The organism is Spirillospora sp. NPDC049024, from assembly GCF_040649235.1.
Lineage (GTDB): Bacteria > Actinomycetota > Actinomycetes > Streptosporangiales > Streptosporangiaceae > Spirillospora.
This window is the reverse complement of record NZ_JBEZFD010000023.1, coordinates 57,672-111,858: the sequence shown is the minus strand read 5'-3', so window position 1 is coordinate 111,858 and position 54,187 is coordinate 57,672. Positions and strand designations below refer to the sequence as shown.

Below are 54,187 nucleotides of genomic sequence, written 5' to 3'. Positions count from 1 at the left end.
GCCGGAGCTGGCGCCGGCGCTGAAGAACCAGGCGCAGGCCTACCCGGCGCTCGGCGTCTGCGTCCGCCGCCTCGACCACGTCAACTTCCTGGCCGCCGAGGTGGAGCCGAGCACCGGGTTCGTCCGCGACGTGCTCGGCGGGCACCCCACCGAGCAGATCCGGCTGGACGACGGCACCATCGGCGCGCGGTGGCTGACCTTCACCAACAAGTCCTACGACCTGGTCTACACGCGCGACTGGACGGGCACCCGCGGCCGCCTGCACCACATCGCGTTCGCCACCGACACCCGCGAGGACATCCTGCGGGCCGCCGACATCTTCCTCGACAACGGCGTCTTCATCGAGACCGGGCCGCACAAGCACGCCATCCAGCAGACGTTCTTCCTCTACGTCTACGAGCCGGGCGGCAACCGGATCGAGCTGTGCAACCCGTGCGCCCGCCTCATCCTGGCCCCGGACTGGAAGACCGTCACCTGGACCGAGGCCGAACGCGCCAAGGGCCAGGCGTGGGGACTGAAGACCATCGAGTCCTTCCACACCCACGGCACACCGCCCGTGGACGTCGCCTGACGCTCACTCCTCGCTCGCCGTCCTGTCTCCGGCGGTGCCGCTCGCGCCCGTCCCGAGGTGCCGGACCCGCCGCTCGACGTCCCTGCGCGCACCGCCGGTGTCGGGCGCCGGGTCCGTCCCGAGCGTTCCGGCGGCCTCGCTCGCGCCCGTGCCCACGCCCTGGACGCGCCGCCGCACGTCCGCCCGGGCCTCGGCGCCCTCGGACTCCGGCGCCCGGTCTCCGAGGTCGCCGTGCCCGCCCGTCCCGAGGTGGTGGACGCGCTCGCGGACGTCGGTCTCGGCCTCGCCGGCGCCCGGGCCGGCCTCCGTCTCCAGCGTCCCGGGCCTGTCGCTCGCGCCGGTGCCGACGCGCGTGACGCGCCGCTCGACGTCCCTTTCGGCGTCCATGCCGCTGCTCTCCTCGCGCAAAGCTCCCCCCGAGTCCGTCTCGGCCCCACGTCCGGAATCCTGCTGATACCCGCTCTGACCAGGGAACATGCCCTCGTGCCCGCGGGGCGCGCTGCTCTGAGCGGATCCGCCGAGGGCAGATCAGGCTGTGACCGGTCCGCGGGCGGGCGCAGAGTGAGGGGCATGAGCGAGGAACAGTCAATCCCGTTGTTCAACGAACGCGTGCGGAGCGAGCTCTACCAGCAGCGCGTCCTCGTGCTCGACGGCCCGCTGGACGACGACAACGGCACGCTGCTGGCGACGCAGCTGATGACCCTGGCGAGGGAGGACTCCTCGACCGACATCGCGCTGTGGATCCATTCGCCCGGCGGGTCGGTGCCGTCGATGCTGGCGATCCGCGACGTCATGCGGCTCATCCCGTGCGACGTGTCCACGCTGGTGCTCGGCATCGCCTACAGCGCCGGCCAGTTCCTGCTGTCGTCCGGCACGCCCGGAAAGCGCCGCGCGATGCCGCACGCCCGCGTGCTGATGCACCAGGGCTCCGCCGGGATCGCGGGCGCCGCCGTCGACATCGAACTGCAGGCCAACGACCTGCGCCACACCCGGGACACGGTGCTCGGCCTCATCGCCGAGGACACCGGCCAGCCCATCGAGCGCGTCTTCGAGGACTCGCTGCACGACCGCTGGTACACCGCGCAGGAGGCGCTCGACTACGGGTTCATCGACGCGATCGTCAGCACGTTCGACGAGGTCATGCCCACCCGCCGCCGACCCGTCGGGCTCGGCGCACCGTCCGGAGGAGACGCGCGATGAGCACCTACACGATCCCGAACGTCATCGCGCAGCACCCCCGCGGTGAACGGATCATGGACGTCTACTCGCACCTGCTGACCGAACGGATCATCTACCTCGGCACCGCCATCGACGCGGGCGTGGCGAACGCCCTCGTCGCGCAGCTGCTGTACCTGGAGTCCGACAACCCCGAGCGCGACATCCAGCTGTACATCAACTGCGAGGGCGGAGACCCGAGCGCGATGCTCGCCGTGTACGACACGCTGCGCTACATCCGCGCGCCCGTGGCGACGACGTGCGTGGGCCAGGCGGTCGCCGTCGGCGCCGTGCTCCTGGCCGCCGGCGACCCCGGCAAGCGCGCGGCCCTGCCCCACACCAGGGTCGTCCTGCACCAGCCGATCGGGCAGGGCCGCGGGGCGATCCCGGACCTCATCCTCCAGGCCGACGAGGTCGTCCGCGTCCGCGCGGACATCGAGGGCATCCTCGCCCGGCACACCGGGCAGGACGTCGCGACCCTGCGCGCCGACACCGACCGGGACCGCGTCTTCACCGCGAACGCGGCGCTGGAGTACGGCCTCATCGACCACGTCCTGGAGGAGCGGCAGCCGATGCCCGCGTAGCGGGACCGGCTACGCGGCGAGGGCGTACGCCGCCTGGCAGGTCGGGCCGGCCGGAGCCGCTCCGGCCGGCACGGCCAGCAGGCCCGTCGCGATCGCCAGCGTCAGATCGCCGAGCGTCATGTCGAGGGCGCCGGCGACGGCGGCGATCATCTCGCTCGACGGCTCCTTCACGCCGCGCTCGATCTCGGAGAGGTACTGGGGTGAGACCCCCGCCCGGCGGGCGGTCTCCACGAGGATCTCGCCGCGTTCGAGCCGTGCGCGCCGCAGGCACTGGCCGAGCGCGTCGCGCCACAGCGGCTCGGCCGGCGGGCGCGCCGCGGCGGGCCGGTGCGGCGCATGCCCGTGCGGCGCATGCTCGTGCGGCTTCTCGATGTCGTCGGCGGGCGTGAGCGGTCGCGCGGTCTCGGCCATGCGCACATCGTAGATCGGCCTCCCCGCGGGGCCCCAGCGATTCCGCCGACCGCAGAACGGGGCCGGGGACGAAGGGCCCTCGCCACCTCGGGGAGCGGATGTCATTCTGAGGGCATGCGCGTACTGGTCGTGGGTGCAGGGATCGTCGGGGCCGCCCTGGCGGACCGGCTCACCCGTCCGGCGGCCGGAGGCCCCGCGCTCCGGCGGCACGAGGTCACGGTGGTCGAGGGGGAGGAGCCCGGCGCCGGGACGTCCGGCACGAGCTACGCCTGGATCAACGCCAACGACCCCTCCGACCCGTCCTACCACCGGTTCCGGACCGCGGCGATGTCCGCGTGGCGCGACCTGGCGGCGGAGTTCGGCGACCCGGCCTGGTACCGGCCGTCGGGCAACATCACGTGGGCGACCACCGACGACGCCAAGGAGCGGCTGGCCGACCGGGTCGCCCGCCTCACCGCCCTCGGCTACGCCGCCGACCTGATCGGCCCCGGCCAGGTGCGCGAACTGGAACCGCACATCCGCGTGCCAGGGGACGCGCTCGTCGTGCACTACCCCGACGAGGGCCACGTGCACGGAGGCCCCGCCGCGCGGGCGCTGGCCGGCCGCGCCCGGGAATCGGGCGCCGCCCTCGTGACGGGCCACCGTGCGATGCGCCTCACCACCGACGGCGACCGCGTGACCGGCGTGCGGCTGGACGACGGCCGCGCCCTGGACGCCGACCTCACGATCTGCGCCGCGGGCTGGCGCAGCCCCAAACTCCTGGCCACGGCCGGGGTCACCCTTCCGCTGGTGGATCCGTCCGAGCCGGGCTCGGCGGCCCCGTGCCTCGTCGCCATCACGTCCGCGTCGCAGACCGTCGTCAACGGCCTCGTCCACGCCCCCGGCCTGTCCGTCAGGCAGTCCGAGGCCGGGGGACTGAACCTGGAGGCCGACGACCTGGACGCCGGCGTGGACGAGTCCGCCTCCCCGGAACTGATCCGGGCGGTGGGCGGCGAACTGCACGCCCGCGCCCGCGCGCTCATCCCGCACCTGAACGCGGAGGTCGCCGAAGTGCGAAGGTGCGTCCGCCCCCTGCCGGTGGACGGCTACCCCCTCGTCGGTCTCCAGGCCCCCGGCCTGTACACGGTCGTCACCCACAGCGGCATCACCCTCGCCCCCCACCTGGCCGCCCTGGTCACCCAGGAGATCAACGGCACCCCGCCCCCGCCACTCGCCCCGTACCGCCCGGATCGCGCGAACCCCCTCCCGCGCCCTTAGGCGAACCGGGCGATCAGGCTTTCCTCGCCCAGCGCGGGAAGGTCTCCGGGAGACTTACCGTGTACGGGTAGAGTGCGTCGGGAGGAAGATCGATGACTCCACGGACCGACGCCGACGAGGTGGCCGAGCGGCCGCGCATCCCGCTGAGCCGCAGGCGGGTGCTGCGCGCGGCCGCCGGCCTCGCCGACCGCGACGGGCTCGACTCGCTCACGATGCGCCGGCTCGCGCAGGAGGTCGGGGTCGAGGCGATGTCGCTGTACCACCACGTCGCCAACAAGGAGGCCGTCTTCGACGGTCTCGTCGAGGTGGTCCTGGACGAGATCACGGCGGCGGTGGAGGAGGCCGACGCCCCGCCCCCCGAGCGGGACTGGCGGGCGGCCCTGCGCGCGCGGATCCTCGCCGCCCGGGAGGTTCTCCTCCGTCACCGTTGGGCACCGCAACTGCTCGCCACCCGCCCCACCATGAGCCCCGCCGTCATCGCCTACTACGACCGCGTCGTGGGCCTTCTCCGGGCGGGCGGCTTCTCCTTCGACCTGGCGCACCGCGCGCTGCACGTCCTGGGCAGCCGGGCCCTCGGGTTCGCCCAGGAGCTGTTCCAGCCCGGCGACGCACCGGCCGACGACGCCGCGGCGATGGAGCAGATGGCCGACCGGTTCCCGAACCTCGCGGGGATGCTCGCGGACGCCGTCCACGACGACCCGGACGGCACCCTGGGCTTCTGCGACGACCAGTTCGAGTTCGAGTTCGCCCTCGACCTGATCCTCGAAGGGCTGGAGCGGCGCCGCGCCGCCGCGTCGTGACCCTCTCCGGCCGCACCTGAGCGCGCCGTCCGTCGTCTCCGAGCGATATCCGCTTCCTCCCTCTTGACCGCCTTACGGCGTACGATTACCTTACGACGTATGACAACCTTACGGCGTATGCCAACGGATCGGTCCCACGCCCATCCCGGTGAGCACGCCCAGCGGAAGGAAGCCGCCATGAAGGCCTGGACCTGGGACCGCTACGGCCCGCCGGACGCGCTGGCCCTCAAGGACGTCGGGGAACCCGACATCGGCCCGGACGAGGTGCTCGTCAGGATGCGGGCGGCGTCCGTCAACCCCTACGACTGGCGCCACCTGCGGGCCGACCCGAAGCTGGTGCGGCTCACCTACGGCCTGCGGAGGCCGAGGCCCGGCCTGGTACTCGGCGCCGACCTCGCCGGCGTCGTGGAACGGACGGGCGGCGCCGTGACCGGGCTGCGTCCCGGCGACGAGGTCTTCGGGGAGGTCCGCCTGGGCTCGTTCGCCGAGGCCGTCGCCGTCCCGCAGGACCGGCTGGCCGTCAAGCCCGCCCGCCTCACCTTCGAGCAGGCGGCGTCGGTGTCGATGGCCGGGCACACCGCGCTGCAAGGGCTGCGGGACACGGGCCGGATCTCCGCCGGGCAGCGGGTCCTCGTCCACGGGGCCTCGGGCGGCGTCGGCACGTTCGCCGTCCAGCTCGCCAAGGCGTTCGGGGCCGAGGTCACCGGTGTGTGCAGCACCCGCAATCTCGAACTGGTCCGCTCCCTGGGCGCGGACCATGTCGTTGACTACACCCGGGAGGACTTCACCGAACAGAAGGGGCGCTACGACCTGCTCCTGGACATCGTCGGCGACCGGTCGCTGGCCCGGCTGCGGCGCTGCCTGACCCCCCGCGGGACCCTCGTGATCGTCGGCGGGATCGCCTCGCCCCGCGGCGGGCTGCTCGGACCCGCGGGGCAGATCGTCCGCGGCGCCCTGGCCTCCCCTTTCGTCAGCCAGCGCATCGCCAACGTCGGGTGGAAGCCCAACTCCACGGACCTGCGGTTCCTGGCGGAGCTGATGGAGAAGGAACGGGTCACCCCCGTCATCGACCGGACCTACCCGTTCACCGAACTCCCCGAGGCCCTCCGCCACGTCGAGCGCGGCCACACCCGGGGCAAGGTCGCCGTCACCTTCTAGACGGCGGTCGAGCCCCGGCGGAGTCAGGCCATCGCGATGGCGGCGATCCCGGCCAGCACCACGACCGAACCCGCCAGCCGCCGGACGGCGTGCGCCTCGCCCAGGACCCGCCACGCGGCCAGCCCGCCGAGCACGATGCTCAGCTCGCGGGCCGGGGCGACCAGGCTGACCGGCGCCATCCGGAGCGCGAAGAGCACGAGCAGGTACGCCACCGGCGACAGCAGGCCGATGGTCAGCGCCTCGCGGCGGTGGTCGCGCCACAGCCGGGCGACCCGCGTCCGGTTCCGCAGGGCGTGCGGCGCGAGGAGCAGGCTCTGGACGAGGGTGCCGGCGCCGAAGTAGACCAGCGGCGGGACGCCGAGCCCGGTGACCGAGTGGGCGTCCCACAGCGTGTAGCCCGCGATCACGACCCCCGTCAGCACGCCGTAGAAGACGCCCGCGCGGCGCCGCGCGGGCGAGGCGCCGTCCGCCGCCGGTCCGCCGCTGCTGACGACCAGGACACCGGCGATCACCAGGAGCGCGCCGGCCAGCCCCGCCGCGCCGGGGTCCTCGCCGAGGAAGAGGACCGCCGCCAGCACCGACAGCAGCGGCCCCGTCCCCCTGGCCAGGGGGTAGACCACCGACAGGTCGCCGACCGCGTACCCGCGCTGGAGCACGATTCCGTACGCCACGTGCAGGAGCGCGGTCCCCAGCGCCGCGAGGAGCCACGTCCATTCAGGACGCTGGGGGGAGAGGACCAGGAAGACCGCCGCAGCCGGGGCGAAAACGACGGCCCCAACGGTGTAGTAGAGGAAGACGAACGGCGCTCCGCCGTCCCCGACCCGCTTGGCGGAGAAGTTCCAGAACGCGTGCACGACGGCGGCGGCGAGGACGAGCGAGAGGGCCAAGCCGTTCACGAGGAGGCCTTTCTCCGAGCCACGCGATCGCGGCCCATTCCCGCGGATCACCTCTTCCGGGACGAATGCGCTCCCCGCACGGCATTCCCCGTCGCACCGGCCCGGTCGAGCCGGGGGAGCGGCGTGGCCGGTTGTGGACGTGTGACGGGATCTTTCAGTGTGTCCGAAGTTACATTGAACGTGAAACTCACTCAAATTCTTTGATCTGCGGGCCGCGGTCCCGGCAGTGCCGGACAGGGGCCTCGGAGACGAGGGCGACTTATGGGCAGACGGTTCCTCGGCAGGCTCTGGCTGATCGTTGCCACCGCGTTCGGGCTGGTCCTCGGGCTGACGGCGAGCGCGGGCGCGCACATCGAGCGCCCCTCGTACTGGCCGCTGCCCGGCCCGGACTGCTCGGTCAGCCCGTGCGCGGGCGGCGCGGTCCCCAAGGCCAGGACCCTGGCGTCGTCGATCGAGACGACCAAGGGCAGCACGACCCGCGTGGTGTGCCGGCCCGACTCGCTCAAGCGCCTGGACGCCTCGATCAAGCGGGCGCGGAAGTCGGGCTACGACATCCGGCCGAACGACCACCGGAGCTTCAGCGCCGCGGAGGCGCGGGAGCTCACGCGCGTCAACAAGGCCCTGGCCTCGCGGTGCCGGTACAACGAGATCCAGCCCGCGGTGAACGACTCGAGGAACAACGACCGGGTCGTGGTCCTGCCGGGCGTCTACACCGAGCCCACCGCGCGCCAGAAGCCCACCCACGACAAGGCGTGCGACCCGTACAAGCTGAGCACGGGGGCGTACTCCTACCTCGGCGAGTACATGTGCCCGAACGACGCCAACCTGATCGCCGTGCTGGGCCGTTCGCCCGGCTCCGGCAAGGACCCGGACCCGCCGCTGGTCGACCGGCACGGCGTCCCCAACCTCGGCGAGTGCGTGCGCTGCAACCTCCAGCTGGAGGGGTCGGGCGTGAGCGCGGACGACGTGGTCGTCGAGGCCGGCGACCCCGCGTCCGGCAACGGCGGTCCGCGCCGCTCGGCGAAGGACGTGGGCATCCGCGCCGACCGCGCCGACGGCTTCGTCCTGCGGAACGTCACGGTCCGGCACGCCGAGGAGCACGCCATCTACGTGCTGGAGACCAACGGCTACATGCTCGACCGCTTCAAGACCTTCTACGCGGGCGAGTACGGCGTCCTCACCTTCGTCGAGGACCACGGCCTGATACAGAACTGCGAGGCGGCGGGCAGCGGCGACTCCGGGCTCTATCCGGGGTCGGGCGCGAAGACCTCGGCGGGCCGCGACCCGAAGGTCTATCCGAAGGCGCGCTACAGCCAGGAGATCCGCTACTGCGACTCCCACCACAACACCAGCGGCTACTCCGGAACCGACGGCAGCGCCACCTGGCTGCACCACAACAACTTCTACGGCAACGCCCTCGGCTTCACGACCGACGTGTTCACCGCGGCGGGCCACCCCGGCTTCCCGCAGCAGGGCGACCTGATCGAGAACAACGTCTTCTCCTCCAACAACTTCAACCCGTACCTGCCCGGCAGCGACGTGGTGCCGTCGGTGCCGGTCCCCGTCGGCACCGGCATGTGGATCGCCGGCGGCGACGACAACGTCGTCCGCAACAACCGCTTCCACGACAACCGCAGGCGCGGGGCGATGCTGTTCGCCGTCCCCGACGCGTTCGTCTGCGGTCCGGGGAACTCGCCCATCACCGGCTGCGATCCGCTGAAGCTGTCCACCTCGCACCGCAACTCGTTCCACGGCAACACGATGACCGGCAACGGCGTGGACTTCTGGTGGGACGCCTTCCCCGGCAACGTGGGCAACTGCTGGTACTCCAACGGCAACGCGACCAGCGCTCCGAAGAACCTGCCCGACTGCCTGAACGGCAAGGTCCCCTGGCTGAGCATCGGCCTCGGCAACCTGGAGAACGAGGCCGAGCTGTTCGTCTGCATGACCGACCTGAAGCCGGGCGGCCCGTGCCCCTGGTTCAAGTCCCCGGCCGCCGCGAAGGCGGCGCCCGCCGACGACCACGACCACGGCGCGTCGGGAGAGCTCAACGACGCGCTGCTCGCGGCCGTGACGTGCCATTCCTGGCAGGGGATGAACACCGGCCAGCGCGAGCACATGCTCGACAGGATGGGAGTGTTCATGGGCGGCCAGATCGACCACCCGGGAGCGCGCGGCACCACGCTCAGCAACAAGAAGGCGACCAGCGTCCTCGACAACGCCTGCGGGCTGTCCTTCGCCGGCCAGTTCAAGCTGTACAAGCTCTACGCCCGCGCGGCGGCGTTCACCCCGCAGCTCCAACGCTGACCCGTGCCGCCCGCTACCGGTCTTCCGGTGACCGGTAGCGGGCGGGCCGGCGGGGCAGCGCGACGATCCGCGCGGTTCCGAGGGCGAGCCCGAGCACCCCGGCGGAGACCAGCCAGGTCTCGACGGCGGGCATGGACAGGAACAGCTGCGTGTAGGAGAAGGCGCGCCCGGTCAGGAGCAGCATGAGCCGGGGGAGCGCGAGCACGAGGACGGCGGGCGCCACCGGCCAGGCGATCTGCGGCACCGTCAGGACGAGCGTCCGCCACCGGTCCCGGCCACGGGCCCGGTCAGTCCAGCGGCGGAGGCGCAGCAGGGCCCTGGTCCGCAGGACGACGGAGCCGAGGGTGAGGATGCCGAGCAGCACCGCCGTGACCCGGCCGTCCGGGATCCGGGCCGCGGCGGGACGGCGGCCGGTCATGAGCGCGATCACGCCCTCCTTGATCCCGCTGGTATCGGCGAGGGCGTCGTTCACGGGATACAGCAGAGCGATGCCGACGCGGCTCCCGGGCAGGACGACCTGGTCGGCGTAGAACGTCGACAGGACGCCGTTGTGCTCCAGCCGCGGCGGGGCGCCCTCCGGGCTGAACCAGCCCATCGCGTAGCCGCCGTCCACCCCGGGCGGCGGCGTGTGCAGCGTCCGCATCCCGGCCGCGCTGAGCAGGCCCGAGGGCTCACCCGCGTGCAGCCTCAGCCACCGGGTCATGTCCCGGGCACTGGTGATCACCCCGCCGGAGCCGCCCACCAGCCCGTGCAGTTCCACCCGCCCGACGGGCAGGCCGTAAACCACGATCCCGCCCCGCGCAAGACGCGGTACGACACGTAGTCCCTCCTGCGCGGTGGGTACGGAAACGGTGTCGCGCATACCGAGCGGCTCGAAGACCGACCGGCGCAATTCATCGGACAGCGGCCGACCGGAGACGACCTCCAAGACCCTCCCGAGGACCTGGTAGTTCAGATCGCAGTAGTGGAATGCGCGCCCAGGCGCGTCGACCAGATGCGCCTGCCGCAGGTCGGCGACCCGCCCCGCGAGACTCGTCTGCTGATCACGGGCGATCCTGAGGAACCCGCCGTCCCCGAGCCCACTGGTCTGGTTGAGCAGCTCCCGGACGGTGATCCGCGCTCCGGCCGGGTCGGCGAGCCGGAAGCCGGGCAGGTAGCGGCGGACGGGCTGGTCGAGCCCGATCTGCCCGGCCTCGACCCGCCGCATGACGGCGAACGCGGTGAAGGACTTGCTCAGCGACGCGACACGGAACCGGGTCTCCGGGGTGATCGGCGCGCCCCCCGCGTCCTTTCCGTACCCCCGCACGAGAACGGTCTCGCTCCCGCGCGTGATCGCCAACCCCATCCCCGGCAGCCGAGCGGCCGCGAGCCGCCCGCGCACGAACCGGTCGAGGTCCGCGACGTCAGAGCCACCGGCCGCCCGCCCGCGCCCGAGCGGCGCGGCGATCAACCCGAGAAGCACGACCAGGACCGCGGCCCGCAGAACGGCCCGATGAGACGATCCAGCCACGGTCGGCCCTCCAGCGCGCCGTCGACAAGTGGGGATGCCCATGATGCGCCGGTGACGGTGGAGTTTCCAACGGAGGCCCCGAGCGTAAATGCGTCGACCGCGAACAAGATCTTTGACAGCCTCGTGGAGGCCCGCACCCCAAGCCCGGAGGAACGTCCATGCCCCGTGCCGTCACGCTGATCCGTTCCGCGTCCCTGTCCACCGTGGCCGAGTACGCCTACGCGGCGACGGCCCCCGCGGAGGCCCGGCTCATCTTCCTGGCCGGGGCGTGCCCGCTGAACGAGGACGGCACCACCGCCGCGATCGGGGACTACGCCGGCCAGGCGGCCAAAGCGCTGGAGAACCTGCGAACCGCCTTGGCGGACGCCGGCGCGTCGCTGCAAGACGTCATCAACACCCGAGTACTGGTCGCCTCGAACCGCCGGGAAGACCTGGTGACGGCATGGCAGGTGGTCCGCGACGCCTTCGGCGCCCACGACGTCCCCAGCACCCTCCTGGGCGTCACCGTCCTCGGCTACACCGACCAACTAGTAGAACTGGAAGCCACCGCCGCCGTCCTCGACCACTGAAGCGCGTCCCGGCAGCGCCCCCTAGCGCCTCAACCGCGACCCGCCGCCGGTTCGGCAGCCAGGAGGAGACCGCCATCGCGAACGCGGCCGCGGCCCAAGTGATGTGATAGCGCTGATTGCACATGCGGGGCGTCGGTGCGGCAGATCGCGCATTAAGGCGGTCGCTCACCTGGCCGCTCGCAGAAATGTGGACAGCCAATGGCGCTCTCGGCGCAACACGGCCGGGAAAGGCCTGAACGCCCGCCACATGAGACCTGATGGTGTCCTCGAACCCCAGCCCCGCACGCAGGGGGCGTGGGGGACGGAGTCCCCCACATCGGGGGTCCGGGGGTCGCCCCCCGGGAAGACACTGCGGGTCTGGCGAAAGTGAGCGAAGCTCACTGAGCATGCCGACCCACTCGTGGGCGATACTGGGATTGAACCAGTGGCCTCTACCGTGTCAAGGTAGCGCTCTCCCACTGAGCTAATCGCCCTTGTGCGTGCTGCGAGGTGGAGACGGGATTTGAACCCGTGTACACGGCTTTGCAGGCCGTTGCCTCGCCTCTCGGCCACTCCACCAGAGCGAGGCCTGACGGGGGCCTCTCAGAGCGGACGACGGGATTCGAACCCGCGACCCTCACCTTGGCAAGGTGATGCTCTACCAACTGAGCCACGTCCGCGTGCCGGTCCGGGGGTCGCCCCCCGGGCTCGCATGGACAACTCTAGCGGAATCCTGGAGTGGTTGCGTACCGGTCGGACGCCGAGTCGGTGAGCTCGGAGTGCAGGGTGTTCCAGAAGTCGAGCTCCTTGTCCTCTTCGAGGTGGGCGATGCGGCCCCAGAACTCGCGGTCCTCGGCCTCGTGGGCGGCGGCGAGGGAGAGGGCGGGCATCACGGTGGTGCCGGCGTCCGCGGCGTCGAGGTCGGCGGGGGTGACGTCGGCGGGGAGGGCGACGGGGGTGGACGGGCGGTGGTGCTTGCCGCGCTTGCGGACGCGGATGGGCGGCGAGGTGGGGGCCTTGGCGGCGGCGGCGCGGCCGGCGGCGAGGGCCACGGTGCCGCAAAGGACGAAGGCGAGGATGCCGCCGAGGACGACCTCCTGGGCGGGGACCTGCTCGGGGGAGTGGGAGGGGGAGTGCTCCAGCTCGTGGGTGCGCGTCGTCGTGGCGGGGTCGCCGACCTTGTCGACGGTGGGGGCGGGCGCGGCGTGCCTGGGGGTGTACTTGGCCTCGACCTTGACCTTGGACGGGTAGCCGAAGCCGACGACGGAGTCCATGTCGCGGGTCTTGCGCATGAGCTTGTAGCCGTCGGCGTTGCCCTCGATGGTGTGGAGGGTGCGGCCGTCGACCTTCTCGACGATGCCGACGTGGTCGATCTGGTCGATGTCGCCTGAGCCGTTCCAGTCGTAGAAGACGATGGCGCCCGGCTCGGGGTCGTGGCCCCAGGCGTCGTTCTTCTTGAACCACTTGGCGTGGTCGACGGTGGAGGCGAACTGCCCGGCCTGGCCGGTGACGTCGGCCTTGTCGGCGGCCCAGGCGAGGAACATGTCGCACCAGGGCGCCGTCGAGAAGTACTCGTCGTGGTCGCCGTCGAGGTTCTTGCGGTACCACTCGCCGAACTTGGTGTAGCCGTCGCCCTTCTCGGTGTAGCCGAGCTCCTTCGTGGCGATGTCGAGCAGCTTCTTGCCGATCGGGTCCATCTCGCTCCCTGCCGCCGCACTCGTTCGGGCAGGGGTGCGCCCGACCGGGGACGGAACATGCCCCCGTTCCAAGGTCACGTTCCGATCTCGACGGAATTTAGCCGAGGTAAACAGCAGGCGGCAAGCGGTTCGATGGAAACGGTCATAACGGACTACTCAGTAGTAGCCACGCGGGAGGACGGTGACCGGACAGGGTGCGGCGCGCAGGACCTTGAGGGCGACCTCGCCGAGGAAGACGCGGTGGGCGGCGGCGTCCTCGCTGGACGCGGCGACGAGGAGCTCGTCCTCGGGCCAGTCGACGTCGTCCAAGGCGTCCGCGACGTCGTCGCCCTCGGCGACCTCGGCGGTGACGTCCTCGGGGAGCAGGTCCGCGGAGTCCACCGCGAGCCGGATGGCGAGGGCCAGGTCGTCGCGGAGCGGTTCGGGGTTGACGTCGCCGATGGCCAGGGTGACGAGCCGGAGCGGGACCTCCAGGCGTTCGGCGGCCTGGGCGGCGCGGATGACCGCCTCGTCGCACTGGGGCCGCCGGACGTACATGACCGTGATGCGGCCCAGCTCGTCCGGCGGCCGGTAGCCGGACGGGGCGAGCATCACGGCCTCGGTCGCGGAGTGGAGCAGGTGGTCGGCGGTGGCGCCGACGCCGATGCGGCCGTGGGCGCCGCCCTCGGGGGAGCCCACGACGATCAGGTCGGCGCCGATCCGGCTGGCGAGCACGGTCAGGCCGCGGCCGACGCTGCGGCCCTCATGGACGAGCAGGTCCGCCGGCTCTCCGGCCAGGACGTCCGCCAGCTGGTCCAGCGTGGTGCGCGCCTCCCCGGCCGCGGCGGGGAGGTCGGGCGGATGGACGGTCGCCACGCTCAGCCGGCCGCCGGTCAGCGCGACGATGGCGCGTGCGAGGTCGAGTGCCTCCCGGCCGCCCGCGTCGGGGACGTATCCGGCCAGCACGTGTTCACCGATCATGCCGAAAGCATTCCCCCTGAGGGTCCGGACAGACCAGAGTGATGTTTGGTGTACTTTGGCCGGATTGTCGAGTTATTGGGGGGATTGATGGGTGGCGAGGTGCCCGACCTCGAAACCGGCCGCTGGACCATCGACCCAGTCCACTCCGAGATCACCTTCTCGGTCCGGCACCTGATGACGACGGTGCGCGGCTCGTTCCCCGACTTCGAGGGCGAGGTCGTGATCGGGGAGGATCCGTTCGACTCCGCCGCCCGCGCGGAGATCCGGATGGGCTCGATCGACACCCGCAGCGCCGAGCGCGACGAGCACGTCCGCTCCGCCGACTTCCTCGACGTGCGCCGCCACCCGGTGATGAGCTTCGCCGGCTCGGGCGTGGAACGCGCCAAGATCGGTCGCCGCGCCCGCACGCCCCGCTACCACCTGGACGGCGAGCTGACGATCAAGAACGTGACCCGGCCGGTCCGGCTCCTGACGGAGTTCCACGGCGTGAGCCCCGACCCGTGGGGCGGCGTCCGCGCGGGCTTCACCGCGACCGCGTCCATCAGCCGCCGCGACTTCGGCATCGAGTTCAACATCCCGCTGCAGGGCGACCGGGTCATGCTCGGCGACGAGATCGCGATCGCCCTGGAGATCCAGGCCGTCTTCGCCCCCGCGAAGGCCGCGCCTGACCCCCCGAGCCCCGAGCCCGACCCCATGGGCTGCTAGTCGGCTGAGCGGTAGGTGCGGGTCAGGGCGAGCAGGTCGCGTGCGGGGCCGGCGGGGCGCCGGCCGGCCGGCCAGACCGCGCGCAGCGGCCGCGAGAGGTCCAGTTCGGGGACGGGGACGCGGACAAGCCGCCCGGAGGCGATCTCGTCGGCGACGGCCAGGTCGCTCACCACGACCGGGCCGGCGCCGGAGACGGCCGCCGCCTTGAGCGCGGTGGTGGACGCGAGCTGGAGCAGCGGCGGCGCCGTCCCGCCGTGCGCGGCCAGGGCCCGGTCCAGGACCTCGCGCGTCCCCGACCCCTCCTCGCGCAGGACGAGCGGCGTGGCGGCCAGCTCGGCCGCCGCGATGCCCGAGCGCCGCCGCGCCCAGGCGTGCCGCGTGCCGACCACGACGACGAGCCGGTCGGTGGCGACGACGGTGCCGTTCAGGCCGGCGGGCGTGCGGGCCCCCTCCACGAACCCGAGGTCGGCGGCGCCGCCGCGGACCTGCTCGGCGACCACGGTCGAGTTGGCGGTGCGCAGCGTCACCGCCACGCCGGGATGGACGGTCTTGAGCGTCACCAGCCAGCCGGGCATCAGGTACTCGGCGACCGTGAGGCTCGCCACGACGCGCAGCCGCCCGTCCCGCCGCTCGCGGAGCGCGCCGATCCCGGCGTCGAGCGCCTCCGCCGCCGCGACCACCTGCCGGGCCCACTCGGCGACCAGCGCGCCCTCCTCCGTGGGGCGGGAGCCGCGCGGCGACCGTTCGAGCAGCGCCACGCCGATCTGCCGCTCCATCGAGCGGATCCGGGCGCTGGCGGCGGGCTGGGTGACGCCGAGCTCGGCCGCGGCGCGCCCGACGCTGCCCAGCCGGACGACGGCGAGCAGCAGTTCGAGGGCGCCGAGATCGGGGACGCGGTGCGAGACGGCCATGACCGCGATTCTACGAACCCATAAGGGTGCCTTATGAGGCCATAGGGCCATGACCTCTACTGATGCGGCCGCGGGGGGGCGCAACCTGGACGGCATGACCCTCCCCGCCCCGAACGGCGTCCTGCTGGGCGCGCTGGACCGCCCCGCCGAGGTGTTCCGCCATCTCGGCCCCAACTGGTACGCCGCCGTCATGGGCACGGCCATCGTCGCGAACGGGGCGAACGCGCTGCCGGTGGACGTCCCGGGCCTGCACGCCTTCGCGGTGGCCGTGTGGGCGGTCTCGTTGGTGCTGCTCGTGGCGCTCATGGCGGCCCGCGCCGTCCACTTCACCCGGCACACCGACGTGGCGCGGTTCCAGCTCCTGGACAACCCCGCCACGGCCGTCTTCTACGGCTGCCCGCCGATGGCCCTGCTCGCCGTCGGCTACGGGACGCTCGTGCTCGGCCCCGGCGTGATCGGCACGCGGGCGGCGGTCGCCCTGGACGCCGCCCTCTGGACGGCCGGGACGCTCTACGCCCTGCTGGCCGCCGCCGGCGTCCCCTACCTCATGATCACCAGGCACCGGCTCGAGCCGGGGGCGGCGACCCCGACCTGGCTGCTGCCCGTGGTCGCCCCGATGGTCGCCGCGGCGCTCGGGCCCGCGCTCGTCCCGCACCTGCCGGAGGGGCAGGCCCGCGCCACGCTGCTGTTCGGCTGCTACGGCATGTTCGGCGCGAGCCTGCTGGCCACGCTCGTCCTGCTGCCCGGCATCTGGACGCGGCTCGCCGGCGGCCCGCCGTCGCCGGTCGCCCTGACCCCGACGCTGTTCCTGGTGCTCGGGCCGCTCGGGCAGTCCGCCACGGCCGTCGTGCAGATCGCGGACGCGGCGGGGCGGGCCGCGCCCGGGTACGCGGCGGCGGCGCGCGCCTTCGCCGTCCTCTACGGCGCGCCGGTCATGGGCTTCGCGCTGCTCTGGCTGGCCCTGGCCGGTACCGCGAACCTGCGGGCGCTGCGCGGCGGCATGCCGTTCGCGATGACGTGGTGGGCGTTCACCTTCCCGGTCGGGACGTGCGTGACCGGCGCGTCCGGCCTGTCCCGGCTCACCGGCCTGGACGCGCTGGCCGGCGTGGCCGTGCTCCTCTACCTCCTCCTCGTCACTGCCTGGGCGGTCGCCGGCGTCCGGACGGTCCGGGGCGCGCTCAGCGGGCGCCTCTTCCTGCCCGCCGCGCCAGGCGCCCCTGCGCCCGGTCCCCGTCGCCTAGGCGCGGGGGCGCGGCCGGGCAGGAATACGGGCACGTGGGCCGGGGTTCGGTAGGATAATTGAAAGTTCTACTAACCTGGAGGCCGGCATGCAGTTCGGGATATTCACGGTCGGCGACGTCACCCCGGACCCGACCGACGGACGCGTCCCGACCGAGGCCGAGCGGATCAAGGCCATGGTCGCGATCGCGCTCAAGGCCGAGGAGGCCGGCCTCGACGTCTTCGCGACCGGCGAGCACCACAACCCCCCGTTCGTGCCGTCGTCCCCGACGACGATGCTCGGCTACATCGCCGCGCGCACCGAGCGGCTGATCCTGTCCACCGCGACCACGCTGATCACCACCAACGACCCGGTGAAGATCGCCGAGGACTTCGCGATGCTCCAGCACCTCGCCGACGGCCGGGTGGACCTGATGATGGGGCGCGGCAACACCGGCCCCGTCTACCCGTGGTTCGGCAAGGACATCCGCGACGGGATCCCGCTCGCGATCGAGAACTACCACCTGCTGCACCGACTGTGGCGCGAGGACGTCGTCGACTGGGAGGGCAAGTACCGCACGCCGCTCCAGTCGTTCACCTCGACGCCGCGGCCGCTGGACGGCGTCCCGCCGTTCGTCTGGCACGGCTCGATCCGCAGCCCGGAGATCGCCGAGCAGGCCGCCTTCTACGGCGACGGCTTCTTCGCCAACCACATCTTCTGGCCGACGGACCACTTCCAGCGCCTGATCGGCCTGTACCGGCGGCGCTACGAGCACTACGGGCACGGCTCCGCCGACCAGGCGATCGTCGGCCTCGGCGGGCAGGTGTTCATGCGCAGGAACTCCCAGGACGCCGTCCGCGAGTTCCGCCCCTACTTCGACAACGCGCCCGTCTACGGGCACGGGCCGTCGCTGGAGGAGTTCACCGCCGAGACGCCCCTCACCGTCGGCAGCCCGCAGCAGGTCATCGACAAGACGCTGACCTTCCGCGACCACTTCGGCGACTACCAGCGCCAGCTGTTCCTGATGGACCACGCCGGGCTGCCGCTGAAGACCGTCCTGGAGCAGATCGACATGCTGGGGGAGGAGGTCGTCCCCGTGCTGCGCAAGGAGTTCGAGTCCCTGCGTCCGGCGCACGTCCCGGCGACCGCCCCGACCCACGCGTCCCGACTCACCGAGGGGGTGCGATGACCGCCATCGCCGTCGTCTCCGCCGGGCTCGGGCAGCCGTCGTCCAGCCGGCTCCTGGCCGACCGGCTCGCCGCCGCGGCGGTCGAGGCCCTGCGCGGGGACGCCGCCGTCGAGACGATCGGGCTGCGCGACCACGCGCACGCCATGGTCGACGCGACCCTCACCGGCTTCCCGTCCGGGGCGTTCCGCACCGCCGTCGAGACGGTGGTGAACGCCGACGGCCTCATCGCCGTGACGCCGATCTTCAACGCCTCCTACAGCGGCCTGTTCAAGACGTTCTTCGACGTCCTGGAGAACGGTTCCCTGGACGGCAAGCCGGTGCTGCTCGGCGCGACCGGCGGCACCGCCCGGCACTCCCTCGCCATCGACCACGCGATGCGGCCCCTGTTCGCGTACCTGCGCGCGAGCGTCGTCCCGACCGGCGTCTTCGCGGCGTCCGAGGACTGGGGGAGCGCCGACACCGCCCTGCCGGACCGCGTCGCCCGCGCGGGCGCCGAGCTGGCCGCGCTGGTGGAGGCCCGTCCGGCCCCGGCGAAGGACGACCCGTACGACGCGCCCGTGCCCTTCGAGCGGCTTCTCGCCGGACAGTAAGTTTAAGGCTCGACTTATATAAGCAGAGCATGTAACTTGGTCGCCGTGCACGCATTCGATGTGCTGGGCGACCCCGTACGACGCCGGATCCTGGAGCTGCTCGCCGACGGCGAGCGCTCGTCCGGCGAGGTCACGGCGGTCATCCGGGAGGAGTTCGGGATCTCGCAGCCCGCGGTCTCGCAGCATCTGAAGGTGCTGCGCGACGGCGGGTTCGCGGTCGTGCGGGCGGAGGGGACGCGCCGGCTCTACGCCGTCGACTCCGCGCCGCTGCGGGAGATCGACGCATGGCTCGACCGCTTCCGCCGGTACTGGACGCCGCATCTGGACGCCCTGGCGACCGAGGTCGCCCGCGGCAGGCGCGCACGCCGCACTGAACGCGACGACCCAGGGAGCGATACATGATCGACGTCACGGGGCACATCAACGCGGTCGCCCGCACGGTGGGCGAGCGGGTGCTGGAGGCCGGCACCGCGAAGACCGCCGTGGTCAGCCGGGTCTACGACACCGATGCCGAGGACCTCTGGAACGCCGTCACCGACCCCGAGCGGATCACCCGCTGGTTCCTGCCGGTCTCCGGCGACCTGCGGCCGGGCGGCCGCTACCACCTCGAGGGCAACGCCTCCGGGACGGTCGAGCGCTGCGACCCGCCGAAGGGCTTCTCGGCCACGTGGGAGTTCGCCGGCCAGACCAGCTGGATCGAGGTCCGGCTGACGCCCGAGCCGGACGGCCGGACCCGGTTCGAGCTGGAGCACATCGCCCACGTCAGCGACCACTGGGTCGAGTTCGGCCCGGGCGCCGTCGGCATCGGCTGGGACATGGGCGTCCTCGGCCTCACCCTTCACCTGGAGACGGGCGGCGACATCCGCGCCGAGTTCGGCCAGGCCTGGGCCATGTCGGACGAGGGCCGCGAGTTCGCGCGGCAGGCCGGGGAGGCCTGGTTCGCCGCCCACGTCGCGTCCGGAGTCGACGAGGCCGCCGCCCGCGCCGCGGCCGACCGCACCATCGCCGCCTACACCGGGGCGGGATGACCTCCGCGCGAGGGTCCTTCCTGGAGTGATCGTCTGGACACGCGTTGTGACAGGCTTTAGCTGCCGAAGGTGACCGGCGGGGCAGAATGACGGGGTGGACGTCAGGGTCGGTGTCCGCGTCGAGGGGGTCGTGCAGGGCGTCGGGTTCCGGCCGTTCGTGCACGGCCTCGCGACCGGCCTCGGGCTGTCGGGGCTCGTCGGCAACGACGCGGGCGGCGTGTTCATCGAGGTCGAGGGCGCTCCCGACGTGGTCGGGCGGTTCCTGGACGGGCTTCGCGCGCGCCCGCCGCGGCTCGCCGTCGTCGAGCGCGTCACCACGCGCGAACTGGACGCCGAGGGGCGCGGCGGCTTCGCCATCGTGGGCAGCGACGCGTCGGGGGAGCGCCGCGCCCTCGTCTCCTGGGACTCGGCCACCTGCGACGCCTGCCTGCGCGAGATGCGCGATCCGGCCGACCGGCGCCACCGGTACCCGTTCGTCAACTGCACCGACTGCGGGCCGCGCTTCACGATCGTTAAGGACGTCCCCTACGACCGCCCCAACACCACCATGGCGGGCTTCGCGATGTGCGGGCCGTGCGCCGCCGAGTACGCGGACCCGGCCGACCGCAGGTTCCACGCCCAGCCGGTGTGCTGCCCGTCCTGCGGCCCGTCCCTGGTCTCGCGTCCCCACGCCGACGAGCCCTTGGACGCCGCGCGTGCGGTGCTCGCGGACGGCGCCGTCCTCGCGGTCAAGGGCCTCGGCGGCTACCACCTCGCGGCCAGGGCGGCGGACGCCGGCGCGGTCGCCGCGCTCCGCTCGCGCAAGCACCGCGAGGACAAGCCGTTCGCCGTGATGGTCCCCGACCTGGACGCGGCCCGCGCCCTCTGCGTCCTCTCGGAGGCGGAGGAGAGCCTGCTCACCGGGCCCCGGCGCCCGATCGTCCTGGCCCGCCGCCGCCCCGGCGCCGACCTCGCCGACGCGGTCGCACCCGGCAACCGGCACCTCGGGCTCATGCTGCCCTACACCCCGCTGCACCACCTGCTCGTCACCGAGCCGACCGTCATGACCAGCGCGAACGTCTCGGACGAGCCCATCGCCTACCGCGACGAGGACGCCCTGGAGCGGCTCACCGGCATCGCCGACGCCTTCCTCCTGCACGACCGGCCCATCCACACCCGCACCGACGACTCGGTGATGCGGACGTTCCGCGGGCGCCCGCTGCCCGTCCGCCGGTCGCGCGGGTACGCGCCGGAGCCGATCCCCGTCCCCGCGGGCCCCCCGGTGCTGGCGTGCGGCGCGGAGGCGAAGAACACGTTCTGCCTGACCCGCGACGGCCGGGCGTTCGTCTCCCACCACATCGGCGACCTGGAGAACCACGAGACGCTCCGCGCCTTCGAAGAGGGGATCGAGCACTTCACGCGCCTGTTCGACATCACCCCCGAACTCGTCGCCTACGACCCCCACCCGGAGTACCTGTCCACGAAGTACGCGCTCGACCAGGACCTGCCGGTGGTCGCCGTCCAGCACCACCACGCCCACATCGCGTCCTGCCTCGCCGACAACGGCGCGGACGGCCCGGTCATCGGCGTCGCCTTCGACGGCACGGGATACGGCGCCGACGGCACGCTGTGGGGCGGCGAGTTCCTGGTCGCCGACCTGCGCGGCTTCGAGCGCGCCGGGCATCTGGAACCGGTTCCGCTGCCGGGCGGCGCCGCCGCGATCCGGGAGCCGTGGCGCATGGCGGCGGCCTACGGGGTCCCGGACGACCTGCCGGTCGCCCGCCGTCCCGGCTGGGCGGCGGTGACCGCCATGGCCCGGCGGCGCGTCAACACCCCGCCGACCTCCAGCATGGGCCGCCTCTTCGACGCGGTCGCCGCCGTCCTCGGCGTCCGCGACCGCGTCAACTACGAAGGACAGGCCGCCATCGAGCTGGAGCAGCGCGCCGACACCGCCGAACGCGGCGCCTATCCGGCGGCCCTGAACGGCACCGCCGGGTTCACCGTCGCGGGCGCCGACCTCGTGGACGCGGTGGTGGCCGACCTCAAGGCGGGCGTCCCCGTCGCGACGATCGCCGCACGGTTCCACAACGGCGTGGCCGCCCTCACCGTCGCCGCGGCCCTGCGCATCAGGTCGGAGACCGGGATCGGCACGGTCGCCCTCTCTGGTGGCGTGTTCCAGAACATGCTCCTGCTCGACCGCGCCGTCTCGGGCCTCACCGATGCGGGCTTCAAGGTGCTGACCCACCACCGGGTCCCGCCCAACGACGGCGGCATCAGCCTCGGCCAGGCGGCCGTCGCCACCGCCCGCGGCTGATCGGCACCCGTTCGGCGCGAAACGCCGACGCGGCGCACCGTCCACCGTGCATGATCATCACATGGCGGACGAATGGGACGAGCTACAGGAGCGCGCGCCAAGGTCGTGGTTAATCCGGCGATGGGCGGCACCGGCGGCACTGGCCGCCTGCGTCGCCGCGTCCATCGGCGCGGTGCACCTGTGGGCGCCCGGCCCGGCGGCGACCGGCGAGGACCGCGTGCCGCGCTTCATCGTCACGACCGGAGAGATCGGCACCTTCACCCAGGGAGTGCCGAGGCCGTGGTTCCAGGTCGGAGCCCCAGGAGAGGCCATGAGGCGGCCTGTGGACTCGGTGCCCGCCCCGCCCTCGGCCGGTGCGGCGCAGTCGATCATCGCGGGGCCGGATGGAACGTTCGTGCTCTCTGCCTTCCAGGAGAAGTCCTGCACGACCCGGCTCTTCAGATTCCGCCTGACCCCCGACGGCCAGGTGAAAGATCTCGCACCGCTCCCAGGAGGCACCGTCCCCACCCGTGTGGCGGGGCTGGCGATGAGCCCGGACGGTGACCGGCTCGCCTACGCGACGGCCCCCTGCGCGGACGCGGCGCAGCCCCAGGCGGCGGTGACCGTCCTCGACGTCGACTCAGGCCGCCGCCGGAACTGGAGCACCGCCGCCCCGTCCGTCGTCGGGGAGATCGTCTGGGCGCGCGACAACCGCACGCTCGGCTACACCATCGCCGACATGCGCGCCTGGCCCCTCAGGGGCGGCAATGGTCCTGGCTTCCCTCCCGAACGCAGAGTCGAGAACGTCACCCTGCACGCACTCGACATGGACAGAGGAGGATCCGACCTCCGGGCCGGCCGCGTCCTGTTCCGGCAGCCGGACGGCTCGGCGCCGGTCACCACCGCCGTGATGGCCCCGGACGGCCGAAGGGGCTACGGCGTCATGAAGAGGGCCCGTCCCGCGAGCATGGTCTTCTTCGCCTTCACCCCCGGAAAGCCGATGAAGGTCACCGGGACCATCGACCTCAAGCCGAACACCGCAGTCGGTGTCATCCTCTCCTCAGGCGGCGAACCCAGGTACGCCTGCCTCGGAGGCATCGACTCCTTCGGCAGGGTGGTCGACGGCGGTTTCAGGACAACGCAGGGAAGCGGCCTCGGCTGCTCGGTCGCCTATGCCTACTGATCGTTTCGGCGGCGGGCGTTCGGCGCCTTCGACTAGCGTTGGCGGCACCATGTCCGAGCCGTCGCTGAGCATTGGGGAGCTGGCGCGCCGTACCGGTGTCGCCGCGTCCGCGCTGCGGTACTGGGAGGGGCAGGGGCTGCTTCCCGCGCCTGCCAGGGTGTCGGGGCAGCGGCGGTATCCGGAGGAGGCGGTCGCGAAGGTCGGGCTCATCCTGCTTCTGCGGGACGCCGGCTTCTCGCTCGCCGACCAGAAGGCGCTCCTGGCCTCGCGCGCCGGTGACATGCAGGAGTGGCGGCGGCTCGCGCGGCGCAAGCAGGCCGAACTCGACGAGCAGATCGCCAAGGCCCAGGCGGCTCGGGACGCCATCGAGCACGGCCTGCGGTGCTCCCACCCCGACTTCCGCGACTGCCCGAACGCGCGGAGCCTCGTCGAAGCGCGCCTGACCGGTCTGTCGCTCAGCGAGGCCCACAAGCACTGACCGCCGGGGAGCGTCAGAGGGTGCCGAGGGCGCGGGTCGCGGTGATCTCTATGACGACCCGGTTCGGGTTCGGGCGCGGCGGCTTGTAGCGGGCGGTGTAGAGGTCTTCCGCGTGCGCCACGGAGGCCGGGTCGGTCCGCAGGACGGCGCGGCCCTCGACGGTCGACCAGCGGCGGCCGTCCACCTGTGTGACGGCGACGGGGAGGCCGGGGGCGCCGGCGGCGCGGACGTGGCGGGCCTTCGCCGAGGACGCGGAGGTGATCACGCGGACGGTGCCGCCGTCCAGCGTCGCGCCGACGGGGACCGAGTGCGGGGTGCCGTCCGCGCGGAGGGTGACGAGGGTGCACAGGTGGCGTTCCCGCCAGAAGGCGATGAGCCGCTCGTCGGTCAGGTCCAGCCGGTGTCGTCCGTCCACCGGAGTAAGCCTATCCGCACTGGTCGGAATCGACGGGTTTATGATTAGTTAGCGGAAGAAACTATCTGAAACGGGGAGGATGCGGCGTGCCGTCCGAGCACTATCCGTGGATCGCGCTGAGCAACACGACGCTCGGCATGCTGCTGGCCACGGTCAACTCCTCGATCGTGATCATCTCGCTGCCGGCGATCTTCCGCGGCATCCATCTGAACCCCTCGAACCGGGCAATGTCAGCTACCTGCTGTGGATGCTGGTGGGCTCCGACTGCGAGGACACGTCAGGCCGGGGGGTGAAGGCCCGCATTGGGAGGGCGCCGCCCAGACCCGAGCAGCGCCTTAAGCCGGGCGGTTCTGCTGGTCGAGGCACTGCTTCACGGCGCTCAGCGGTGCTCCGCCGACGGTGCCCGCGAAGTACGAGCCCGACCACAGCTTGTTGGCGCGGTAGTAGTGCCGCACGAGGTGGGGGAACTCCTGCCGGAGCCGCCGTGAGGAGACGCCCTTGAGGCTGTTGACCAGGCGGGCCACGGCCATCTTGGGCGGGGTGTTTGACGAGTAGGTGGACGTGGTTGTTCTCGCCGTTGAACTCGACCAGCTCGGCCTCGAAGTCACCGCACACGTCCCGCATGATCTAGGGCGGAGAGGATGTCAAAACCCCGTCCAGAACCTGCCCCGCGCCGTTTCACGTGTTTGGCGGGCTTGCGCCGGACGACCTGGCCACCCTCGCTGGCCGCTCGTACTTCCCCGCACCTGCCGGCGGCGCCGGAGACGGCGCGGCCCGGTCGCCCGCGGTGGCGGGCGGCCGGGCCGTGACGCGCGGAAGGGCGCGGGGTCAGACGCGCCAGGACTGGACGAGCGCGTCCAGCGTCGCCTGGTCGTAGACGATGCCCTGGGCGTTCAGCTCCTGGGCGACCAGCTCGCCGTCGCCGTGGTGCTTGGCCAGCAGCCGGTACACCGCGTACGGGAACCAGTGGTTGTCGCTGATCCGCTGGATCTCGGTCTCGTCGCAGCGGTAGCCCTGGGCCCGGACCTCGGCGAGCGTCGCGGCGACGTCCCCGTGGCGGCGCTCCAGGATGTCGATGACGAGGGACCGCAGGTTCTCGGGCGAGGGCCCGGCGGGCGCCTCCTCCTCAGTGGTGGTGCCGTAGGAGCTGCGTCCGTTGAGGCTGCCGCGCGACGCGGCGCTGACCACGGCCAGCTCGGGCTCCGGCTCGGGGGCCGGGGCGGGAGCGGGCGCGGGCGCCTCCGGGGCGGCGGGCGCCGCGGCCGGAGCCGAGGCGGCCGGGGCCTGGGCGGGCTCCGCCGCGGGCGCGGCCTTGGCCTCGGCCCGGCCCGAGGTCCCGGACTCGATGGCCTTGCCGGAGTACCCGGGGACCTGGATCTGCGGGAACGGGCCGGTGTTGCGCAGCGGCATCAGCGTGATCTGGTTCAGCGTGACCGGCCCGGCGATCGCGCGCGTCTGCGGCTCGGGCTGCTTGGTCTCCTCCTCCTCGGTCTTCTGCGACACGTACCGGTGCAGCGTCCGCAGCAGGACGAACAGGCCGAGCATCGACACGATCGGCGGGACCGCCGCCGTCGCCTGGAAGGAGAAGGTCTTGTGGCCGACGTGGCCGACGTTGAAGATGAGGCTGGCCGTCCAGCCCGCGAGGGCGATGGTCAGCGGAAGGCAGAAGTCGAGCCAGCTCATCAGGGCCCGGCGCTTGATGACGAAGGCGTCGATCGCCAGCAGGAAGAGCCCGAGCTCGCCGACGATGATGAACAGGTCGACCAGCAGGGGGAACGACTCGGCCTTCCAGCCCCGGAGGCCGTGTTCCAGGGCCCAGTGGTAGAGACCGGCATAGGACTGGGCGAAGCCACCGGCGGTGGCGGTCAGGACCGCGGCCGCCATGAAGGCGATGGCCCCCCACCGTGTGATGACCTGTGCCCGGTTGGCAGCGCTCATGCGGCGTGTGCTCCCAGATTCCTTACACAACCAAAAGTGATCGGTGGGAGACTATCCATTCCTTTGCCGTTTCGTGGCCGATTCGCATCACGTCTCGGTCCCGTTCCCCGGCGAATCGGCGGAGGCGCCCGGATAGGACCGCCGGGAGACGCCGCAGGACACCGCAGGCGAGGGCCATGCCGTGACGGCGGGGAACCCGGCCGCGACAATGCGGGAGCCCCCGCGGTATCAGACGCGGGAGCCCCCTCAGCGTCATATGCGGGAGCCCCCGCAGTATCGAACGCGGGAGCCCCCGCCGAGGCGCGCCGGTGCCTCGGCGGGGGCGGGATTTCCGCGGGAGCGGTGACGGAATCGGGCCGCGGACCCGGGTCAGGGCACCTGGAGGACGAAGTCGAACGTCGCGGTGCGCCCGCCGGGGACGGTCTGGACCTGCATGAGCAGCGCGGGGTCGTAGAGCATGTCGGAGGCGTTCCGCGGCTCGTTCGGGAAGTACAGCTGCGTCGTCAGGATCCGCTGGTAGGGGGCCTGCGCCTTCACGTGGATGTGCCGGGTGCGGCCGGGGTAGAGGCCGGGCACGATCGTCTTGAGGGTGAATCGTCCCGATGCGTCCGTGTATTGATGCCCGCGTAGCGTATAGCCGTAATTGTCGTAATTGCCGTAATAGTCCGCCTGCCAGAAGTCCAGCAGGGCGTGGGCCACCGGCGTGCACGACATCGAGTAGACGATCCCGGACACGGTGAGCGGCGTCCCCGGCATGCCGGGCGTCACGATCGACGAGCGCTCGGGGGAGCCGGGCTTGAAGTAGGGGCCCTCCATCTGGGAGTGGGTGGGGGAGTCGTCCCCGTCGTCGCACTTGGGCGTCGGGGTGAGCGGCCGCTGCTCCGCGCGGGCCTGCGCGGGCGCGGCCACCGCCGACACGGCGGTGGGCAGCGCGAGCGCGCCGACCCCCGCCGCGCCCGCGGCGACGATGAAGTTCTTGCGGCTGATGCCGTGCTCCTGGCCGTCGCCGGAGCCGTGGCCGGTGCCGTGCTCGTGGCCCGTGCCGGTTTCCTGCTCGCCTGCTGGCATGGGGGTTCCTCTCGGGGGTCGTTCCGGGATCTTCCGGTTGGCGGGGCTCCCTGGGAGTCGGTCCGGGACATGTATAAGCCGCCGGGAGAGGGGCGGTCTTGGCGCTGCGTGCCATGACTTTGGCGGCGAGTGCCAAAGCCCCGCCGGAGCGTCGTGCTGACTCGCTCATTGACCTTCCTGACGGGCCGTAGAAGCCTTGCGGGTGGCGTCCGAGACCCCCGACCGGAGGAGCGCCATGCCCACGCTCGTCGACACCTCGGACCGCCCTGCCCGCGACCAGGCGGACTACTGGCGCCACCTGATCAGCTCGGCCTTCGGGCCGTTCCACGTCCAGCCGCGCCTGCCCGGCGGGTTCGCCGCCCGGCTGAGCGGCCGGGCGCTGGGCCCGGTCGAGGCCGGCGACGTGCACGCGCCCGCGCACGCGGTGCGGCGCAGCGCCCGGCAGATCGCCCGCGACACCCGCGAGTGCTACAAGCTCGGGCTGGTGCTGCGGGGCTCGTGCGTGCTCCGCCAGAACGGCCGCCGCGCCGTGGTGGGGGCGGGGGACGTGGTGTTCTACGACCTCACCCGGCCGGTCGAGATCTCGTTCGACGCCCACCACATCTTCACGGTCGTGATCCCGCACAGCGCCGTCCCGCTGCCGCCGGAGCGCCTCGCCGCGTTCGGCGGCACCCTGCTGGGCGGGCGGGCCCGGACGGGGCGGCTCGTCTCGTCCTTCCTCGGCGCCCTGGCCGAGAGCGGGGCCGAGGACGCCGGCCGGGGCGGCCCCGCGGCGGGCGGCCCGCCCGGCGGCGCGGCCGACGAGATCTACGCCCGCCACCTCGGCGGCGCACTGGTCGAGCTGGTCACCGGCGCGGCGAGCGAGTGGCTGGGCGCGCCGCCGTCCCGGTCGCCGGAGGGAGCGGAGATGCTGCGGACGATCGAGGAGTGGATCGAGGCGCGCCTGCACGACCCGTCGCTGAGCCCGGCCGCGATCGCCGCCGCGCACCACATCTCCGTCCGCCAGCTGTACCGGGTGTTCCAGCCGACCGGTACGACCGTCGCCCGCTACATCCGCACCCGCCGCCTGGAGCACTGCCGCCGCGAGCTCGGCGACCCGTTCCTCGGCACGCAGCGGATCGGCGCGATCGCGAACCGCTGGGGCCTGCCGGACCCGGCCGCGTTCAGCCGCGCGTTCCGCGCCGCCTACGGGCTGAGCCCCAGCGACTACCGCGCCCGCACGACCGGCATCCGGCGCGAGGCGTAGCCGTACCGCCCTCCGCGGCCCTTCGCCGCCGATCCGCGGCGGGGCGAATCGAACCGGCCGATCCCGGGAACGCGAGTAAGACGAGCCGAAAACGCCGGAGGACACGAGGGGACGCCGCCATGCAACGCCGGGGAAGCCACGCCGCCGCCGAAGACGTGCTCGGAGCGGCGCTGCCGCTGGAGTACGCCGAGGACCTGGACCCGCTGCTCGACCGGATCGGGGACGCCCGGTACGTGCTGATCGGCGAGGCCAGCCACGGCACCCACGAGTACTACGCGTGGCGGGCCGCGCTGACCCGGCGGCTGGTCGCCGAGCGCGGCTTCTCGTTCGTCGCCGTCGAGGGCGACTGGCCCGACTGCCGCCGGGTCGGCCGCAGCGTGACGCTCGCGCCCGGGGCGCCGGAGGACCCGCGGAGCGTCCTGGACGCCTACGAGCGCTGGCCGACGTGGATGTGGGCCAACGAGGAGACCGTGAAGTTCTGCCGGTGGCTGCGCGACCGCAACGCCGGCCTCCCCCCGGGCGAACGGGTCGGCTTCTACGGCCTGGACGTCTACAGCCTGTGGGAGTCGCTGCGGGCGGTCGTCGACTACCTGGCGAGCCACCGCCCCGAGTACCTGGACACGGCGCTGGAGGCCTACCGCTGCTTCGAGCCGCACGGCCGCGACCCGCGCTCCTACGGGTGGAACACGGCCCTGGTCCCGGACGGGTGCGCGGCCGAGGTCCTCGCGCTGCTGGGCGACCTGCGCCGTCCGGCGCCGACCGGGCACGCCGGCGACCCGGAGGAGGAGTTCGACGCCCGGCAGAACGCCGAGGTGGCGGTGGGCGCCGAACGCTACTACCGCACCATGATCGACGGCGGGCCGGAGTCGTGGAACATCCGGGACGTCCACATGGCCGACACGCTGGACCGGCTGGTGGACTTCCACCGCGGCGGCAAGGCCGTCGTGTGGGCGCACAACACCCATGTGGGCGACGCGCGGGCGACCGACATGGCCGCCGCCGGGATGGTCAACCTCGGCCAGCTCGCCAGGGAGCGGCACGGGGCGGACGGCGTCGTGCTGGTCGGGTTCGCGGGCGGTCCCGGCGAGGTCGTCGCCGCGCCGGCCTGGGGCGCCCCGATGGAGGTCATGCACGTCCCGCCGCCCGAGCGCGGCTCGCTGGAGGAGGTGCTGGCGGAGTCGGAGCTGCACCGGGGGATGTTCATCGTGCCCCCGGAGCCGGACAAGCCCGCCTTCCTCACCGGGACGCTCGGGCACCGCGCCATCGGCGTCGTGTACGACCCGGACCTGGACCGGCGCCAGTACGTCCCGACGCGGCTCGCCGAACGCTACGACGCGCTGTGCTGGTTCCGCATCACCTCCGCCCTCCTGCCGCTGCACCTGGAGGCGGCGCGCCGTGGTGAACTGGAGACGATGCCGACCGGCGTCTAGTAATCGAGGAGCCGCGCCATGTCCCTGACCATGCAGCCGGGCCCCCTCGCCGGCTCGCCCGGCGACGAGGTCAACTTCACGATCGACGGACCGGCGCACCGGTTGTTCATGCACGACTTCCCCCGCCGGGTCCGCGCCCGGTTCGCGGGGGAGACGGTGCTGGACACCGAGCGCGGGAAGTTCCTGCACGAGACCGGGCTGCTGCCCGTCCTGTACGTCCCCGAGGAGGACGTGCGGGCCGACCTGCTGGAGAAGACCGTCCACACCACGCACTGCCCGTTCAAGGGCGACGCCGTGTACTGGACGGTGCGGGTGGGCGACCGGGCGGCCGAGAACGCGGTCTGGGGTTATCCGGACCCGAAGCCGGAGGCGGCGTGGCTGCGCGGCCACATGGCCTTCTACTGGAACCGGATGGACGCCTGGTTCGACGAGGACGAGGAGGTCCACGGCCATCTGCGCGACCCGTTCCACCGCGTCGACGCCCGCGCCACGTCCCGGCGCGTCCGGGTGCTGCTGGACGGCGAGGTCGTCGCGGAGACCGCGCGGCCGAAGCTGCTGTCGGAGACGGGCCTGCCCAACCGCTTCTACATCCCGGCCGAGGACGTCCGCCGCGACCTGCTGACCCGCAGCGAGAAGCGGACCTTCTGCCCGTACAAGGGCCAGGCGACGTACTGGTCGCTGGAGGGGGCCGAGGACGCCGCCTGGTCGTACGAGGAGCCACTGGAGGACGCGGCGAGGATCGGCGGATACCTGTCCTTCGACCACGAGGCCCTGACCATCGAGGCCCAGCCCTCTCTGGCGGGCTGACGCCCGAGGTCGCGGGGGCGGGCGGCGCGTGCGCGGCGGGCGGTATTGGGCTCGCGGTGCGGGGCCCTCGTGCCGCATGATTTCGGCATGGTGGACCCATCCCTGTACGCGGCGTTCGTCGTCGCCGCCTTCGCGCTCTGCGTCACGCCCGGACCCGACATGATGTTCATCGTCGCGATGGGCGGCCGCGGCGGCCCGCTGACGGGCGTGATGGCCGCGGTGGGCGTCGCCACCGGCGCCCTGACGCACGCCGTCGCCGCGACGCTCGGGCTCTCCGCCCTGTTCACCGCGCTGCCGACCCTGTACCACGTGCTGCGCTGGGCGGGCGCCGCCTACCTGCTGTACCTCGCGGTCAAGTCGTTCCGGGACCGCGGCGAACCCGGCGGGGAGGCGGCTCCCGTCGGCCCCGGGCGGCTCCGCGCGTTCTGGCAGGGCGTCGTCACGAACCTGCTGAACCCCAAGGTGATCCTCTTCAACATCGCCTTCCTGCCGCAGTTCGTGAACCCGTCCATGGGGCACCCGATGGTGCAGCTGCTCCTGCTCGGCGTCACCCTCGTCCTGATCGGCCTGGCGGTGGACGCCTCCGTCGGCCTGCTCTCCGGCCGCCTCGCGGCCCTGCTGCGGCGCAGCCGCCGCGTCGCCCGCGGCCTGAACATCTTCAGCGGAACGGTCTTCACCGGGCTCGCCGTGCGGCTGCTCGCCGTCCCCAAGTGAGGGCCCGCGGGTTTACAGTTCAGATGACCCTGGGAAAAGGAGGCGGCAGTTGGCACCGTACGCGGCGTCCTCTCCGCCTCCCGCGTTCTGGGCGGCGCTCGACCCCGCGCAGCGGACCGCGCTGCGCGCCGCCGCGCGCCCCCGGACGTTCCCCGTCAAGGCGCCGCTGGTGTACCAGGGCGACGAGTCCGACCACGTGATCGTCATCGAGCGCGGCTGGGCGAAGGTGACCTCCTCCACCGAGGACGGCCACGACGTGGTGCTGGCCGTCCGCGGCCCCGGCGACCTGCTCGCCGAGAGCGCGGTGCTCGGCGGGCGCCCGCGCGCCGCGACGGTCACCGCGCTGTCCCCGATCCGCGCCCTGGTCGTGCCCGCGGCCCGGTTCACCGGGTTCCTGGACGCGCACCCCGACGTGTGGATGCTCGTCACCGGCACCTTCGTCCGGCGCATGGACGACTCCGACCGGCGGCTGACCGCGCACATCACGAGCCGGGGCCCGCAGCGCCTCGCGGCCCTGCTGGCCGACCTGGCCGAACGCTCGGTGCACCACGCGCCGCCCGCGCCGGACGGGTCGATCGAGATCGGGCCGCCGCTGTCGCAGGAGGAGCTCGGCAGCTGGATGGACGCCTCACGGGAGACCGTCGCCCGCGCGCTCAGCGGGCTGCGCCGCGAGGGCCTGATCCGCACCGGCTGGCGCAGGATCACCGTGGTCGACCTCGCCCGCCTCCGCGAGTTCGCCAAGGAGCAGGACTGACGGCATGGGCGACGGCTACCACCACGGCGACCTGAGGCGCGCCGTGCTCGGCGCAGCGGTCGAGGCGATCGCCGAGGCGGGCCCGGCGGCGTGGAGCCTGCGCGAGCTCGCGCGCCGCGCCGGGGTGTCGCACGCCGCGCCCGCGCACCACTTCGGCGACAAGACCGGCGTGCTGACGGCCGTCGCCGCCGACGGGTACACGCTGTTCGCGGACGCCCTGGAGGCCGCCGGGAGCGACCTGCACGCCGTCGGGCTCGCCTACGTGCGGTTCGCGGTCGAGCACCGCGTCCACTTCGAGGTCATGTTCACGCCCGCGCTCTACCGCCCCGACGACCCGGCTGTGGCCGCCGCCCGCGACCGCGCAGCCCGCGTCCTCGCCGAGGGGGTCCGCGGGGCCGTGCCCGGCCGTCCCGCGGACGACCGGACGGCCGGGATCGCCGCCTGGTCGATCGTGCACGGCTTCGCCCACCTGTGGCTCAGCGGCGCCCTGCGCGACCTCGGCGACGACCCCGTGAAGGCCGCCGACCCGGTCATCCGCCTCCTCTTCGAGCGCTCCGCGTCAGCGTGAGGACGCCTTCTCCCCGACGGCCGGCCGCTCCTCGCCCGCCTCGATCGCGCCTGCGGGGCGTTCGGGGACGGTGGCCAGGTCGGCCCGGAAGCGGCGGTTGAGGGCGGCGCGCAGGCGCCCCCCGGCCGTGCGGCCGCGGGGGCTGTCGATGCCGTCCAGGGGCGGCGGGACGTCCAGGTCGACGGCGGGCGACGGGCGCGGATCGGTGATCGCGGCGATCGCCTCGTCCGGCAGCGGGCGCTCGACCTCGCTGAACCCTCCCTCCGGCGACTGGCGGATCACGCCTGTCTCCAGCCCGTGCCGGGCCAGGCCGAGATCGCGGCGCTGGAGGCCGACGCAGAGGCGGTAGGTGACGACGTAGGCCAGCACCGGGCCGAGGATGATGAGGACGCGGAAGAACCAGGTCGTCCAGAACAGCGGGATGTCGAAGCTGTGGGCGAGGACGTCGTTGCCGCCCGCGATCCACAGCGTCCCGTAGAAGACGACGCCGCCGACGCCGACACCGGTGCGCGCCGGGACGTCGCGCGGCCGGTCCAGCAGGTGGTGGATCTGGTCGTCGCCGGTCACCCAGCGCTCCAGGAACGGGTAGACGGCGAGACCGGTGAACAGCAGGCCGGGCACCACGAGGGCCGGGACGACCACGCTCATCGCGACGGTGTGGCCCCACGCGCTGATCTCCCAGGACGGCATGATCCGCAGCGCGCCCTCCAGCCAGCCCATGTACCAGTCGGGCTGCGACCCGGAGCTGATCGCGCCCGGGTCGTAGGGGCCGAACAGCCAGATCGGGTTGATCTGGAAGAACGCGGCGAGCAGCGTCGTCACGCCCGCCACCCAGAGGAAGAACGCCGTCGTCTTCGCGATGAAGACGGGGAAGAACGGGTAGCCGCGCACGGTCGTGTTCGAGCTGCCCTTGCCCGGGAACTGCGTGTGCGTCTGCCGCCAGGTCAGCACGACGGCGTGCAGCGGGATCAGCGCGGCCAGGATGCCGGGGATCAGCAGCACGTGGATGACGTACAGGCGCGGGATGATGTCGGTGCCCGGGTACTCGCCGCCGAACAGGAACATCACCGCGTACGAGCCGACCAGCGGGAGCGAGGCGAGCACGCCCTCCAGGATGCGCAGGCCCGTGCCGGACAGCAGGTCGTCCGGCAGCGAGTAGCCGAACAGGCCGTTCAGCATCACCAGCATGAACATGAGGATGCCGATGAGCCAGTTCAGCTCGCGGGGCTTGCGGAACGCGCCGGTGAAGAAGTTGCGCAGCAGGTGCACAAGGATCGCGCCCATGAAGATGAGCGTCGACCAGTGGTGGATCTGCCGGACGAGCAGGCCGCCCCGCACGTCGAAGCTGATCTTGAGGGCGGAGGCGTACGCCTCGCTCATCTCCACGCCCTGCAGCCTCGTGTACGAGCCGTTGTAGACGACCTCGTGCATGCTCGGCTTGAAGAACAGCGTCAGGTACACCCCGGTCAGCAGGATGACCACGAAGGAGTACATCGCGATCTCGCCGAGCAGGAAGGTCCACTGGTCCGGGAAGGCCTTGCGCATCGCCTTGCGGGCGAAGCCGGCGGTGCCGAACCGCTCGTCCAGTGCCCGCGCCGCGGCGTCCACTCCTCTGGGCGGCTTCCGCGTGCCGGCCCCCGCCCCGCCGGGCGTCCTCGTTCCCGCCATGGTCCGCATCCCTCCGTCGCGCTCTGGCAGTGGCGCATCTGGGAATGAGACCCACCCCGGCGGGCAAATGTGACATCTCGGAATGTGGACCGCGTCACACCGGGAGCGGCCCGGCGGGCGTCAGCGGGCCGTGGTCAGGCGGACGTGGTCAGCGGGACGGGGTCAGCACGCCGGGGCGGTGAGCCCGCCGCGGCGCAGGTAGCGGGGACGCCAGCGCGCCCGGTAGCAGAGCCGGACCGGCGGCGGCAGCAGCCGCAGCACGGCGCGGCGGGTGGCGTCGGAGGCGCCGTCCAGCAGCCAGGGCAGGAACACCCCGAGCCCGCGCAGGCCCAGTTCGCGGCGGAACTCCACGTCGAAGGTGCCCCATTCGAACGGGGTGAGGGTCTCCTGGATCAGCGGCAGGACGTTCGACTCCTTGAAGTCGAGCAGCGCCTCCACCGAGGCCCGGAGGTCGCGCGCGTACCGGGCGAACGTGCCGGGGTCGCGGTGCTCCAGGGCCGCGTCGAGGCCGTCGATCATCGGGACGACCTTCAGCGCCTGCGACGCCATGGCGTCGAGGACGACGCCGACCCGCCCGGGCGCGTCGGCGTCCTTGGCGTACATGACCGTCCAGAGGGCGTTCTTCTCGGCGTGGTCCTGGAGCCGCCAGTGGGCGGTGAACAGGGGCCACCCGTTCACGACCGGGGCCCAGCCGTGCCCCGACCCGGCGGCCGCCTCCAAGCGCGCCGCGTCCCGGCGGAAGGCGTCGTAGGCGGCGTACAGCATCGTCAGGTCGAAGTTCCTCGCCACACTGTCCATGCCGCCTCCCAAGCTCTCCGCGCCCGTACCGCCGCTCACAGAGATAGATGGACCGGACGCGCCTGAATGTGACGCGATGTGGGGCCTGACTTTCTGTGATCTGCCCCACGGGCGGCGGGATATGCGGAGGGAGAAGGGGTGAGGCCGGCCGGGCGGCGGGGCGCCGTTCGCCGCCCGGCCGGCCCGCTTGTCAGGTCACCGGGTCGTCGACCAGGTAGACCTTCGGTGAGGGCGCGTCGCACTCCGCGGGGCCGGTGCCGGGCGCGCCGTCGAAGGACAGCTCGGCGGTGGCCGAGCCGAGCGCGACGGAGACGCTCGCGGCGCCGGAGGCCGGGGTGAACGGCCCGGCGGTCAGCGTGCCGGTGCCCGGCAGCGGCACCGTGATCTGCCGGTCGCGCACGAGCGGCGTCCTCGGGATGGCGATGCCGCCGGCGGGGATCACGTTCTGCCCGGCCGGCGTGCCGCCCTCCACCTCCAGGTTCAGGGCCGTGACCTTGCCGGACGCGGCAAGACGGCCCTCGTCGACCAGCCGGTTCACCGTGCCGGCCGGGATGACCAGGGCGCCGCTCGCCTCGGTGAAGGAGAACGAGCCGCCTCGCTCGGCCACGAGCGGAATGCGAGCGCCGACCGCGATGCCGACGTCGAGCGGCTCGCCGCCGAGGACGCACGTGTACGGGGCGTTGATGATGCCCACCAGCTCGTTCGACTTCGGCTCGGGGAAGTTCAGCGGGGCACCGGGGATCTTGGCGGGCGGCCGTCCCGGCGCGCCGCCGATGGTGAGATCGGTGACCCGGGCGTCGGCCCGGTCGACCCCGAGGACGGGGGCCAGCGCGGTCAGCCACTCGGGGAAGGTGATGCTCCCGGAGCCCTGGGTCAGCCAGAACTCCTGGCCGGGTCCGAGCTGGACGGGCGCCACGCCCTGCACGTCCACGTCCGTCGGCAGGTAGAACACCGGCAGCCCGGCGAGGACGCGGCGCGGCCGCCCGCCGGGGCGCGGCGCACCGGCATGTCGGAACAACCTCATGGGGGCATCCCTTCCGAAGTACGTTCTCGTACCAGTGGGGGTGCCGACATGGTGGCCCGGCCGGACGGGCCGCGATACGGAGGGTTGTGAGGAAAGGGCGCACAGTGATTGGCAGCCGCGCATACAAAGGGCTGGCCGTCCTCGTGGCGGCATGACGCGCTACGCCGGGACGCCGGAGGGCCGACCCCCCGTGCCCGCCCGGTCGGGCTCCGTGCGGGTCGGATAACGTCACGGGCGTGCGACCCTCCATCTCCGAAGAGCCCGAAACGCGGTTGGAAGCCCTCCACTCCGTCCTCGACCTGCTCGATCTGGAAGAGCTCGACCGGGACCTCTACCGGGGCACGCTCGTGTTCGACGACCCGTACCCGCTGTACGGCGGGCAGGTGGCGGCGCAGGCGCTGCGCGCCGCGGGCGGCACCGTCCCGGAGGGGCGGCTGCCGCACTCGCTGCACGGGTACTTCCTGCGCGGCGGCGACGCGGCCCGGCCGACGATCTTCCGGGTGGACCGGGACCGCGACGGCCGGTCGTTCTCCGCGCGCCGGGTGGTGGCGCTCCAGGGCGGCGAGGTCATCTTCAACATGTCGGTGTCGTTCCAGCAGCCCGCCGACGACGTGGACCGGCAGGTCCATCCGGCGCCGGAGACGCCGGACCCGGAGAGCCTTCCGGCCTCGCCGGTCCCGCGGCTGTTCTCCATGGAGAGCCGGGTGCCGCCGCAGCCCTACGAGGTGGCCGACTTCCCGACGCGGCTGTGGTCGCGCTGCACCGCTCCGCTGCCGGACGACCACCTGCTGCACGCCTGCGTGCTGACGTACCTGTCCGACATCTCCAGCGGTGTGATCGCGCTGCACGACGGCACCGCCCGGTCGGGCTCCAGCCTCGACCACGCCGTCTGGTTCCACCGCCCCGTCCGGATGGACGACTGGGTGCTGATGGACCTCGTCCCGCAGACGGTCGCCGCCGGGCGCGGCTGGTACACGGGAACGATCCACAGCCGGGACGGCGTGCTCGTCGCCAGCCTCACCCAGGAGACCCTCTTCCGCACGCCGCGCGCCTGACACGCGCCGGGGCCGGCCTCCCGCACACGTGAAGACCGGCCCCGGCGGTGCTCATCTCCAGGTGTCGTTCGCGGTATGGCCGGACGTGCCGGTCGTGTAGGTGCGGTTGGCCCCGCTCTCCCACGTCACGGCCCCGGCGTCGGTCTTCTTGATGTACTTGTACTCGATCCTGGTGTTGGCGGGCAGCGTCACCGTGCCGTTCCAGATCGGGTAGCCGGACGGGGACAGCTTGACCGCCTTGGCGGGGTCCCACGAGCCGAGCGCGGGGACGTCGCCGACGAGGTAGACGCTCGTCCCCCAGGTCGTGGTGGCGTTGACGTTGAAGGTGTCGGAGACGGTCCCGGGGTCCGAGGTGGGCGGCGGGGTACCACCGGACCGGGCGTCCGCGTGGATGGCCACGGCGCCGTTCGCGGGGATCGTCACGGTCGCCGTCCCGCCCGACACGGTGACGGCGGTGCCCTGGCAGCCGCTCGATCCGAGGCCGCCGGTGATGACGTCGCAGTAGACGCCGTCGGCGAGGCCCGTCCGGTAGGACGCGGTGGACGGCGCGGAGGAGTCGTTGAGGCCGATCCACCCCTTGGAGCCGCGGCTGAACCCGATGACGTTGGACGCGGTCGCCGTGAAGTTGCCGACCGATGCGGCGGACGCGGTCGCGTTGTGCCAGCCGACCATGCCCTTCACTCCGGTGGAGCGGGAGAGGCACTGCCAGCCGTTCGAGCAGTTCGCGGCGGTGACGAACCCGCGGGAGTCGGCGGGCGGCGACTGCCCGGCCGACGACCAGGTGAACCCGTCGTACACCGAGGGCTTCCCGTAGGGGTAGGCCAGCAGGAAGTAGGTCGCCAGCGTGTAGTCGGAGCCGTTCTTGTAGCTGAGCGTGGATCCGTCCCGCTCGGTGTCGTGGTTGGTGACCATCGCGAAGGTGCGGGAGCCGTCAGCGTCCAGCGACCAGGAGGGGATGCCCGACAGGTTCGACAGCGTCCCGTTCTGGAACTGGGTCTTCAGGCCCCGCGCGTAGGAGAACCCGAGCACGTCGCCGTTGCCGGTGAACGCCGACGGCTTCAGCTCGGCCGTGGTCGCCCCCGGGACGACCTCCTGCGCGATGTAGGGCGCCTTACCCTCGGCGGTGGTGGTGCGCAGGCCGCTCTTGACGGCGGCGAAGTCGCTCTGCGCGACGTGCTTGGCGGCGTCGACCCGGAACCCGTCCACGCCGAGGCCGATCAGGTCGTTGAGGTATCCGGTGATCTTGTCGCGCACGTACCCCGACTGGGTCTTGAGGTCCGACAGCGAGACCAGCTCGCAGTTCTGCACCTCGGATGTGTTGTTCCAGTCGTCGATGCCGGCGTCGTCGTCGTTGCAGTACCCGTCGTTGGCGTGGTGGAAGTCGTTGTATCCGTACGGGACGGCCGGGTAGGCGAACCCGCCGGGGTCGAAGGTCGAGCCGCCGTAGGTGGTGTTCACCGTGTTGTTGCGGCCCGCCATGTGGTTGACCACCGCGTCCACGTAGACGCGGACGCCCGCGTCGTGGCACGCGGCGACCATGGCGGAGAACTGGGCCCGGGTCCCGAGCCTGCTGGTCAGGCCGTAGGAGACCGGCTGGTACACCTCCCACCACGGGTGGGCGCCGTCGCCGGTGGAGGCGAGGCTGACCGACTCGGCGGGCGGCGCGACCTGGACGGCCCCGTACCCGGCGGGCCCGAGGTGGTCGGTGCACGCGGCCGCGACGGACGGCCAGTTCCACTCCCAGAGGTTGGCGGTGACGTCGCTCGCGTTGAGGGACGCGGCGGCTCTGGCGGGGCGGTCGGGGAGCAGGACGGCGGCGGGCGCCGTCCCGGCGAGGACGAGGAGGCCGGCGGCGAGCAGCGACCGGCGGCGGGGGACTCTTGCGCGGCGGGGGATTCCCGCGCGTGGCACGTCGTTGGCAGACATGTCGGCGAACTCCTGTCACAGGGCGCCTGGCGGGCGCCTGAGGGGGTGGGGGACGGCCGTCCGCGAGCAACGCGAGAATGCTCTCTTCTTGCAGTCAGGTCAAGAGCTTGCGCAAGATTTCAATGAACTTGCAGAAAGGTGGCACCCCTCAGGAGGCGGACACGGGACCGCGCGCGGCGAGGCGTTCCCGCTGGGGAACAACGGTGTACTTGGGGTCCACGGCAGACTGCACGCCGGCGTGGAAGACGCCGAAACGCGTGCAGGCGGAACTCGCCAGGAGTGCCGCTCCGCTCAGTGCCGCAGCGGCCCGGTTGCGCCCGCCGAACAGGACGCAGCCCGCGGTGCCCGCCGCCGAGAGGATCTCGCCCGCGCGCATGAAGGCTCCGCCTTTGCCCCGCTTGTACGGTTCGGCAGCCAGCCCGGCCCGGCGCTCCAGCAGTTTCGCCGCGGCCAGCTCCAGCCCGGCGCCGAACACGGCGGCGCTGCGCATCGGGCCGTTCTCCCGGACGGGCGCGGCGACCAGCGCCATCCCGGAAGCCGCGGCGGCCGCCGAGCCGACGAAGACGAACGGCAGCTCGCGGTGCGCCTCGTGCCAGGCGGGGACTGCGGTGTCGGCGGCGAGCACGGCGGTGTAGGCGGCGACGGCAGGGCCGAGCACGGCGGCTCCGGCGGTGGCGGCCCGGCCGAGGCGCGGAAGGAACCCGGTCACGTCCGCCGCGGCGGCGGCGCCCGCGGCGGGGCCGTAGGCGGCCAGCAGCCAGGAGCCGACGCTCATCGGCGACGTCGGCTTCAGGACGCGCAGCATGTTGTAGAACCGCTCCGGCCGCCCGAGGTCGTGGACCAGCGCGACCGTGGACCCGCCGATGGCGGCCAGCGAGGAGATCTTCAGCGCCCGCGCGGCGGCCGGGCGTCCGGTGAGCTCGGCGCCGGCGGCGAGCACCGAGCCCGCTCCGGCCAGGCCGCCGAGGAAGAAGTACCCGGCGATGTCGAGGGACTTCCACACCGGCGGGTTCAGGACGGGCTTGCCGTAGTAGGAGGTGAACTCGGCCTCCGGCACCATCGCCTTCTCGCCGCGCCCGCCCCGGCGCCTCCCGCGCCGGCCCTGCGGGCGCAGGCCCTTGCCGATCTCGGCCTCCCGGCCGGGCCGCTCGCCGCGGACGCCTTCCTTGCTGACCTCCGACGAGCTCATCGGGCGCCTCCCTTGGGGCCGTGGACGGCGAAGACGGCGGCGAGCCCGCCGAGCAGCGCGGCGGCGGCCACACCGGCGTGCCGCCACATGGACGGCAGGTCGCGCGTGGTGACGACCGGGTCCGGTGGCAGCCCGTACACCTCCGGCTCGTCCAGCAGCAGGAAGAAGGCGCCGTCGCCGCCGACGCCGTCGTCCGGGTCGTGCCCGTAGAGGCGCGCGTCCTCGACGCCGAGGCCGTGGAGCTGGTCGACGCGCATCGCGGCCCGTTCGCGCAGCTCGTCCAGCGGCCCGTACTGGATCGAGTCGGTCGGGCACGCCTTCGCGCACGCGGGCTCCTGCCCCACCCCGATCCGGTCGTAGCACAGGGTGCACTTCCACACCCGCCCGTCGCCCTTGCGCTGGTCGATGACCCCGTAGGGGCAGGCGGGCACGCAGTACCCGCAGCCGTTGCAGATGTCCTCCTGGACGACCACCGTGCCGAACTCGGTGCGGAACAGCGAGCCGGTGGGGCACACGTCCAGGCAGGCGGCGTGCGTGCAGTGCTTGCACACGTCGGAGGCCATCAGCCAGCGCATGCCCCCGGCGCCCTGCGCGGTGTCCTGTGCGGCGGCCTGCCCGTCGCCGTGGTCGACGCCGGTCTCGTTCTGGCCGATCGGCTTGTTCTGCTCGATGAACGCGACGTGCCGCCAGGTGTCGGCCCCGAGCCCCTGCGTGTTGTCGTAGGACATCCCGGTGAACTCAAGGCCGTCCTCGGGTACGGCGTTCCACTCCTTGCACGCCACCTCGCACGCCTTGCAGCCGATGCACACGGACGTGTCGGTGAAGAACCCCATGCGGGGCGGGTGGTCGGTGTAGCCGGAGCCGGCGGCGACGTCGGGCTCCGCTCCGGCGAGCAGGTTCCGTCCTATCAAGCTGGCCATTCCACGACTCCCATCGACGACGCCGGCCTCTACCCGACTTCCCGGGGAGCCGCCGCCTACACGCCGAGCCGCGCACCGGCCGCCCTCAGGCCCTCATCGGTTCTCCGGCGTGGATGTCCGGCCTTTGAGCCGGGGAGAAACGGGCTCTTGGGGAGCAGGTCGGAGAAGTCGGGGTGTTTCGGCGTCCGCCGGGTTGGCTTGCGCTGAGGCTGCTAGAACGTGGGTCATGGGGCGGCAGGTCAGGCGGGCGTTCAAGTACCGCTTCTATCCCACCAGCGAGCAAGCGGCCGAGTTGTCGCGGACGTTCGGGTGCGTACGGCTGGTGTACAACAAGGCGCTGGAGGAACGCACCCGAGCCTGGTACGGCGAGCGGCGCCGGATCTCCTACGTGCAGTCCTCGGCCGCGCTGACGCAATGGAAGCAGACCCCCGAGCTGGCCTTCCTTACCGAGGTGTCCTGTGTGCCGCTGCAGCAGGCGCTGCGGCATCTGCAGACGGCGTTCGCCAACTTCTTCGCCAAGCGCGCCGCATATCCGCGGTTCAAGTCGCGCAAGAGGTCCCGTGCGTCGGCCGAGTACACCCGCAGCGCCTTCACCTGGCGCGAAGGACGTCTGACGTTGGCGAAGATGACCAACCCCCTGGACATTCGCTGGTCACGTCCGCTGCCCCAGGGGGCCGAGCCGACGACTGTGACGGTGTCGCGTGACAGCGCCGGACGCTGGTTTGTCTCAATGCTGTGCCAGGACACGGTCAATGCCGCCCCGGCCGTGGAGAGCGCGGTCGGGATCGACGCCGGCGTCACGACGCTGGTGGTCCTGTCCACCGGGGAGAAGATCGCCAACCCAAGGCATGAGCGGCGCGACCGTGCCCGCCTGGCCAAGGCGCAGCGGAACCTGGCCCGCAAAGCCCCCGGCTCGGCGAACCGGGACAAGGCTCGCCGTGGACTCGCCCGGGTGCACGCGCGGATCGCCGACCGGCGACGCGACTTCCTGCACAAGTTGTCGACTCGTATCGTCTGTGAGAACCAAACGGTCGTGATCGAGGACCTCGCCGTCGCCAATCTGCTGAAGAACCGCAGGCTCGCACGCGCCATCTCGGATGCGGCGTGGCGGGAATTGCGTTCCATGCTGGAGTACAAGTGCGCCTGGTACGGGCGTGACCTCGTGGTCGTCGACCGCTGGTTCCCTTCCTCCAAGCTGTGCGGAGCCTGCGGCACGCTCCGCGCCAAACTGCCGCTGGACGTCCGCGAGTGGACGTGCGGCTGCGGCGCGGTGCACGACCGTGACGCGAACGCCGCGCGCAACATCCTGGCCGCCGGGCTGGCGGTGACCGCCTGTGGAGACGGTGTAAGACCCCAACGGGACACCTCCCGGACGGGGCACTCGTCGGCGAAGCAGGAAACCCAGCGGGCGACCGCCGGAATCTCCCGCCTTTAGGCGGGAGAGGAAGTCAACGCCTTCCACTGGCGGTCGGCGACGGGGCGCCAGGTGTCGTGCCGCTCGTGGAAGAGCGCGAACGCCTGCGAGCCGCTCCAGTCGTCCGGGAGGAGCGCCGCGGGCAGGCCGGGGTCGAGGAACGGGAACCGGCGCCATTCCTGGACGAGCCTGGTGTGCGCGGCGAACGTCCCCGGGTCGTCGGCGGGACGCAGCGCGCGGACGGCGTCGAGGAAGTCCTCGTAGGCGAGCTCGATCTCCTCCAGGTCCCATGCCCGGCGGGCCACGCGCCGCGCCTCGGCCAGGTCGCCGAGCCGCCCGACGAACAGGGTGGAGCCGTCGGCGACGCCGATCTCGGCGAGGACCTCCCGGACCTCGGCCTCGCGCTCGGGGTGCGGGCTGACCCACACGCCGGGGGAGAGGTTGCCGAGGCCGCTCCAGGCGAGCCGGGTCCGCAGCAGGTGGCGCAGGCGGCGGCTGGTCTCCGGGACGGTGGCCAGCACCAGGAGCCACTGCCCGTCCCACGCGCCGACCGGGCGGCCGAAGCCGTAGATGCGCTCGGTGCCGTCGGTGAGGAGCCGCTCCCCGGCGGGGGTGAGCCGCCAGGCGGTGCGCCGGCCGTGCCGCTCCCCGGCGAGCCAGCCCTCGGCGGCGCTGCGGGCGAGCGCCTGCCGGACGGCCTTCTCCTCGACGCCGAGCAGTCCGAGCGCGCGCAGGAACGCCGCCGTCCACACCGGCTCGCCGCCGGGCAGGACGAACTCGCCCAGCATGGTCAGCAGCAGCGACCGCGCGCTCGCCGCGCCGAGTTCGCGCCGCCGCCGGAACCTCGGCTCCGGATGCGCCGCGTCCTCGCCGGTTGGGGCCATGTGCTCCTCCTCGTGGCCCTTCTCGGGCGCGCCCGTCCATGGAACGCTGACCAGTATCGCGCGGGCGCGGCCGGGTTCCGGGCGGGACCCGCGTGAAGCCTCATCGTTCCACAAGTCTATTGACTAGCGTTTCGTCCATGTAGAGCATTGGGGGCACGGTTCCCGGCGAGGGGAGACCCCGATGACCGCTGAAACGGCGACCGCACCGGTCCCGCCCGACACGTTCAACGCATCCGACTACCTGCTCCGGGCGGCGTCCGAGCCGGGCGCCGGCTCCCGGACGGCGCTGACCGGTCCGGGCGGCGACCTCAGCTACGCCGAGCTGGGCGAGCTGGCCGGGAGCATCGCCGCCGGCCTCGAACGGTGGGGCCTGCGCGCCGAGGAGCGGGTCGTGCTGTTCATGGCCGACGGCCCGTCCATGGCCGCCGCGATCCTGGGCGCGATGCGGCTCGGCGCCGTCCCGGTCCCGGTGTCGACGATGCTGACGGGCGCCGAGCTGGGCGCCCTGCTGGCCGACGCGCGTGCCAGGGTGCTGCTGGTCAGCGACCGGTTCGCGGTCGCCGCCGAGTCGGCCCTTGCGCACGCCCCCGGCGTCCGGCGCGTCGCGGTGGAGGGCGACGCGCCGTTCCGCGCCCCGGCGGGCGTGCGGGTGGACGCGTTCGAGGAACTGGTCCGCGAGGGGCGGGCCCACGGAGGCGAACCGGCCGAGCCGTACGCGACGTCGGACGACTCCAGCGCCCTGTGGCTCTACACGTCCGGGACGACGGGCCGGCCGAAGGGCGCGATGCACCGGCACGCCAACATCCGCCACGTCGTGGAGACCTACGGCCGCCAGGTCCTCGGCATCCGGCCGGACGACCGCTGCTACTCGGTCGCCAAGCTCTTCTTCGCCTACGGGATCGGCAACTCGCTGTTCTTCCCCCTCGCGGCCGGCGCGACGGCGGTCCTGGACCCGGACCGCCCGACCCCGGCCTCGGTGGCCGCGCGGCTGGCCGAGTACCGGCCGACCCTGTTCTTCGCCGTCCCGACCTTCTACGCCGCGATCCTCAACGCCGAGGTGCCGGTGGAGGCGTTCGCGTCCGTCCGGCTGGCGGTGTCGGCGGGGGAGCCGCTGCCCGCCGAGCTGTGCCGGCGCTTCACCGCGCGGTACGGCGTGGAGATCATCGACGGGATCGGCTCCACGGAGTGCCTGCACATCTTCCTGTCCAACCGCCCGGGGCAGGTGCGTCCCGGCACCACCGGGACGGCCGTGCCCGGCTACGAGCTGCGCGTGGTCGACGGGGACGGCAACGACGTCCCGCGCGGGACGCCCGGCTCCCTCCTCGTGAAGGGAGAGTCCATCGCCACCGGCTACTGGTGCCGGACGGCCACGACCCGGCTGGTGTTCCAGGGAGAGTGGCTGCGCACCGGCGACACCTACGTCGTCGACGAGGACGGCTTCTACACCTGCCTCGGCCGCACCAACGACATGCTGAAGGCGGGCGGCATCTGGGTGTCGCCCACCGAGGTCGAGGCGCGGCTGCTGCTGCACCCGGCGGTGGCGATGGCCGCGGTCGTCGGCCTGCCCGACCGCGACGGGCTGGACCGGCCGGTCGCGTGCGTCGTCCTCAAGGACGCCGCCACCGCCGAGCCCGCCGAGCTGATCGCGTTCTGCCGGGCGGGCCTCGCGTCCTTCAAGCGCCCCCGCGAAGTCCTCATCGTCGACAAGCTGCCGACGACCCCCACCGGCAAGCTCCGCCGCTTCGCCGTCCGGGAGCTCGCCTCGACCCTGCTCGGCGCGCCCTGACGGGTCCGCGCGGGCCGCTCCGCCCGGGGCGGCCGCACGGTTCGATGTGCTACAAACTCTTGACGTATTGAACGAAATTTGTGGAGCATGGTGGAGACGGCACCGGCGGAAGGACATGGCATGAGCGGCCCGCACGTGGAGTTCCGGACGGACCCGTCCCGCTACCGGCACTGGAGGCTGGACGTCGACGGGCAGATAGCCACCCTCACGATGGCGGTGGACGAGCAGGGCGGGCTGGTCCCCGGCTACGAGCTGAAGCTGAACTCCTACGACCTCGGCGTCGACATCGAGCTGTACGACGCCGTCCAGCGGCTCCGCTTCGAGCACCCCGCGGTGCGCACGGTCGTCGTCACCAGCGGCAAGGAGAAGATCTTCTGCGCCGGGGCCAACATCCGGATGCTGGCCGCGTCCCCGCACGGCTGGAAGGTCAACTTCTGCAAGTTCACCAACGAGACCCGCAACGGCATCGAGGACGCGACGGCGAACTCCGGACAGACCTACCTCGCGGCGGTGAACGGCACCGCGTCCGGCGGCGGCTACGAGCTGGCCCTCGCCTGCGAGCACATCATGCTCGTCGACGACCGCTCCTCGGCGGTGTCGCTGCCCGAACTGCCGCTGCTCGGCGTCCTGCCGGGCACGGGCGGCCTGACCCGCGTGTCCGACAAGCGGCACGTCCGCCGCGACCGGGCCGACTACTTCTCCACCAGGGCCGAGGGGCTCGGCGGGAAGAAGGCCGTCGCGTGGGGCCTGGTGGACGAGGCCGTCCCCCGCACCGCTTGGGACGCGACGGTCGCCGAACGCGCGCGGGAGTTGGCGGCGCGCTCGACCCGCCCGCCGGACGCCGAAGGGATCACGCTTGCGCCGCTCGCCAAGGACCGCACCGGCACCTCGATCGCCTACCGGCACGTCTCGGCGGAGCTGGACCGCGACGCCGGCGCCGTCGAGATCACGATCGCGGGCCCCGACGCGCCTCCCGGGGACTTCCGCGGCGCGGGCTTCTGGACGCTCGCCATGACCCGCGAGCTGGACGACCTGGTCCTCGACCTGCGGACCAACGAGCCGGAGCTCGGCACGTGGGTGCTCCGCACGGCGGGGGAGGCCGAGCACGTCCTCGCCCACGACCGGCTGCTGCTCGACAACGCGGGCGACTGGCTCGCCAACGAGATCGTGCACTACCTCAAGCGGACCCTGAAGCGGCTGGACGTCACCAGCCGCAGCCTCATCGCCCTGATCGAGCCCGGGAGCTGCTTCGCCGGCTCCCTCCTGGAGGTCGCGCTCGCCGCCGACCGCTCCTACCAGCTCGACGGCGTCTTCGAGGACGTCGATCCGGACGCCGCCCCCGCCGCCGTCACCGTGGACGCGATGAACCTCGGGCCGCTCCCGATGGGCAACGGCCTCACCCGCCTCGCGACCCGGTTCCTCGGCGACGACGGCGCGCTCGCCGCCGTCCGGGACGCCGCGGGCAAGCCGCTGGAGGCCGCCGACGCCGAGCGCCTGGGCCTCGTCACGTTCGCGCCCGACGACATCGACTGGGAGGAGGAGGTCCGCATCGCCGTCGAGGAGCGGGCGAGCTTCAGCCCGGACGCGCTCACCGGCCTGGAGGCCAACTACCGCTTCCCCGGCCCCGAGACCCTGGAGACCAAGATCTTCGGCCGGCTCACCGCCTGGCAGAACTGGATCTTCAACCGTCCCAACGCCTCGGGCCCCGAGGGCGCGCTGCGCCGCTACGGCACCGGCAGGCGCGCCGACTTCGACCGAAAGCGAGTCTGACCGATGGCGACCACCGCCGACTACACCGAGAAGATCCCCAACAACGTCGACCTGCACGAGGACCGGCGCCTCCAGCGGGCGCTGGAGTCCTGGCAGCCGAACTTCCTGTCCTGGTGGGAGTCGATGGGCCCGGCGCTGCCGACGCGGGAGGTCTACCTGCGCACGGCGGTGAACGTCGGCCGCGAGGGCTGGGCGCACTTCGGCCACGTCGCCATGAAGGACTACCGCTGGGGCATCTTCCTGGCCGAGCGCGACGGCGACCGCCGCATCGGCTTCGGCGCGCACAAGGGCGAGCCCGCCTGGCAGAAGGTCCCCGGCGAGTACCGCGCCGACCTGCAGCGCCTCATCGTCATCCAGGGCGACACCGAGCCCGCGTCCGTGGAGCAGCAGCGCAACCTCGGCGCCACCGCGCCCAGCCTCTACGACCTGCGCAACCTGTTCCAGGTGAACGTCGAGGAGGGCCGCCACCTGTGGGCGATGGTCTACCTCCTGCACGCCCACTTCGGGCGCGAGGGCCGCGAGGAGGCCGAGGAGCTGCTGCACCGCAACTCCGGCAGCGAGGAGTCGCCCCGCATCCTCGGCGCCTTCAACGAGGAGACCCCCGACTGGCTCTCGTTCTTCATGTTCACCTACTTCACCGACCGGGACGGCAAGTACCAGCTCGGCACGCTGAAGGAGTCCGGCTTCGACCCGCTGTCGCGCACCTGCGAGTTCATGCTCAAGGAGGAGGCCCACCACATGATGGTCGGCACCACGGGCATCGACCGGGTCGTCGAGCGGACCGTCCAGCTGATGAAGGAGCACGACACCGACGACGTCGCCCCGCACGGCGGGATCTCCCTCGACGTCGTGCAGAAGTACCTGAACTTCCACTACTCCGTCTCGCTCGACCTGTTCGGCTCCGAGACCTCCAGCAACGTCGCGAACTACTACACGGCCGGGCTCAAGGGGCGCTGGATGGAGGACCGCCGCAAGGACGACCACCGCCTCACCGACGACGCCGTGATGGTGGACGCCCTCGTCGACGGCGCCATCGGGGAGACCGAGGTCGCCGCGCTCGTCGGCCTCAACACCGACCTGCGCCGCGCGTACATCGCCGACTGCCAGAGCGGCGTCAACCGCTGGAACCGCATCCTGTCCGAGGCGGGCCTCCCGCAGCGCCTCCGCCTGCCGAGCATCGCGTTCAACCGCAAGGTCGGCGCGTTCGCCGGCATCGAGGCCGCGCCGGACGGCGAGGTGCTCGACGCCGCCGAGTGGGAGCGGCGCAAGGGCGCCTGGCTCCCGACGGAGGTCGACAAGACCCATGTCCGCTCGCTGATGCGGCCCGTCCACGAGCGCGGCAAGATCGCCGCCTGGATCGCCCCGCCCCGCAACGGCATCAACGGCCGGCCCTTCGACTACGAGTACGTCCGCCTCTAGCCATGAGACCCGTGGCCGGGCCCAGGCGGACCCCTACGGTTGTGGTGGGCGTAGGGAGGCGGCGTGGAGAAAGCGGAGCGGGACTCTGATGACTTTTCGGGGATCGGACGCACCGCCGTGGCGGTGCTCATCGTCGCCGCAGCTCTGAGACACCCGCTGCGGTTGCTCAAGGGTGTGTGCAGGCGAGCGGCACGGGTGGCCTTGGCTCCGGTCGTGTACGTGGCCGTGCGCCTCTGGGCGCTCCGGAAGGACCGCCGGCCCACCTTCGAAGACCACCTGCGCCGTTACGAGGACTGACCCGTCAGCACGGACGTCCGCGTCATCCCTCCGTCGTCGCCGCCGGATGGATCCGCAGCCACGCGGGGCCGGGCCCGTCCAACTCGACAAGCTCGAAGCCCGGTGCGCTTCCGGCGACCGTCCGGTGGACCGCGGGGGAGACGATGAGCCCGAGGACGCCCGCGCCGGATGCCATCCGCCGGCGAAGCACGTCCGCGTCCAGCAGCCGGGCGGCGCGGCCGAGCACCGTGCCGGTGACCCCGCGGGAGTCGGCGTGCACCGGGCCCGTGTCGAGCGCGACCCGCACCTGGAAGCGCAGGCCCTCGGCCGCGCCCCCGTCGTGCCGGGCGATGCGCTCGGCGAGCGCCCGCACCAGCGGGTCCGCCGCCGCGCTCACCGGGACGCCGGGCGGGACCACGAGCAGCAGCCCGTCCCCGCGGTCCTCGCGGTGGCAGGCGGCCCAGGGCACCCCGGCGGCGGCGAACGACTCCTCCAGCGACCGGAACAGCACCCGCCGGACGGCCGCGCGGTCCGCCTCGGTCCAGGCCGGGGAGTCGAACCCCACCACGTCGGCGAACAGGACCGTGCAGTCCTGCCCCGTGAGGAAGAGGGACCCGGACACGGCCTCCGGACGCGGCCCGACGGCCGCGGTGAGCCGCTCCAGCCGGGCCGGGTCCAGGACGCTGATCGTCCCGCCCTCGGCGTGGACGAGCCCCGCGCCGTCCCACTCGCTGAGCACGCTGGCCACCGCCGCCGGCGACGACGACGTCCAGCCCGCCAGCTCGGTGCCCGTCAGCGGGAGCACCCCGTCCCGCGCCCGCGACAGCGTGGTGAACAGCGCGGCCAGCCGGCGCTCGGTGTCGGCGAGCTCGGTGCCGGAGGTGCGGGCCGCCGCCTCGACGGTCCGGTCGTGCGCCTGCTTCTCCAGCACCGACTGCACGCCCGGGTACCGCTCCACGACGCGCCGGAAGTCCGCCGCGCCGACGACGAGCGCCTCGACGGTGTCGAGCGCGATGACGGTGGCCGACCAGGCGTCCCCCTCGAACAGCGCGCGCTCGCCGATGAGGTCGCCCGGGCCGCGGACGGCCACGATCAGCTCCTCGCCCGCCCGGTCGACGCGGACCTTCGTCCAGCCCGAGCGGATGACGACGACGTAGTCGGCCGGGTACCCCTGCCGCAGGACCGGCGCGCCCGGCCCGAAGGTGCGCGGGCGCGCGACGCCGCGGACGGCGTCGCGCTCGTCGGAGCCGAGCGCGTGCCAGAAGCTCTCCCTGAACCGCTCGCCCTGGCCCGCGGACCGCGCGCGGACTACCTGCGCCCGGGCCGCCGCGGCCTTGGCGCGCGCGAACTCCAGCAGCGGCGCGACGAACAGGGCCAGCACGGCGAACGTGAACGCGGCGACCAGCGCCGCGGCCGGCGTCCCGGTGGCCGCGGCCGCCCACGCGGTGCACGCCGCGCCGAGGACGCCGAACGCCACGACCCCCCGCGCGAGCGCCCGTCCGAGATCGGCCGCGGCCGGGGGCGCGGGAGCGAGGCCGCCGGCGGCGAACGCGGGGGAGGCGTCCGAGAACGCCTCCAGCAGCCGCCGCGCCCGGCCCGCTCCGCCGGGGGCCGCCGGGCCCGGCCGGCCCGGGGCCGGCGCGTCCGAGAACGCCACCAGCAGCCTCTTCCAGCCGCGCTCAGGACTCGGCATCGCATCCCCCGTTCATCCGGCCTGACCAGGCCCGTCGTCATCAACGTCACCGTCCGGGCCCGGCGGGAGCGCCCAGAGCGCGTACCGACCGAGCTTCGCCATGACGGCCGGGGCGCTCGCACCGCACGCGAACGCCGCCCACGGCGCGTCGATCAGATCGCTCGCCGCGGCCGCCGAGGTCACCATCGCGGCGAGCATGCAGTGCAGGGCGCAGGCGAACAGGTAGTACCGGCCGCCCGGCCCCTTCGGGTACCGCCACGGCGGCCCCTTCACGCGCCGGTTCGCCTCGAGGAAGGCCAGCGTGCGGTTGGCCGCCGCCCCCATGAGCCCCCACACGACGAACTGCCACATGACCCGACGGTAGGTCCCCGGCCGACGGCAGACCGTGACACGCCGCACAAACCACCCATGAACGATGCGCTCGGGTTCGGGTAGGTGTGCCGCATGGGTCCTGAAGAAGCCGGCGCGAAGGTCAAGCTCGCCACCACCCGGTACTGCGACCTCGCGGAACAGGTCGAAGCCGCGAGGGAAGACCTGCTGAACGCCTACGCGGACGCGGCCCGCGAGGGCGCCGCCCCCGAGGAACTGGCCGACGGCTCCCCGTTCACCGTCGCCGACATCCGCCGCGAACTGCGAAAGCGCGGCGTCGGATCCGGCTAGCGGGCGAGGTGGCGGGAGATCACCAGGCGCTGGATCTGGTTGGTGCCCTCGAAGATCTGCATGACCTTGGCCTCGCGCATGAAGCGCTCGACCGGGAAGTCGCGGGTGTAGCCGGCGCCGCCCAGGACCTGGACGGCGTCGGTGGTGACCTTCATGGCGTTGTCGGTGGCGACCAGCTTGGCGATGGACGCCTCGCGGCCGTACGGGCGGTCCGCGTCCTTGAGGCGCGCGGCCGCCAGGTAGGTGGCGCGGGACGACTCGACGGCGGCGGCCATGTCGGCCAGGACGAAGGCGAGCCCCTGGTGGTCGATGATCGCCTTGCCGAACGCCTCGCGCTCCTTGGCGTAGGCGACGGCGGTGTCGAGCGCGCCCTGGGCGAGGCCGGTGGCGACGGCCGCGATGCCGAGGCGGCCCGCGTCCAGGCCGGCGAGGGCGATGGACAGGCCCTGGCCCTCGTGGCCGATCAGGTGGTCGGCGGGGACGCGGGCGTCCACCAGCCGGACGGTCGCGGTGGTGGAGCCCATCAGGCCCATCTTGTCCTCGGGCGCGTCGAACTCCAGGCCGGGCGTGTCGGCGGGGACGTGGAAGCAGGAGATGCCGCGCGACTTCTCCGCCGACGTGCGGGCCATGACGGTGTAGAAGTCGGCCTTGCCGCCGTGGGTCGTCCAGGCCTTGGCGCCGTTGAGGACGTAGGAGTCGCCGTCGCGGACGGCCTTGGCGCGCATCGCGGCCGGGTCGGAGCCCGCGTGCGCCTCCGACAGGCAGTACGCGCCGAGGCACTCGCCGGAGAGCATGTCGGGCAGCCACCGGGCGCGCTGCTCGCCGGTGCCGTAGGCGAAGAGGGGGAAGCAGGACAGGGCGTGCACGCTGACGCCGACGCCGACGCTCGCCCAGGCCGCCCCGATCTCCTCCAGGACCTGGAGGTAGACCTCGTAGGGCTGGCCGCCGCCGCCGAACTCCTCCGGGTACGGCAGCGTCAGCAGGCCCGCCCGGCCCAGCGTCGCGAACACCTCGCGGGGGAACGCCCCGGTCCGCTCGGCGTCGTCGACGCGCGGCGCGAGCTCCTTGGCCGCGATCTCGCGGGTGAGCGCGATCAGGTCCTCGGACTCGGAGGTCGGCAGGTGCCGGGTGGCGGGCATGGGCGGTCTCCTTTCGGCAGGCCAACAGTACCAAAGGCAGTACTGGCGAACCCGTTTTGGTACTGTCGCGGTCATGACCTCGGTGGACGAGCGGGCGACCCGGGCGTCGCGGCGGCGCGAGGCGCTGATCGACCGCCTCATGGAGCTCTTCCTGGAGCGCGGCTTCGCCGAGCTCGGCGTCGCGGACCTGGCCGCGCGGCTGCACTGCTCCAAGAGCACGCTCTACTCGGTCGCGGCGAGCCGGGAGCAGATCATCGTGGCCGTGGTGCGGGCCTTCTTCCGCCGGGCCACCGAGCGCGTGGAGGCCGCGCTCGACGGCAGCGCCGACCCGCGCGAGCGCGTCGGCGCCTACCTGCGCGCGATCTCCGACGAGCTGGCCCCCGCGTCCGCCGCGTTCTTCGCCGACCTGGACGCGTTCGCCCCCGCGCGTGAGATCTACAAGCGCAACACGCGGTACGCCGTGCGGCGCGTGCAGGGCCTCGTGCGGGAGGCGGCCCCCGGCGGCGACGCCGCGTTCGTCGGCGCCGTCGCGGGGCAGGTGATGGAGTCCATCCACCGCGGCGAGATCAAGGCGCAGACCGGCCTGGACGACTCGGCCGCCTACGCCGCGCTCGCGTCCCTCATCGTGGCCCGCATGGCGGCCGGCTAGTTCTGGGCCGACTGCAGGGCGTGCTCGACGAGCGCCACCAGCACGCCGCGCGCCACCTCCCGGCTCCGCACGTCGCACATCATGACCGGGACGTCCCGGTCGACGTCGAGCGCGTCGCGGATCTCCTCCACGGTGTAGCGGCGGGCGCCCTCGAAGCGGTTCGCCGCGATGACGAACGGGAGCCCCCGCTGCTCGAAGAAGTCGATGGCGGCGAAGCTCGTGCTGAGCCGCCGCGTGTCGACCAGGACGATCGCGCCGACCGCGCCGTAGGCGATCTGGTCCCACATGAACCAGAAGCGCTCCTGGCCCGGCGTGCCGAACAGGTACAGCCGGACGCCGCCGGAGAACGTCAGCCGGCCGAAGTCCATCGCCACGGTCGTGGTGGTCTTTCCCTCCACGCCGCCGAGGTCGTCGACGCCCACGGAGGCGTCGGTGAGGACCTCCTCGGTGCGCAGCGGGCGGACCTCGCTCACCGCGCTCACCAGCGTGGTCTTGCCGACGCCGAAGCCGCCGGCCACCAGGACCTTCAGGGTGTGGAGCGGGACGTCGTCGTCGCGCCCGTGCGCGCCGGCGGTCGGGTCAAAGGCGGCGGAGTTCATCGAGCACTCTCATGAGGATGCGGGGGTCGGGACGTTCGGTCTGCGCGGCCTGCGGCATCTCCTCGATCAGGCCGTACTGGTACAGGTCCTCCAGCAGGATCTGCACGACCCGCAGCGGCAGGTCGGTCTCCGAGGCGAGGTCGGCGGGCGTGGAGGGCCGCCGGCACAGCTCCAGCAGCCGCCGCTGCTCGCGCGACAGCCAGACCCGGTCGGCCGGGGTCCGGCCCGTCGCGACGAGGATGGCCACCAGGTCGAGGACGAGCCCGCGGGGGCGGGTGCGCCCGCGGGTCACCGCGTAGGGCCGGACGACCGGGCCGGCGTCCGACCCGACCCAGCGCTCTCTCGGGCTCTCCACGGCCGGCTCTAGCCTGACGCGCCCGAGCGGACCGGCGGATCCTGCGCCTCGGCGCCGCGCGGCTGGGTCGACAGCGTGCGCCGCACCCGCTTGATCAGCATGGTCGTCTCGTAGGCGACCAGCCCCGCGTTGCCGCCCGCGTCGCTCAGCACGGCGAGGCAGCTCCCGTTGCCCGCGGGCATGACGAAGAACAGCAGGCCGTCCAGTTCGACGACGGTCTGCCGCACCTGCTTGGCCTGGAAGTGCTCGCGGGCGCCGTTGGCCAGGCTGTGGAAGCCCGACGACAGCGCCGCGAGGAACTCCGCGTCCTTGCGGGTGACGTCCCCGGAGGCGCCCATGACCAGCCCGTCCCTGGACAGCAGGACGGCTTGGCGGACCTCCCCGACCCGCTGCACCAGATCGTCGAGCAGCCAGTCGAGTTCACCGCCGGCGTTGCCCTGCCGCATCATGACTCCCCCCATTCATCGCGTGGATCCAGTTCGCCCGGCTCGTCGTCGACCCTGCCGCGCAGCCATCCCGACTGCAGCGACGCCA

At 72.8% G+C, this 54,187-nt stretch carries 57 protein-coding genes and 3 tRNA genes (2 of these 60 only partly in view); 32 read left to right on the top strand and 28 right to left on the bottom strand.

Annotation, left to right across the window (positions count from 1 at the left end):
• Positions 1–571, top strand: partial view of a catechol 2,3-dioxygenase gene (locus tag AB0C21_RS34130; RefSeq protein ID WP_500209845.1) — the 3' portion only. It extends 383 nt beyond the left edge of the window; 571 of the gene's 954 nt are visible here — the last part of the coding sequence; its start codon lies off the left edge, out of view; it ends in the stop codon at positions 569–571.
• A 3-nt stretch (positions 572–574) separates the two neighbouring features.
• On the opposite strand, the gene AB0C21_RS34125 is transcribed toward AB0C21_RS34130, so the two are convergent.
• Positions 575–958, bottom strand: coding sequence for a hypothetical protein (locus AB0C21_RS34125; protein ID WP_500209843.1), 384 nt, complete (start codon positions 956–958; stop codon positions 575–577).
• A 183-nt stretch (positions 959–1,141) separates the two neighbouring features.
• Between AB0C21_RS34125 and AB0C21_RS34120 the strand changes: the two genes are divergently transcribed.
• Complete coding sequence (locus AB0C21_RS34120) at positions 1,142–1,771, top strand: ClpP family protease (protein ID WP_149263206.1); 630 nt, start codon at positions 1,142–1,144, stop codon at positions 1,769–1,771.
• Complete coding sequence (locus AB0C21_RS34115) at positions 1,768–2,370, top strand: ClpP family protease (RefSeq protein ID WP_149263207.1); 603 nt, start codon at positions 1,768–1,770, stop codon at positions 2,368–2,370. The genes AB0C21_RS34120 and AB0C21_RS34115 overlap by 4 nt, the downstream gene beginning before the upstream one ends.
• A 9-nt stretch (positions 2,371–2,379) precedes the next feature.
• Here the strand turns inward: AB0C21_RS34115 and AB0C21_RS34110 are convergent, their stop codons facing one another.
• Complete coding sequence (locus tag AB0C21_RS34110) at positions 2,380–2,781, bottom strand: helix-turn-helix domain-containing protein (protein WP_500209840.1); 402 nt, start codon at positions 2,779–2,781, stop codon at positions 2,380–2,382.
• A 114-nt stretch (positions 2,782–2,895) separates the two neighbouring features.
• Here AB0C21_RS34110 and AB0C21_RS34105 point away from each other — a divergent pair, with 114 nt between their 5' ends.
• From AB0C21_RS34105 to AB0C21_RS34095, 3 genes are all read left to right on the top strand, one after another.
• Positions 2,896–4,038, top strand: a complete 1,143-nt coding sequence (locus AB0C21_RS34105; RefSeq protein WP_500209838.1) for an NAD(P)/FAD-dependent oxidoreductase — start codon at positions 2,896–2,898, stop codon at positions 4,036–4,038.
• Positions 4,039–4,130: 92 nt separating this feature from the next.
• Entirely contained in the window at positions 4,131–4,838 is a 708-nt protein-coding gene (locus AB0C21_RS34100) for a TetR/AcrR family transcriptional regulator (RefSeq protein WP_500209836.1), read from the top strand.
• Between the two features lie 177 nt (positions 4,839–5,015).
• On the top strand, positions 5,016–5,996 hold the full coding sequence (locus AB0C21_RS34095) for an NAD(P)-dependent alcohol dehydrogenase (RefSeq protein ID WP_500209834.1): 981 nt from the start codon (positions 5,016–5,018) through the stop codon (positions 5,994–5,996).
• A 23-nt stretch (positions 5,997–6,019) separates the two neighbouring features.
• Here AB0C21_RS34095 and AB0C21_RS34090 read toward each other — a convergent pair whose 3' ends face one another.
• On the bottom strand, positions 6,020–6,892 hold the full coding sequence (locus AB0C21_RS34090; RefSeq protein ID WP_500209832.1) for an EamA family transporter: 873 nt from the start codon (positions 6,890–6,892) through the stop codon (positions 6,020–6,022).
• A gap of 261 nt (positions 6,893–7,153) precedes the next feature.
• On the opposite strand from AB0C21_RS34090, the gene AB0C21_RS34085 reads away from it, so the two are divergent.
• Positions 7,154–9,199, top strand: coding sequence for a right-handed parallel beta-helix repeat-containing protein (locus tag AB0C21_RS34085; RefSeq protein ID WP_500209830.1), 2,046 nt, complete (start codon positions 7,154–7,156; stop codon positions 9,197–9,199).
• A gap of 13 nt (positions 9,200–9,212) precedes the next feature.
• Here the strand turns inward: AB0C21_RS34085 and AB0C21_RS34080 are convergent, their stop codons facing one another.
• Complete coding sequence (locus AB0C21_RS34080) at positions 9,213–10,709, bottom strand: serine hydrolase domain-containing protein (RefSeq protein WP_500209827.1); 1,497 nt, start codon at positions 10,707–10,709, stop codon at positions 9,213–9,215.
• A 158-nt stretch (positions 10,710–10,867) separates the two neighbouring features.
• On the opposite strand from AB0C21_RS34080, the gene AB0C21_RS34075 reads away from it, so the two are divergent.
• A complete protein-coding gene (locus AB0C21_RS34075; RefSeq protein ID WP_500209825.1) occupies positions 10,868–11,278 on the top strand; it encodes a RidA family protein in 411 nt (136 codons plus the stop codon).
• A 401-nt stretch (positions 11,279–11,679) separates the two neighbouring features.
• Here the strand turns inward: AB0C21_RS34075 and AB0C21_RS34070 are convergent.
• From AB0C21_RS34070 to AB0C21_RS34050, 5 genes are all read right to left on the bottom strand, one after another.
• Positions 11,680–11,751: transfer RNA gene (locus tag AB0C21_RS34070), tRNA-Val, on the bottom strand.
• A gap of 14 nt (positions 11,752–11,765) precedes the next feature.
• Positions 11,766–11,836 (bottom strand) — tRNA-Cys (locus AB0C21_RS34065).
• A gap of 28 nt (positions 11,837–11,864) precedes the next feature.
• Positions 11,865–11,937, bottom strand: a tRNA-Gly gene (locus tag AB0C21_RS34060).
• Positions 11,938–11,979: 42 nt separating this feature from the next.
• The gene (locus AB0C21_RS34055) at positions 11,980–12,954 is read right to left on the bottom strand and encodes a CHAP domain-containing protein (RefSeq protein WP_500209824.1); all 975 of its coding nucleotides are present in this window, start codon (positions 12,952–12,954) and stop codon (positions 11,980–11,982) included.
• A 156-nt stretch (positions 12,955–13,110) separates the two neighbouring features.
• Entirely contained in the window at positions 13,111–13,914 is an 804-nt protein-coding gene (locus AB0C21_RS34050) for a universal stress protein (RefSeq protein WP_500209822.1), read from the bottom strand.
• A gap of 99 nt (positions 13,915–14,013) precedes the next feature.
• On the opposite strand from AB0C21_RS34050, the gene AB0C21_RS34045 reads away from it, so the two are divergent.
• Positions 14,014–14,619, top strand: coding sequence for a YceI family protein (locus tag AB0C21_RS34045; protein ID WP_500209820.1), 606 nt, complete (start codon positions 14,014–14,016; stop codon positions 14,617–14,619).
• On the opposite strand, the gene AB0C21_RS34040 is transcribed toward AB0C21_RS34045, so the two are convergent.
• The gene (locus AB0C21_RS34040) at positions 14,616–15,530 is read right to left on the bottom strand and encodes a LysR family transcriptional regulator (RefSeq protein ID WP_500209819.1); all 915 of its coding nucleotides are present in this window, start codon (positions 15,528–15,530) and stop codon (positions 14,616–14,618) included. The two genes, AB0C21_RS34045 and AB0C21_RS34040, sit on opposite strands and share 4 nt — an antisense overlap.
• A 49-nt stretch (positions 15,531–15,579) precedes the next feature.
• Between AB0C21_RS34040 and AB0C21_RS34035 the strand changes: the two genes are divergently transcribed.
• The 8 genes from AB0C21_RS34035 to AB0C21_RS34000 all read left to right on the top strand — a co-directional run bounded on the left by AB0C21_RS34035 (position 15,580) and on the right by AB0C21_RS34000 (position 23,489).
• Positions 15,580–16,824 (top strand): TDT family transporter, encoded by a 1,245-nt coding sequence (locus tag AB0C21_RS34035; RefSeq protein ID WP_500209817.1) that lies wholly within the window; start codon positions 15,580–15,582, stop codon positions 16,822–16,824.
• 34 nt (positions 16,825–16,858) lie between these two features.
• A complete protein-coding gene (locus tag AB0C21_RS34030) occupies positions 16,859–17,938 on the top strand; it encodes an LLM class flavin-dependent oxidoreductase (protein ID WP_149263221.1) in 1,080 nt (359 codons plus the stop codon).
• Positions 17,935–18,528 carry a CE1759 family FMN reductase gene (locus AB0C21_RS34025; protein WP_500209815.1) on the top strand — a complete coding sequence of 198 codons (594 nt, stop codon included), beginning with the start codon at positions 17,935–17,937 and terminating at the stop codon, positions 18,526–18,528. Before AB0C21_RS34030 ends, AB0C21_RS34025 begins: the two co-directional genes overlap by 4 nt.
• 45 nt (positions 18,529–18,573) lie before the next feature.
• Positions 18,574–18,930 carry an ArsR/SmtB family transcription factor gene (locus AB0C21_RS34020; RefSeq protein WP_149263223.1) on the top strand — a complete coding sequence of 119 codons (357 nt, stop codon included), beginning with the start codon at positions 18,574–18,576 and terminating at the stop codon, positions 18,928–18,930.
• Positions 18,927–19,556: an SRPBCC family protein gene (locus tag AB0C21_RS34015; protein WP_500209813.1), complete on the top strand. Its 630-nt coding sequence runs from the start codon at positions 18,927–18,929 to the stop codon at positions 19,554–19,556. The genes AB0C21_RS34020 and AB0C21_RS34015 overlap by 4 nt, the downstream gene beginning before the upstream one ends.
• A gap of 94 nt (positions 19,557–19,650) precedes the next feature.
• Positions 19,651–21,849 carry a carbamoyltransferase HypF gene (hypF, locus tag AB0C21_RS34010; RefSeq protein ID WP_500209812.1) on the top strand — a complete coding sequence of 733 codons (2,199 nt, stop codon included), beginning with the start codon at positions 19,651–19,653 and terminating at the stop codon, positions 21,847–21,849.
• Positions 21,850–21,910: 61 nt separating this feature from the next.
• Positions 21,911–23,011 carry a hypothetical protein gene (locus tag AB0C21_RS34005; protein WP_500209811.1) on the top strand — a complete coding sequence of 367 codons (1,101 nt, stop codon included), beginning with the start codon at positions 21,911–21,913 and terminating at the stop codon, positions 23,009–23,011.
• 49 nt (positions 23,012–23,060) lie between these two features.
• The gene (locus AB0C21_RS34000) at positions 23,061–23,489 is read left to right on the top strand and encodes a MerR family transcriptional regulator (protein WP_500209809.1); all 429 of its coding nucleotides are present in this window, start codon (positions 23,061–23,063) and stop codon (positions 23,487–23,489) included.
• Between the two features lie 13 nt (positions 23,490–23,502).
• Here AB0C21_RS34000 and AB0C21_RS33995 read toward each other — a convergent pair whose 3' ends face one another.
• Positions 23,503–23,904: a PPOX class F420-dependent oxidoreductase gene (locus AB0C21_RS33995; protein ID WP_500209808.1), complete on the bottom strand. Its 402-nt coding sequence runs from the start codon at positions 23,902–23,904 to the stop codon at positions 23,503–23,505.
• A gap of 86 nt (positions 23,905–23,990) precedes the next feature.
• Between AB0C21_RS33995 and AB0C21_RS33990 the strand changes: the two genes are divergently transcribed.
• Positions 23,991–24,197, top strand: coding sequence for a hypothetical protein (locus AB0C21_RS33990; RefSeq protein WP_500209806.1), 207 nt, complete (start codon positions 23,991–23,993; stop codon positions 24,195–24,197).
• A 42-nt stretch (positions 24,198–24,239) separates the two neighbouring features.
• On the opposite strand, the gene AB0C21_RS33985 is transcribed toward AB0C21_RS33990, so the two are convergent.
• From AB0C21_RS33985 to AB0C21_RS33975, 3 genes are all read right to left on the bottom strand, one after another.
• Positions 24,240–24,434: a transposase gene (locus tag AB0C21_RS33985; protein WP_500209804.1), complete on the bottom strand. Its 195-nt coding sequence runs from the start codon at positions 24,432–24,434 to the stop codon at positions 24,240–24,242.
• Positions 24,435–24,732: 298 nt separating this feature from the next.
• Entirely contained in the window at positions 24,733–25,842 is a 1,110-nt protein-coding gene (locus AB0C21_RS33980; protein ID WP_500209802.1) for a DUF2637 domain-containing protein, read from the bottom strand.
• A 369-nt stretch (positions 25,843–26,211) separates the two neighbouring features.
• Complete coding sequence (locus tag AB0C21_RS33975) at positions 26,212–26,910, bottom strand: dioxygenase family protein (protein WP_500209801.1); 699 nt, start codon at positions 26,908–26,910, stop codon at positions 26,212–26,214.
• Positions 26,911–27,145: 235 nt separating this feature from the next.
• Here AB0C21_RS33975 and AB0C21_RS33970 point away from each other — a divergent pair, with 235 nt between their 5' ends.
• From AB0C21_RS33970 to AB0C21_RS33945, 6 genes are all read left to right on the top strand, one after another.
• Complete coding sequence (locus AB0C21_RS33970) at positions 27,146–28,156, top strand: AraC-like ligand-binding domain-containing protein (protein WP_500209799.1); 1,011 nt, start codon at positions 27,146–27,148, stop codon at positions 28,154–28,156.
• 119 nt (positions 28,157–28,275) lie between these two features.
• Complete coding sequence (locus AB0C21_RS33965; RefSeq protein ID WP_500209797.1) at positions 28,276–29,586, top strand: erythromycin esterase family protein; 1,311 nt, start codon at positions 28,276–28,278, stop codon at positions 29,584–29,586.
• Between the two features lie 18 nt (positions 29,587–29,604).
• Entirely contained in the window at positions 29,605–30,393 is a 789-nt protein-coding gene (locus AB0C21_RS33960) for a DUF427 domain-containing protein (RefSeq protein ID WP_500209795.1), read from the top strand.
• An 87-nt stretch (positions 30,394–30,480) separates the two neighbouring features.
• Positions 30,481–31,107: a LysE family translocator gene (locus tag AB0C21_RS33955; protein WP_500209793.1), complete on the top strand. Its 627-nt coding sequence runs from the start codon at positions 30,481–30,483 to the stop codon at positions 31,105–31,107.
• A gap of 49 nt (positions 31,108–31,156) precedes the next feature.
• Positions 31,157–31,861, top strand: coding sequence for a Crp/Fnr family transcriptional regulator (locus AB0C21_RS33950; RefSeq protein WP_149263242.1), 705 nt, complete (start codon positions 31,157–31,159; stop codon positions 31,859–31,861).
• A gap of 4 nt (positions 31,862–31,865) precedes the next feature.
• Positions 31,866–32,429: a TetR/AcrR family transcriptional regulator gene (locus tag AB0C21_RS33945; RefSeq protein ID WP_500209792.1), complete on the top strand. Its 564-nt coding sequence runs from the start codon at positions 31,866–31,868 to the stop codon at positions 32,427–32,429.
• On the opposite strand, the gene qcrB is transcribed toward AB0C21_RS33945, so the two are convergent.
• From qcrB to AB0C21_RS33930, 3 genes are all read right to left on the bottom strand, one after another.
• Complete coding sequence (qcrB, locus tag AB0C21_RS33940; protein ID WP_500209790.1) at positions 32,421–34,097, bottom strand: cytochrome bc1 complex cytochrome b subunit; 1,677 nt, start codon at positions 34,095–34,097, stop codon at positions 32,421–32,423. The two genes, AB0C21_RS33945 and qcrB, sit on opposite strands and share 9 nt — an antisense overlap.
• Before the next feature lie 162 nt (positions 34,098–34,259).
• Positions 34,260–34,895 (bottom strand): hypothetical protein, encoded by a 636-nt coding sequence (locus tag AB0C21_RS33935; protein ID WP_500209788.1) that lies wholly within the window; start codon positions 34,893–34,895, stop codon positions 34,260–34,262.
• Between the two features lie 190 nt (positions 34,896–35,085).
• Positions 35,086–35,919, bottom strand: coding sequence for a hypothetical protein (locus tag AB0C21_RS33930; RefSeq protein ID WP_500209787.1), 834 nt, complete (start codon positions 35,917–35,919; stop codon positions 35,086–35,088).
• Positions 35,920–36,155: 236 nt separating this feature from the next.
• On the opposite strand from AB0C21_RS33930, the gene AB0C21_RS33925 reads away from it, so the two are divergent.
• Complete coding sequence (locus AB0C21_RS33925; RefSeq protein ID WP_500209785.1) at positions 36,156–36,974, top strand: acyl-CoA thioesterase; 819 nt, start codon at positions 36,156–36,158, stop codon at positions 36,972–36,974.
• A gap of 51 nt (positions 36,975–37,025) precedes the next feature.
• Here AB0C21_RS33925 and AB0C21_RS33920 read toward each other — a convergent pair whose 3' ends face one another.
• From AB0C21_RS33920 to AB0C21_RS33910, 3 genes are all read right to left on the bottom strand, one after another.
• Entirely contained in the window at positions 37,026–38,900 is a 1,875-nt protein-coding gene (locus tag AB0C21_RS33920; protein WP_500209784.1) for a carbohydrate-binding module family 20 domain-containing protein, read from the bottom strand.
• A 148-nt stretch (positions 38,901–39,048) separates the two neighbouring features.
• A complete protein-coding gene (gene nrfD, locus AB0C21_RS33915) occupies positions 39,049–40,089 on the bottom strand; it encodes an NrfD/PsrC family molybdoenzyme membrane anchor subunit (protein ID WP_500209783.1) in 1,041 nt (346 codons plus the stop codon).
• On the bottom strand, positions 40,086–40,922 hold the full coding sequence (locus tag AB0C21_RS33910) for a 4Fe-4S dicluster domain-containing protein (RefSeq protein WP_500209920.1): 837 nt from the start codon (positions 40,920–40,922) through the stop codon (positions 40,086–40,088). Before AB0C21_RS33910 ends, nrfD begins: the two co-directional genes overlap by 4 nt.
• A 313-nt stretch (positions 40,923–41,235) precedes the next feature.
• Between AB0C21_RS33910 and AB0C21_RS33905 the strand changes: the two genes are divergently transcribed.
• Positions 41,236–42,444, top strand: coding sequence for an RNA-guided endonuclease InsQ/TnpB family protein (locus AB0C21_RS33905; RefSeq protein ID WP_500209781.1), 1,209 nt, complete (start codon positions 41,236–41,238; stop codon positions 42,442–42,444).
• On the opposite strand, the gene AB0C21_RS33900 is transcribed toward AB0C21_RS33905, so the two are convergent.
• The gene (locus tag AB0C21_RS33900) at positions 42,441–43,307 is read right to left on the bottom strand and encodes a PaaX family transcriptional regulator (protein ID WP_500209780.1); all 867 of its coding nucleotides are present in this window, start codon (positions 43,305–43,307) and stop codon (positions 42,441–42,443) included. The two genes, AB0C21_RS33905 and AB0C21_RS33900, sit on opposite strands and share 4 nt — an antisense overlap.
• A 181-nt stretch (positions 43,308–43,488) precedes the next feature.
• Here AB0C21_RS33900 and AB0C21_RS33895 point away from each other — a divergent pair, with 181 nt between their 5' ends.
• The 4 genes from AB0C21_RS33895 (at position 43,489) to AB0C21_RS33880 (ending at position 48,579) form a co-directional block, all read left to right on the top strand.
• Positions 43,489–45,093, top strand: coding sequence for a benzoate-CoA ligase family protein (locus AB0C21_RS33895; RefSeq protein WP_500209779.1), 1,605 nt, complete (start codon positions 43,489–43,491; stop codon positions 45,091–45,093).
• 120 nt (positions 45,094–45,213) lie between these two features.
• Positions 45,214–46,863, top strand: a complete 1,650-nt coding sequence (boxC, locus tag AB0C21_RS33890; protein ID WP_500209777.1) for a 2,3-epoxybenzoyl-CoA dihydrolase — start codon at positions 45,214–45,216, stop codon at positions 46,861–46,863.
• A 3-nt stretch (positions 46,864–46,866) separates the two neighbouring features.
• A complete protein-coding gene (gene boxB / locus AB0C21_RS33885) occupies positions 46,867–48,282 on the top strand; it encodes a benzoyl-CoA 2,3-epoxidase subunit BoxB (RefSeq protein WP_500209776.1) in 1,416 nt (471 codons plus the stop codon).
• Positions 48,283–48,345: 63 nt separating this feature from the next.
• The gene (locus AB0C21_RS33880; RefSeq protein WP_500209775.1) at positions 48,346–48,579 is read left to right on the top strand and encodes a hypothetical protein; all 234 of its coding nucleotides are present in this window, start codon (positions 48,346–48,348) and stop codon (positions 48,577–48,579) included.
• Positions 48,580–48,601: 22 nt separating this feature from the next.
• Here AB0C21_RS33880 and AB0C21_RS33875 read toward each other — a convergent pair whose 3' ends face one another.
• Both AB0C21_RS33875 and AB0C21_RS33870 read right to left on the bottom strand, forming a co-directional pair.
• The gene (locus AB0C21_RS33875; RefSeq protein WP_500209773.1) at positions 48,602–50,251 is read right to left on the bottom strand and encodes a cyclic nucleotide-binding domain-containing protein; all 1,650 of its coding nucleotides are present in this window, start codon (positions 50,249–50,251) and stop codon (positions 48,602–48,604) included.
• Between the two features lie 12 nt (positions 50,252–50,263).
• A complete protein-coding gene (locus tag AB0C21_RS33870) occupies positions 50,264–50,602 on the bottom strand; it encodes a hypothetical protein (protein ID WP_500209772.1) in 339 nt (112 codons plus the stop codon).
• A gap of 93 nt (positions 50,603–50,695) precedes the next feature.
• Here AB0C21_RS33870 and AB0C21_RS33865 point away from each other — a divergent pair, with 93 nt between their 5' ends.
• Complete coding sequence (locus AB0C21_RS33865) at positions 50,696–50,911, top strand: hypothetical protein (RefSeq protein ID WP_500209771.1); 216 nt, start codon at positions 50,696–50,698, stop codon at positions 50,909–50,911.
• On the opposite strand, the gene AB0C21_RS33860 is transcribed toward AB0C21_RS33865, so the two are convergent.
• Positions 50,908–52,050, bottom strand: coding sequence for an acyl-CoA dehydrogenase family protein (locus AB0C21_RS33860; protein ID WP_500209770.1), 1,143 nt, complete (start codon positions 52,048–52,050; stop codon positions 50,908–50,910). The genes AB0C21_RS33865 and AB0C21_RS33860 overlap by 4 nt on opposite strands.
• 73 nt (positions 52,051–52,123) lie before the next feature.
• On the opposite strand from AB0C21_RS33860, the gene AB0C21_RS33855 reads away from it, so the two are divergent.
• Positions 52,124–52,699, top strand: a complete 576-nt coding sequence (locus tag AB0C21_RS33855; protein WP_500209769.1) for a TetR/AcrR family transcriptional regulator — start codon at positions 52,124–52,126, stop codon at positions 52,697–52,699.
• On the opposite strand, the gene AB0C21_RS33850 is transcribed toward AB0C21_RS33855, so the two are convergent.
• The 4 genes in view from AB0C21_RS33850 to AB0C21_RS33835 are tightly spaced (at most 8 nt apart) and all read right to left on the bottom strand, a layout consistent with a single transcriptional unit that may run on beyond the window.
• Positions 52,696–53,298, bottom strand: a complete 603-nt coding sequence (locus AB0C21_RS33850; RefSeq protein WP_500209768.1) for a GTP-binding protein — start codon at positions 53,296–53,298, stop codon at positions 52,696–52,698. The genes AB0C21_RS33855 and AB0C21_RS33850 overlap by 4 nt on opposite strands.
• Positions 53,279–53,653: a DUF742 domain-containing protein gene (locus AB0C21_RS33845; protein ID WP_149263260.1), complete on the bottom strand. Its 375-nt coding sequence runs from the start codon at positions 53,651–53,653 to the stop codon at positions 53,279–53,281. The genes AB0C21_RS33850 and AB0C21_RS33845 overlap by 20 nt, the downstream gene beginning before the upstream one ends.
• Before the next feature lie 8 nt (positions 53,654–53,661).
• A complete protein-coding gene (locus AB0C21_RS33840; protein WP_149263356.1) occupies positions 53,662–54,099 on the bottom strand; it encodes a roadblock/LC7 domain-containing protein in 438 nt (145 codons plus the stop codon).
• Positions 54,099–54,187: the end of a sensor histidine kinase gene (locus tag AB0C21_RS33835; RefSeq protein WP_500209766.1), read on the bottom strand. The gene runs 2,359 nt beyond the window's last position; only the last 89 of its 2,448 coding nucleotides appear in the window; the start codon falls outside the window, past its right edge; its stop codon occupies positions 54,099–54,101. Before AB0C21_RS33835 ends, AB0C21_RS33840 begins: the two co-directional genes overlap by 1 nt.

Excerpts from the sequence above, each read along its gene's own strand:
- AB0C21_RS34075 (WP_500209825.1), top strand. The coding sequence starts at position 10,868 with ATGCCCCGTGCCGTCACGCTGATCCGTTCCGCGTCCCTGTCCACCGTG.
- AB0C21_RS33860 (WP_500209770.1), bottom strand. The coding sequence starts at position 52,050 with ATGCCCGCCACCCGGCACCTGCCGACCTCCGAGTCCGAGGACCTGATC.
- AB0C21_RS34000 (WP_500209809.1), top strand. The coding sequence starts at position 23,061 with ATGTCCGAGCCGTCGCTGAGCATTGGGGAGCTGGCGCGCCGTACCGGT.
- AB0C21_RS34120 (WP_149263206.1), top strand. The coding sequence starts at position 1,142 with ATGAGCGAGGAACAGTCAATCCCGTTGTTCAACGAACGCGTGCGGAGC.
- boxB (WP_500209776.1), top strand. The coding sequence starts at position 46,867 with ATGGCGACCACCGCCGACTACACCGAGAAGATCCCCAACAACGTCGAC.
- AB0C21_RS33945 (WP_500209792.1), top strand. The coding sequence starts at position 31,866 with ATGGGCGACGGCTACCACCACGGCGACCTGAGGCGCGCCGTGCTCGGC.
- AB0C21_RS33855 (WP_500209769.1), top strand. The coding sequence starts at position 52,124 with ATGACCTCGGTGGACGAGCGGGCGACCCGGGCGTCGCGGCGGCGCGAG.
- AB0C21_RS33985 (WP_500209804.1), bottom strand. The coding sequence starts at position 24,434 with ATGGCCGTGGCCCGCCTGGTCAACAGCCTCAAGGGCGTCTCCTCACGG.
- AB0C21_RS34085 (WP_500209830.1), top strand. The coding sequence starts at position 7,154 with ATGGGCAGACGGTTCCTCGGCAGGCTCTGGCTGATCGTTGCCACCGCG.
- AB0C21_RS34115 (WP_149263207.1), top strand. The coding sequence starts at position 1,768 with ATGAGCACCTACACGATCCCGAACGTCATCGCGCAGCACCCCCGCGGT.
- AB0C21_RS33970 (WP_500209799.1), top strand. The coding sequence starts at position 27,146 with ATGCCCACGCTCGTCGACACCTCGGACCGCCCTGCCCGCGACCAGGCG.
- AB0C21_RS34095 (WP_500209834.1), top strand. The coding sequence starts at position 5,016 with ATGAAGGCCTGGACCTGGGACCGCTACGGCCCGCCGGACGCGCTGGCC.
- AB0C21_RS33960 (WP_500209795.1), top strand. The coding sequence starts at position 29,605 with ATGTCCCTGACCATGCAGCCGGGCCCCCTCGCCGGCTCGCCCGGCGAC.
- AB0C21_RS33850 (WP_500209768.1), bottom strand. The coding sequence starts at position 53,298 with ATGAACTCCGCCGCCTTTGACCCGACCGCCGGCGCGCACGGGCGCGAC.
- AB0C21_RS34105 (WP_500209838.1), top strand. The coding sequence starts at position 2,896 with ATGCGCGTACTGGTCGTGGGTGCAGGGATCGTCGGGGCCGCCCTGGCG.
- AB0C21_RS33930 (WP_500209787.1), bottom strand. The coding sequence starts at position 35,919 with ATGAGGTTGTTCCGACATGCCGGTGCGCCGCGCCCCGGCGGGCGGCCG.
- AB0C21_RS33875 (WP_500209773.1), bottom strand. The coding sequence starts at position 50,251 with ATGCCGAGTCCTGAGCGCGGCTGGAAGAGGCTGCTGGTGGCGTTCTCG.
- AB0C21_RS33935 (WP_500209788.1), bottom strand. The coding sequence starts at position 34,895 with ATGGACAGTGTGGCGAGGAACTTCGACCTGACGATGCTGTACGCCGCC.
- AB0C21_RS33905 (WP_500209781.1), top strand. The coding sequence starts at position 41,236 with ATGGGGCGGCAGGTCAGGCGGGCGTTCAAGTACCGCTTCTATCCCACC.
- AB0C21_RS34025 (WP_500209815.1), top strand. The coding sequence starts at position 17,935 with ATGACCGCCATCGCCGTCGTCTCCGCCGGGCTCGGGCAGCCGTCGTCC.
- AB0C21_RS33920 (WP_500209784.1), bottom strand. The coding sequence starts at position 38,900 with ATGTCTGCCAACGACGTGCCACGCGCGGGAATCCCCCGCCGCGCAAGA.
- AB0C21_RS34055 (WP_500209824.1), bottom strand. The coding sequence starts at position 12,954 with ATGGACCCGATCGGCAAGAAGCTGCTCGACATCGCCACGAAGGAGCTC.
- AB0C21_RS33865 (WP_500209771.1), top strand. The coding sequence starts at position 50,696 with ATGGGTCCTGAAGAAGCCGGCGCGAAGGTCAAGCTCGCCACCACCCGG.
- AB0C21_RS33895 (WP_500209779.1), top strand. The coding sequence starts at position 43,489 with ATGACCGCTGAAACGGCGACCGCACCGGTCCCGCCCGACACGTTCAAC.
- AB0C21_RS34015 (WP_500209813.1), top strand. The coding sequence starts at position 18,927 with ATGATCGACGTCACGGGGCACATCAACGCGGTCGCCCGCACGGTGGGC.
- AB0C21_RS33840 (WP_149263356.1), bottom strand. The coding sequence starts at position 54,099 with ATGCGGCAGGGCAACGCCGGCGGTGAACTCGACTGGCTGCTCGACGAT.
- AB0C21_RS33910 (WP_500209920.1), bottom strand. The coding sequence starts at position 40,922 with ATGGGGTTCTTCACCGACACGTCCGTGTGCATCGGCTGCAAGGCGTGC.
- boxC (WP_500209777.1), top strand. The coding sequence starts at position 45,214 with ATGAGCGGCCCGCACGTGGAGTTCCGGACGGACCCGTCCCGCTACCGG.
- AB0C21_RS33975 (WP_500209801.1), bottom strand. The coding sequence starts at position 26,910 with ATGCCAGCAGGCGAGCAGGAAACCGGCACGGGCCACGAGCACGGCACC.
- AB0C21_RS33870 (WP_500209772.1), bottom strand. The coding sequence starts at position 50,602 with ATGTGGCAGTTCGTCGTGTGGGGGCTCATGGGGGCGGCGGCCAACCGC.
- qcrB (WP_500209790.1), bottom strand. The coding sequence starts at position 34,097 with ATGGCGGGAACGAGGACGCCCGGCGGGGCGGGGGCCGGCACGCGGAAG.
- AB0C21_RS34040 (WP_500209819.1), bottom strand. The coding sequence starts at position 15,530 with ATGGCCGTCTCGCACCGCGTCCCCGATCTCGGCGCCCTCGAACTGCTG.
- AB0C21_RS34125 (WP_500209843.1), bottom strand. The coding sequence starts at position 958 with ATGGACGCCGAAAGGGACGTCGAGCGGCGCGTCACGCGCGTCGGCACC.
- AB0C21_RS33980 (WP_500209802.1), bottom strand. The coding sequence starts at position 25,842 with ATGAGCGCTGCCAACCGGGCACAGGTCATCACACGGTGGGGGGCCATC.
- nrfD (WP_500209783.1), bottom strand. The coding sequence starts at position 40,089 with ATGAGCTCGTCGGAGGTCAGCAAGGAAGGCGTCCGCGGCGAGCGGCCC.
- AB0C21_RS34110 (WP_500209840.1), bottom strand. The coding sequence starts at position 2,781 with ATGGCCGAGACCGCGCGACCGCTCACGCCCGCCGACGACATCGAGAAG.
- AB0C21_RS34050 (WP_500209822.1), bottom strand. The coding sequence starts at position 13,914 with ATGATCGGTGAACACGTGCTGGCCGGATACGTCCCCGACGCGGGCGGC.
- AB0C21_RS33965 (WP_500209797.1), top strand. The coding sequence starts at position 28,276 with ATGCAACGCCGGGGAAGCCACGCCGCCGCCGAAGACGTGCTCGGAGCG.
- AB0C21_RS34100 (WP_500209836.1), top strand. The coding sequence starts at position 4,131 with ATGACTCCACGGACCGACGCCGACGAGGTGGCCGAGCGGCCGCGCATC.
- AB0C21_RS34030 (WP_149263221.1), top strand. The coding sequence starts at position 16,859 with ATGCAGTTCGGGATATTCACGGTCGGCGACGTCACCCCGGACCCGACC.
- AB0C21_RS33955 (WP_500209793.1), top strand. The coding sequence starts at position 30,481 with ATGGTGGACCCATCCCTGTACGCGGCGTTCGTCGTCGCCGCCTTCGCG.
- AB0C21_RS34035 (WP_500209817.1), top strand. The coding sequence starts at position 15,580 with ATGACCTCTACTGATGCGGCCGCGGGGGGGCGCAACCTGGACGGCATG.
- AB0C21_RS33900 (WP_500209780.1), bottom strand. The coding sequence starts at position 43,307 with ATGGCCCCAACCGGCGAGGACGCGGCGCATCCGGAGCCGAGGTTCCGG.
- AB0C21_RS34005 (WP_500209811.1), top strand. The coding sequence starts at position 21,911 with ATGGCGGACGAATGGGACGAGCTACAGGAGCGCGCGCCAAGGTCGTGG.